The organism is Pseudemcibacter aquimaris (assembly GCF_028869115.1).
GTDB classification, from domain to species: Bacteria; Pseudomonadota; Alphaproteobacteria; order Sphingomonadales; family Emcibacteraceae; genus Pseudemcibacter; species Pseudemcibacter aquimaris.
The window spans coordinates 3,151,885-3,209,555 of the sequence record NZ_CP079800.1 but is presented as its reverse complement, the minus strand read 5'-3'; the positions used below and the strand labels follow the sequence as shown (position 1 = coordinate 3,209,555).

Annotated in this window: 51 protein-coding genes (2 of these 51 only partly in view); 28 read left to right on the top strand and 23 right to left on the bottom strand. The window is 40.0% G+C overall.

The window, feature by feature from the left end; translation table 11 throughout:
• The 3 genes from KW060_RS15070 to KW060_RS15060 form a co-directional block, all read left to right on the top strand.
• Positions 1-614 carry the 3' portion of an aspartate/glutamate racemase family protein gene (locus tag KW060_RS15070; RefSeq protein WP_249036258.1) on the top strand. It extends 46 nt beyond the left edge of the window, so the window shows 614 of its 660 coding nt (coding positions 47-660); the start codon falls outside the window, past its left edge; the stop codon is at positions 612-614.
• Positions 615-641: 27 nt separating this feature from the next.
• A complete protein-coding gene (locus KW060_RS15065) occupies positions 642-1,421 on the top strand; it encodes an SDR family oxidoreductase (RefSeq protein ID WP_249036257.1) in 780 nt (259 codons plus the stop codon).
• Between the two features lie 219 nt (positions 1,422-1,640).
• Positions 1,641-3,083, top strand: a complete 1,443-nt coding sequence (locus KW060_RS15060; RefSeq protein WP_274757302.1) for a sulfatase family protein — start codon at positions 1,641-1,643, stop codon at positions 3,081-3,083.
• On the opposite strand, the gene KW060_RS15055 is transcribed toward KW060_RS15060, so the two are convergent.
• The gene (locus KW060_RS15055) at positions 3,084-3,980 is read right to left on the bottom strand and encodes a hypothetical protein (protein ID WP_249036255.1); all 897 of its coding nucleotides are present in this window, start codon (positions 3,978-3,980) and stop codon (positions 3,084-3,086) included.
• A 66-nt stretch (positions 3,981-4,046) separates the two neighbouring features.
• On the opposite strand from KW060_RS15055, the gene KW060_RS15050 reads away from it, so the two are divergent.
• The 4 genes from KW060_RS15050 (at position 4,047) to KW060_RS15035 (ending at position 8,008) form a co-directional block, all read left to right on the top strand.
• A complete protein-coding gene (locus tag KW060_RS15050; protein ID WP_249036254.1) occupies positions 4,047-5,252 on the top strand; it encodes an aminotransferase class V-fold PLP-dependent enzyme in 1,206 nt (401 codons plus the stop codon).
• Complete coding sequence (locus tag KW060_RS15045; RefSeq protein ID WP_249036253.1) at positions 5,249-6,478, top strand: beta-eliminating lyase-related protein; 1,230 nt, start codon at positions 5,249-5,251, stop codon at positions 6,476-6,478. The genes KW060_RS15050 and KW060_RS15045 overlap by 4 nt, the downstream gene beginning before the upstream one ends.
• A gap of 201 nt (positions 6,479-6,679) precedes the next feature.
• Positions 6,680-7,315, top strand: a complete 636-nt coding sequence (locus KW060_RS15040) for a DUF4919 domain-containing protein (protein ID WP_249036252.1) — start codon at positions 6,680-6,682, stop codon at positions 7,313-7,315.
• 147 nt (positions 7,316-7,462) lie between these two features.
• A complete protein-coding gene (locus KW060_RS15035; RefSeq protein WP_249036251.1) occupies positions 7,463-8,008 on the top strand; it encodes a hypothetical protein in 546 nt (181 codons plus the stop codon).
• Here KW060_RS15035 and KW060_RS15030 read toward each other — a convergent pair.
• Both KW060_RS15030 and KW060_RS15025 read right to left on the bottom strand, forming a co-directional pair.
• Positions 7,992-8,846, bottom strand: coding sequence for a formate/nitrite transporter family protein (locus KW060_RS15030; RefSeq protein ID WP_249036250.1), 855 nt, complete (start codon positions 8,844-8,846; stop codon positions 7,992-7,994). The two genes, KW060_RS15035 and KW060_RS15030, sit on opposite strands and share 17 nt — an antisense overlap.
• Positions 8,847-8,946: 100 nt before the next feature.
• Positions 8,947-10,830 (bottom strand): CocE/NonD family hydrolase, encoded by a 1,884-nt coding sequence (locus KW060_RS15025; protein ID WP_249036249.1) that lies wholly within the window; start codon positions 10,828-10,830, stop codon positions 8,947-8,949.
• A gap of 152 nt (positions 10,831-10,982) precedes the next feature.
• Here KW060_RS15025 and KW060_RS15020 point away from each other — a divergent pair, with 152 nt between their 5' ends.
• The 4 genes from KW060_RS15020 to KW060_RS15005 all read left to right on the top strand — a co-directional run bounded on the left by KW060_RS15020 (position 10,983) and on the right by KW060_RS15005 (position 15,059).
• The gene (locus KW060_RS15020) at positions 10,983-12,443 is read left to right on the top strand and encodes a capsule assembly Wzi family protein (RefSeq protein ID WP_249036248.1); all 1,461 of its coding nucleotides are present in this window, start codon (positions 10,983-10,985) and stop codon (positions 12,441-12,443) included.
• 9 nt (positions 12,444-12,452) lie between these two features.
• The gene (locus tag KW060_RS15015; protein ID WP_420833202.1) at positions 12,453-13,622 is read left to right on the top strand and encodes a DegT/DnrJ/EryC1/StrS family aminotransferase; all 1,170 of its coding nucleotides are present in this window, start codon (positions 12,453-12,455) and stop codon (positions 13,620-13,622) included.
• Between the two features lie 95 nt (positions 13,623-13,717).
• Positions 13,718-14,392 carry a hypothetical protein gene (locus tag KW060_RS15010; RefSeq protein ID WP_249036246.1) on the top strand — a complete coding sequence of 225 codons (675 nt, stop codon included), beginning with the start codon at positions 13,718-13,720 and terminating at the stop codon, positions 14,390-14,392.
• 1 nt (position 14,393) lies between these two features.
• Entirely contained in the window at positions 14,394-15,059 is a 666-nt protein-coding gene (locus tag KW060_RS15005) for a sugar transferase (RefSeq protein WP_249036245.1), read from the top strand.
• 3 nt (positions 15,060-15,062) lie between these two features.
• On the opposite strand, the gene KW060_RS15000 is transcribed toward KW060_RS15005, so the two are convergent.
• From KW060_RS15000 to wecB, 4 genes are read right to left on the bottom strand one after another with little or no spacing between them, the layout of a single operon-like run.
• Positions 15,063-15,704, bottom strand: coding sequence for an acetyltransferase (locus tag KW060_RS15000; protein WP_249036244.1), 642 nt, complete (start codon positions 15,702-15,704; stop codon positions 15,063-15,065).
• Complete coding sequence (locus tag KW060_RS14995) at positions 15,705-16,826, bottom strand: glycosyltransferase family 4 protein (protein ID WP_249036243.1); 1,122 nt, start codon at positions 16,824-16,826, stop codon at positions 15,705-15,707.
• Entirely contained in the window at positions 16,823-18,124 is a 1,302-nt protein-coding gene (locus KW060_RS14990; protein ID WP_249036242.1) for a glycosyltransferase, read from the bottom strand. The genes KW060_RS14995 and KW060_RS14990 overlap by 4 nt, the downstream gene beginning before the upstream one ends.
• 17 nt (positions 18,125-18,141) lie before the next feature.
• A complete protein-coding gene (gene wecB, locus KW060_RS14985; protein WP_249036241.1) occupies positions 18,142-19,218 on the bottom strand; it encodes a non-hydrolyzing UDP-N-acetylglucosamine 2-epimerase in 1,077 nt (358 codons plus the stop codon).
• Between the two features lie 177 nt (positions 19,219-19,395).
• On the opposite strand from wecB, the gene KW060_RS14980 reads away from it, so the two are divergent.
• Positions 19,396-20,526 carry a hypothetical protein gene (locus tag KW060_RS14980; protein ID WP_249036240.1) on the top strand — a complete coding sequence of 377 codons (1,131 nt, stop codon included), beginning with the start codon at positions 19,396-19,398 and terminating at the stop codon, positions 20,524-20,526.
• The gene (locus KW060_RS14975; protein ID WP_249036239.1) at positions 20,519-21,379 is read left to right on the top strand and encodes a Wzz/FepE/Etk N-terminal domain-containing protein; all 861 of its coding nucleotides are present in this window, start codon (positions 20,519-20,521) and stop codon (positions 21,377-21,379) included. The genes KW060_RS14980 and KW060_RS14975 overlap by 8 nt, the downstream gene beginning before the upstream one ends.
• Here KW060_RS14975 and KW060_RS14970 read toward each other — a convergent pair whose 3' ends face one another.
• The gene (locus KW060_RS14970) at positions 21,380-22,744 is read right to left on the bottom strand and encodes a polysaccharide deacetylase family protein (protein WP_249036238.1); all 1,365 of its coding nucleotides are present in this window, start codon (positions 22,742-22,744) and stop codon (positions 21,380-21,382) included.
• A 1-nt stretch (position 22,745) separates the two neighbouring features.
• Positions 22,746-23,699, bottom strand: a complete 954-nt coding sequence (locus tag KW060_RS14965; RefSeq protein WP_249036237.1) for a GNAT family N-acetyltransferase — start codon at positions 23,697-23,699, stop codon at positions 22,746-22,748.
• Positions 23,700-23,818: 119 nt separating this feature from the next.
• Here KW060_RS14965 and KW060_RS14960 point away from each other — a divergent pair, with 119 nt between their 5' ends.
• From KW060_RS14960 to KW060_RS14950, 3 genes are read left to right on the top strand one after another with little or no spacing between them, the layout of a single operon-like run.
• Complete coding sequence (locus KW060_RS14960) at positions 23,819-25,051, top strand: polysaccharide pyruvyl transferase family protein (RefSeq protein WP_249036236.1); 1,233 nt, start codon at positions 23,819-23,821, stop codon at positions 25,049-25,051.
• A 35-nt stretch (positions 25,052-25,086) separates the two neighbouring features.
• Entirely contained in the window at positions 25,087-26,040 is a 954-nt protein-coding gene (locus KW060_RS14955; RefSeq protein ID WP_249036235.1) for a sulfotransferase, read from the top strand.
• Positions 26,033-27,181 (top strand): DegT/DnrJ/EryC1/StrS family aminotransferase, encoded by a 1,149-nt coding sequence (locus tag KW060_RS14950; RefSeq protein WP_249036234.1) that lies wholly within the window; start codon positions 26,033-26,035, stop codon positions 27,179-27,181. Before KW060_RS14955 ends, KW060_RS14950 begins: the two co-directional genes overlap by 8 nt.
• Position 27,182: 1 nt before the next feature.
• Here the strand turns inward: KW060_RS14950 and KW060_RS14945 are convergent, their stop codons facing one another.
• From KW060_RS14945 to tviB, 9 genes are all read right to left on the bottom strand, one after another.
• Positions 27,183-27,737 (bottom strand): acyltransferase, encoded by a 555-nt coding sequence (locus KW060_RS14945; RefSeq protein WP_249036233.1) that lies wholly within the window; start codon positions 27,735-27,737, stop codon positions 27,183-27,185.
• Between the two features lie 67 nt (positions 27,738-27,804).
• Positions 27,805-29,049: an oligosaccharide flippase family protein gene (locus tag KW060_RS14940; protein WP_249036232.1), complete on the bottom strand. Its 1,245-nt coding sequence runs from the start codon at positions 29,047-29,049 to the stop codon at positions 27,805-27,807.
• 2 nt (positions 29,050-29,051) lie between these two features.
• Complete coding sequence (locus KW060_RS14935; protein WP_249036231.1) at positions 29,052-30,128, bottom strand: DegT/DnrJ/EryC1/StrS family aminotransferase; 1,077 nt, start codon at positions 30,126-30,128, stop codon at positions 29,052-29,054.
• Positions 30,128-30,709: an acyltransferase gene (locus KW060_RS14930; RefSeq protein WP_249036230.1), complete on the bottom strand. Its 582-nt coding sequence runs from the start codon at positions 30,707-30,709 to the stop codon at positions 30,128-30,130. Before KW060_RS14930 ends, KW060_RS14935 begins: the two co-directional genes overlap by 1 nt.
• Positions 30,709-31,662, bottom strand: a complete 954-nt coding sequence (locus tag KW060_RS14925; RefSeq protein ID WP_249036229.1) for a Gfo/Idh/MocA family oxidoreductase — start codon at positions 31,660-31,662, stop codon at positions 30,709-30,711. The genes KW060_RS14930 and KW060_RS14925 overlap by 1 nt, the downstream gene beginning before the upstream one ends.
• 16 nt (positions 31,663-31,678) lie before the next feature.
• Entirely contained in the window at positions 31,679-33,565 is a 1,887-nt protein-coding gene (gene cysN / locus KW060_RS14920; RefSeq protein ID WP_249036228.1) for a sulfate adenylyltransferase subunit CysN, read from the bottom strand.
• Positions 33,565-34,464 (bottom strand): sulfate adenylyltransferase subunit CysD, encoded by a 900-nt coding sequence (cysD, locus tag KW060_RS14915; RefSeq protein WP_249036227.1) that lies wholly within the window; start codon positions 34,462-34,464, stop codon positions 33,565-33,567. Before cysD ends, cysN begins: the two co-directional genes overlap by 1 nt.
• A 123-nt stretch (positions 34,465-34,587) precedes the next feature.
• Positions 34,588-35,622: an NAD-dependent epimerase/dehydratase family protein gene (locus KW060_RS14910; protein WP_249036226.1), complete on the bottom strand. Its 1,035-nt coding sequence runs from the start codon at positions 35,620-35,622 to the stop codon at positions 34,588-34,590.
• Positions 35,623-35,625: 3 nt separating this feature from the next.
• Positions 35,626-36,900, bottom strand: a complete 1,275-nt coding sequence (gene tviB, locus KW060_RS14905; RefSeq protein WP_249036225.1) for a Vi polysaccharide biosynthesis UDP-N-acetylglucosamine C-6 dehydrogenase TviB — start codon at positions 36,898-36,900, stop codon at positions 35,626-35,628.
• A 375-nt stretch (positions 36,901-37,275) separates the two neighbouring features.
• Between tviB and KW060_RS14900 the strand changes: the two genes are divergently transcribed.
• From KW060_RS14900 to KW060_RS14880, 5 genes are all read left to right on the top strand, one after another.
• Positions 37,276-38,646 (top strand): L-cystine transporter, encoded by a 1,371-nt coding sequence (locus KW060_RS14900; protein WP_420833201.1) that lies wholly within the window; start codon positions 37,276-37,278, stop codon positions 38,644-38,646.
• A 57-nt stretch (positions 38,647-38,703) separates the two neighbouring features.
• Complete coding sequence (locus KW060_RS14895) at positions 38,704-39,297, top strand: uracil-DNA glycosylase family protein (RefSeq protein WP_420833130.1); 594 nt, start codon at positions 38,704-38,706, stop codon at positions 39,295-39,297.
• 115 nt (positions 39,298-39,412) lie between these two features.
• Positions 39,413-40,612, top strand: coding sequence for an amino acid aminotransferase (locus tag KW060_RS14890; protein WP_249036222.1), 1,200 nt, complete (start codon positions 39,413-39,415; stop codon positions 40,610-40,612).
• A 51-nt stretch (positions 40,613-40,663) separates the two neighbouring features.
• Positions 40,664-41,467, top strand: a complete 804-nt coding sequence (dapF, locus tag KW060_RS14885; RefSeq protein ID WP_249036221.1) for a diaminopimelate epimerase — start codon at positions 40,664-40,666, stop codon at positions 41,465-41,467.
• Between the two features lie 11 nt (positions 41,468-41,478).
• Positions 41,479-42,564, top strand: a complete 1,086-nt coding sequence (locus KW060_RS14880; RefSeq protein ID WP_249036220.1) for a serine hydrolase domain-containing protein — start codon at positions 41,479-41,481, stop codon at positions 42,562-42,564.
• 15 nt (positions 42,565-42,579) lie between these two features.
• On the opposite strand, the gene pyrC is transcribed toward KW060_RS14880, so the two are convergent.
• The 3 genes from pyrC to KW060_RS14865 are packed head-to-tail and all read right to left on the bottom strand — an operon-like array spanning position 42,580 to position 47,500.
• Entirely contained in the window at positions 42,580-43,626 is a 1,047-nt protein-coding gene (gene pyrC, locus KW060_RS14875; protein ID WP_249036219.1) for a dihydroorotase, read from the bottom strand.
• Between the two features lie 31 nt (positions 43,627-43,657).
• A complete protein-coding gene (locus tag KW060_RS14870; RefSeq protein ID WP_249036218.1) occupies positions 43,658-44,773 on the bottom strand; it encodes a serine hydrolase domain-containing protein in 1,116 nt (371 codons plus the stop codon).
• 3 nt (positions 44,774-44,776) lie between these two features.
• Entirely contained in the window at positions 44,777-47,500 is a 2,724-nt protein-coding gene (locus KW060_RS14865; RefSeq protein ID WP_249036217.1) for a M16 family metallopeptidase, read from the bottom strand.
• 89 nt (positions 47,501-47,589) lie between these two features.
• Between KW060_RS14865 and arfB the strand changes: the two genes are divergently transcribed.
• Entirely contained in the window at positions 47,590-48,009 is a 420-nt protein-coding gene (gene arfB / locus KW060_RS14860; RefSeq protein WP_249036216.1) for an alternative ribosome rescue aminoacyl-tRNA hydrolase ArfB, read from the top strand.
• 3 nt (positions 48,010-48,012) lie between these two features.
• On the opposite strand, the gene KW060_RS14855 is transcribed toward arfB, so the two are convergent.
• Positions 48,013-48,657 carry a sugar transferase gene (locus tag KW060_RS14855; protein ID WP_274757301.1) on the bottom strand — a complete coding sequence of 215 codons (645 nt, stop codon included), beginning with the start codon at positions 48,655-48,657 and terminating at the stop codon, positions 48,013-48,015.
• A gap of 177 nt (positions 48,658-48,834) precedes the next feature.
• Complete coding sequence (locus KW060_RS14850; RefSeq protein WP_249036215.1) at positions 48,835-50,418, bottom strand: lysine--tRNA ligase; 1,584 nt, start codon at positions 50,416-50,418, stop codon at positions 48,835-48,837.
• 164 nt (positions 50,419-50,582) lie between these two features.
• Here KW060_RS14850 and KW060_RS14845 point away from each other — a divergent pair, with 164 nt between their 5' ends.
• The 6 genes from KW060_RS14845 to fdhF form a co-directional block, all read left to right on the top strand.
• Positions 50,583-53,321 (top strand): ATP-dependent DNA helicase, encoded by a 2,739-nt coding sequence (locus KW060_RS14845; protein WP_249036214.1) that lies wholly within the window; start codon positions 50,583-50,585, stop codon positions 53,319-53,321.
• Positions 53,322-53,476: 155 nt separating this feature from the next.
• Positions 53,477-54,583: an S-(hydroxymethyl)glutathione dehydrogenase/class III alcohol dehydrogenase gene (locus KW060_RS14840; RefSeq protein ID WP_249036213.1), complete on the top strand. Its 1,107-nt coding sequence runs from the start codon at positions 53,477-53,479 to the stop codon at positions 54,581-54,583.
• Complete coding sequence (gene fghA / locus KW060_RS14835) at positions 54,583-55,425, top strand: S-formylglutathione hydrolase (protein WP_420833200.1); 843 nt, start codon at positions 54,583-54,585, stop codon at positions 55,423-55,425. The genes KW060_RS14840 and fghA overlap by 1 nt, the downstream gene beginning before the upstream one ends.
• Positions 55,426-55,434: 9 nt before the next feature.
• Complete coding sequence (locus KW060_RS14830; protein ID WP_249036211.1) at positions 55,435-55,893, top strand: NAD(P)H-dependent oxidoreductase subunit E; 459 nt, start codon at positions 55,435-55,437, stop codon at positions 55,891-55,893.
• Positions 55,890-57,386, top strand: a complete 1,497-nt coding sequence (locus tag KW060_RS14825) for a formate dehydrogenase beta subunit (protein WP_249036210.1) — start codon at positions 55,890-55,892, stop codon at positions 57,384-57,386. The genes KW060_RS14830 and KW060_RS14825 overlap by 4 nt, the downstream gene beginning before the upstream one ends.
• Positions 57,387-57,404: 18 nt before the next feature.
• Positions 57,405-57,671 carry the 5' portion of a formate dehydrogenase subunit alpha gene (gene fdhF, locus KW060_RS14820; RefSeq protein ID WP_249036209.1) on the top strand. The gene runs 2,538 nt beyond the window's last position, so the window shows 267 of its 2,805 coding nt (coding positions 1-267); it begins with the start codon at positions 57,405-57,407; the stop codon falls past the right edge of the window.

The following is a 57,671-nucleotide window of genomic DNA, read 5'->3' as shown; positions in this document are numbered from 1 at the left end:
CATGTTCAGTGACAAAGGGCATGGAAGAAGAATTAAGCGGCCCATCGAAACTGCTTAATGTGACGATTGATTTTGATCAGGTCGATGATGCACCGGCGGCCATTGAAACAACGGAAGATGTACATCTTGCCCATAAACTGGTCCCGGAATATGTGGAAAAATCAGATTATGATGCCTATGTGATTGCCTGTTTTTGTGATCCGGGCGTTCAGGAATTGCGGGCACGCGGTCATCAGAATGTTTTCGGCATTGGTGAAAGCGCCATGCATCTTGCGGCCAATAGCGGTGGAAAATTTGGTATGCTTTCTATATCGGATGTATCGATCGCGCGCCATGTTGAACAGGTGAAACGTGCGGGGTTAACGGATATCTTGGCTGCTGATTTGGCTTTAAATCTTGGGGTTCTCGAGCTGGAAGACAAAGTACTGGCCAGACCACGCATTGAACAGGTGGGAAAAGAGCTTGTGGATAAATATAATGCGGAATCAATCATTTTGGGTTGCGCGGGCATGGGCCTTCATAAAGAATGGCTTGGAAATTTATTGAATAAACCGATTATCGATCCTTGTTGGGCCGGCCTTTCCATGGCGGTGGCTTATCTCGGGTCAAAATAATTTCTAATTTTTAAGGAGAATATAAAAATGGATTTAGGAATTAAAGGACGTAAGGCTATTGTCTGTGCGTCATCAAAAGGACTTGGTAAGGCGTGTGCCATGACACTTGCGGGTGACGGTGTGCATGTATTTATCAATGGCCGTAACGCAGAAGTGCTCGAAGCAACAGCACAGGAAATCAGGGAAAAAACAGGTTCAGAAGTAACCGCAGTAGCGTGTGATGTCACAACACCGGAAGGCCGTGAAAAATTACTGGCCGCTTGTCCGGATCCGGATATCCTTGTGAATAACGCAGGTGGCCCACCAACAGGAAACTTCCGCGATTGGGACCGTGACACATGGATCAAAGCACTTGATTCAAACATGCTGACACAAATTGAACTAATTAAAGCCGTGGTTGACGGCATGATTGAACGCAAATTCGGCCGTATCGTAAACATCACTTCGGGTGCCGTTAAAGCGCCGATCAACGTTCTTGGTCTTTCTAATGGCGCGCGCGCGGGTCTAACCGGATTTGTAGCGGGTGTTGCCCGTACAACGGTTCAACATAACGTAACCATCAATAATCTTCTGCCTGGACCGTTTGAAACGGACCGTATCGAACAGGTTGTTGCTGGCGAAGCCAAAGCAAAAGGCATCAGCGAAGAAGAAGCACGCAAAAGCCGTATGGCCGCAAACCCATCAGGTCGTTTTGGCCAACCGGAAGAGTTTGGCCAAGCATGTGGTTGGATGTGTTCTGCGGGTGCAGGTTACATGACGGGTCAGAATATCCTGCTTGATGGCGGTAATTTCCCGGGCGTGATTTAAGTTAATCATTATAGATTTTGAAAAGGCTCCCTTCTGGGGGCCTTTTTTATTTTATTGACTGGGGCAGGTGTAATGGCAATAATCATGTAATCGGTTACAAAAAGGCTAAGCACTATGATTTACACCAAAAAGAGTATTTTTTTTCTTAGTCTTTTTTCCCTTATCGCCTGTTCTGAAGAGCCAGAAATACAGCCTCAACAGGATAAACCCAACATCATTTTGTTATATGTTGATGATTTGGGCTATGGCGATATTGGTGTAAATGGCGCTACGAAAGTAAAGACGCCACATATCGACAGGCTTGCTGCAGAAGGTATTAATTTTACTGACGCCCATAGCAGTGCAGCAACCTGTACGCCGTCACGTTATGCGCTACTAACGGGGGAACACGGTTTTCGCATTGATAGCGATATTTTAGAGGGTGATGCACCTGCTTTGATCGCATCCGATAGGCCGACATTACCAAAAATGCTTAAAAAAGCGGGTTATAAAACCGCGGTAATTGGAAAATGGCATCTTGGCCTTGGTGATGGAAATGTCAATTGGAACGAACCTGTTTTGCCCGGCCCGCTCGAGATTGGTTTTGATTATAGTTTTCTTTTACCAATAACAGGGGACCGAGTTCCAACGGTTTATTTGGAAGGGCATCATGTCGTGAATGCTGATCCGAATGATCCAATATCGGTGAGCTATACTGGTAAAATCGGTGACAGGCCACATGGCAGTGAACGTCCTGATCTGGTTCGGTATCAAGCCGATCCACAACATAATGAAACCATCATCAATGGGGTTGCCCGAATTGGATCAATGGCAGGAGGGGAAAAGGCGCTTTGGGATGATGAAAATATCCCGAATGTTCTGAATGACAAAGCCATTGATTTTATAAAATCGTCGAAAGATGACCCATTTTTCCTCTATTACGCTTATCACGATATTCATGTGCCGCGTATGCCGCACCCCGATTTCGTTGGTTCAACGGATATGGGGCCACGCGGGGATGCTATCGCACAGGTTGACTGGGTTGTTGGTGAAATCATGGCCGAACTTGAAAATCAAAATCTTTCGGAAAATACCATCGTGATTTTCACCAGTGATAATGGCCCGGTTTTAAATGACGGATACATGGATGATGCCGTGGAAAGGCTTGGAAGTCATTTGCCGGCTGGGAAATACCGCGGCGGAAAATATAGTGCTTATGAAGCAGGCACACGCATGCCCACCATATTAAAATGGCCGTCAAAGGTTGCGCCAGGTACAAGCAATGCTCTTGTATCCCAAATTGATTTATATGCGTCCCTTGCATCATATCTTGGAATTAAGCTTGAGACGGGTGAAGCCAAAGATAGCCTTAATCAATGGGATGCTTATCTTGGCAAAGATCAAACTGGCCGTGAATTAATGATCGAAGAATCTGTGGTCAATATTTCATTAAGGCAGGGAAGTTGGAAATATATCGTTCCCACCACACCAGACCGTATCAAACGCGCAGAATGGGTTGCAACTGATAAAGACATCGACGGCGGCTTTATGAAAGATCCGCAGCTTTATAATTTATCTGATGATCCATCCGAACAAAATAATCTGGCAAGTGAAATGCCGGATAAAGTTCAGCAAATGCAGGCAATCATCGATCATCTGCAAAATAACGGTTTCAGGGAATAATTATTCTTTATCCATTCTATCGGTCTGTCCGGTATCCATTGGAATTTTATCCGCAGGACAGCTTGCCGATGTATCAGGGCCGAGTGTCACTAGGTCCATATATGTGGCGGTGGCGTATGACATAAAGCCGGGCACACCGTTAGTAATACTGCTGTCGACCACATGCGGAAATTCAACAAATATGGAATAGGGGTGACCAGTTTTTAGAAATTCTGCTTCAACCACGACTTCGGTTGTGTCCCATTTGGTATATTCCCCCTGAAACGGCAACCCGGTATGGGTGATGCGTTCACCGTAACAATCGGCCATAACGACGAATATCATGTCATCAACAATGCCCTTGGGATCATTTTGACCATTGGAATAATCAGACCAGCGAATGGTGAGCTGCTTACCCGCGTCAATTTCACCTGATGGGATACGTTCACCGTCCTGATGAAATGTAATCGTAATGGGTGCGGGGATATCGGTATTTCCATTTGGTCCGGCGATATTCATGGTGGAATTTATGGTGCGACCCTGCATATCAAAATTAATGGTGTAATCGCCATTGGGATAGGCGGCGTCCAATTCCGCGACACTATCGAAATGGCCGCCTTCCATATAATAATCTTTTTTTCGCTTTTCAAACGGCATAACGTTATCGGGATCGGCATCACGGGTAATGGTTACGTTATTAAGCACCGCCCCTTCGTTAAAGAATATTTCCGAAAACATGTGATTATTCAGAAACGTCAGGCTGTCATCGGCATTCTGCGTATAATTGGCGGATTTCACCATCACAAAAAAACTGACATCGCGGTCTGGATCAATATCATTCAATGCGGTTTCGTTATTCGCTGGCGCACAAGAAAAAACCGTCGCAAGACACCCCAATAATCCTATTTTTTTAAGCATTTCTTTCCCCGATTTGTGTTTTTCATAACATCATTTATAGTCAAACTATAAAAGCAAGGAAATAAAATGCCAAATCATAATGAAACCTCAGGCAGAAGATCATTTTTAAAATATGCATTAAGTGGCGCATCAACGGTTGGCGCGCCGACATTCGCCCGTGATTATCACGGGGAACTCGGGGTAAAGCCGTTTATCAATGCCATTGGGCCCTATTCATCCCTTGGGGGCGAAGAAATGTGGCCGGAAGTAATCGATGCCATGGATTACGCCGTGCAAAATAAAGCGGATATGGAAGATTTACACGACGCGGTTGGAAAACGTATTGCAGAATTGCTGGGGTGCGAATATGCGGCCGTGACCGCCGGGGCGACATCGGCAATTATCCTAGGCACGGCCGGGTGCATGTCTGGTCTTGATAAAGAAATACTGGAAACATTGCCCCATCCGCCAGAAAGCACAAAGACCCAAGTGATCCTTCAATCATCACACAAATATTTATATGACCGTGCCTTACGCGTGCCGGGGGCGGAACTTATCTTTGTGGATACAGAAGATGACTTGATCGCCGCCATCAACGAAAAAACGGCGATGATGTTTTATGTGCGCAAAATGGACGGCCAAATACCCCTTGAACGTTGGATCCACATTGCCAAGGACCATAATATTCCAACCCTTTGTGATGCGGCGACCACCGTACCACCCATTCAATATCTGCTGGATACGGTCAAGCTTGGCTTTGATATGATTTGCTTATCGGGTGGTAAGGGGCTTCGCGGCCCCTATAGCGCAGGATTATTATTGGGCAAGAAAGATTTAATTGATGCCGCCAAGGCAAATGGTTCACCCAATCACCGCGCAGTGGGCCGTTCCATGAAGGTCGCACCCGAAGAATATTTAGGGATGATGGTCGCGGTCGAAAGATCATTAGAACAAAATGAGGCCGCCGACATGCGTGATTACATGCGCATCACCGGCTATATGGCCGCAGAAATTAATGCGCTGCCGGGCGTTACCGCAGAAGTATTGACCGCAGACGCACAAGGCATGGAACCATATGTCAATGTGAACTGGGATCAGGATATTTATAAAATTTCCAAGGATGAAATGAAGCTAAATTTGCGAAACGGGGACCCCTGTATTGAACTGCGCGCCATGTTCCTGTCATTTGGGGAGCTACACATCACAGGACATATGTTAAAACCCGGCGAGGAAAAAATAATTGTCAGGCGCGTGAAAGAAATACTCAAAACCAGTAAAGGAGATAAGTCATGACCAATAGACGTACCCTCCTTAAAGCAGCGGCCCTTTCCATTCCCGCTAGTCAAATGATTACGACACCAGTAAAGGCGCAAGCGGTGTATCAAACACCCAAAACTTTCAAACGCGATTATTTTAAAGAGCTTGGTGTCACCCCCTTTATCAATGCGGCGGGTGGTTATTCCGCCTATGGTGGCGCACGTATGCGGCCCGAGGTCGCGGAAGCGATCCGCTACGGCACATATAATAAGGCGAAAGTATCTGACCTGCATAACGCCGTCGGCAAAAGGATCGCCGAATTGGTCGGCTGCGAAGCGGCCATGGTGACATCCGGCGCAACCGCGTCAATGGTACTTGGCTCCGCCGCCTGCATGACCCGGGGCGATAAAGAAAAAATCGAAATGCTGCCGACAACAACAGGGATGGCGAACGAGGTCATTATTCAAAAAAATCACCGTTATACCTATGACCGGGCCCTGATTGCCGCCGGGGCCGTATTACGTGAAGTGGCAAATGAGGCCGAATTAATCGACGCCATTGAAAACGGAAATCCGGCGATGATGTTCTGGCTGCTCGCCAATCATAATCCGGCGGGTGATAACATCCCCATGGACCGTTATCTTGAAATTGCCGGGCAATATAACATCCCGACCTTTCTTGATGGTGCCACCATGACGCCACCGGCAAGCAATGTGGTGGATGCCTGTAAGCTTGGCTTTGATATGGTTGGCTTTTCCGGTGGTAAGGGCCTGCGTGGCCCCTATAGCGCGGGGTTACTACTTGGAAATGCGGACTATATCGCCCACGCCCGCGCCAATAATTCACCCAATTCCCGTGCCCTGGGCCGGGGAATGAAGGTCGCACCCGAAGAATATCTCGGCATGATGGTCGCGCTTGAGGTCGGATTAAAAGCAAGCCAAGAAGATGATTTTAAAGAAAAGCGCGAAATATTCGAAAGAATGATCACCGAAATTGGTGACATTCCATCCCTAAAATCTGAAATCATTGTCGAGGAAGGCATGGTCGCCGAAATGTACCTCGACCTCGAATGGGACCAGAATGTCATCAAATTAACACCCGAAGATTTCGTTAATTACCTCGCCACCGGCACCCCCTCCATCCGCATCCGCATGCTAAAATTCTCCGGCGGTCGCATAAACTTTTCTGCCACGGTTCTATCGGCGGGTCAGGAGATCACTGTGGGTAAACGGGTGAGAGAAGTGTTGATGGGGCAAATCTAGATGTCATTCAAAACTTGATTTAGAATCCACAGAATTTTATCATTCTGGTATATCATAGCATCGGGACATCAAAATTTTAGCATTACGGAATAACGTGCCAATCCAAAAAGCTTCTTTATTTGAAGGAGGTTGTAATTTTGCCATAATGTTGGCAAGTATTATATTTAGATAATATATATTACATAACCTAGGGGGATGCTTATGCGTTTTATCACTAAACTAATTTTATGTTTTTTTTGCACTACTTTAGTTGTCTTGCCGTATGATGTAGAGCATGCCGAAAATAGATATCTAGAGCTCGTCGAAAAAGTAAAAGCTGATGATAGGCTAGAAGATTATAGTGAACTCAGAAAAGTGTTTGTCCAAACAAAACGCTATAACCCCTATAATAGTATCGAAGAAGGTTTAAGAGGGGATATGGCCAAGGCGATGGAAAATGAAAATTGGGAGCAATGTATCAAACAGGCAAATAAGGCGCTTGATAATAATTATATTTATATCAGAGGGCATTTAAATGCATCTTTTTGCCATAAGAAATTAGATAACAATGAAATGGCCGATTTTCACGCTAATAAGTTTATGAATCTCATAAAAGCTATATCAGAAACAGGGGATGGTAAAACACCGGCAACGGCGTTTAAAACAATTAGCACAAATGAAGTGCACTCCTTTTTATTACTTTCCGGATACATTAGAAATAGCCAAATGTTAGTTCAAGATGAATTAGGTGCTTTCGACGTAATGACTGTTACGGATAGACGTACTGATGAAAAAAAGAGTTTATATTTTGATGTTAATTTGCAAATGAGTCATTTTATAAAAATATTTCCTGAATAAGTTAAATGCATTTTGGTACTGGATTCCGGCCTTCGTCGGAATGACGGGCGGATCAGGAGTCAAAATTCATTAGCATTAACAACCATTATTGTGTTTACTGTTCTGTGGGTGAATGAACGGGTATATAGACATGGAAAGAGGTTGGTTTTGAAATTGTTTAAATGGATTTTATTGATTGGATGTTTATCCGTACAACATGCATTTGCCCAGACAGATGAATATGGACGGGCGGATGCGTCGGTTCCGGAGCTTGCGCAGTTTGAATATTTGCGGGGGACGTGGCGTGTTGAAATGGAAATACGGGGTGACGACGGCGTCTTTAAAAAGTTAGAAAATATTGCCACCGTAAAGGCATACTATCATCCGGACGGTAAAAGTTTTCAGACGATTTTTTCGACCAAAAACGGTGGCTTTACTACCGATATCAGGACATACAACATTAAAGAAAAGAAATGGGATGTGCTGTTTATGAATGCCAAGGCGCAGCGCTGGCACCGGTTTGAGGCAAAGCTTACTCACGGCATCATGACGACCTTTGTTTATGGCGGGTATAGCGGCAAAGAAAATTTTGACGTTAAAATCATGGATATTAATGTCACTGACGCGGGATTTACCAAAGAAGTGTTTTATAAAACCAAAGGCACCGACGAATGGGTTAAGCAATATATCATGCGGTTTAGCCCTCATTCTTGAGCTTGTTGATTTTGACAACTCTATCATTTTCCTGCACTTGCGGTTCATCAACAATAAGCGGTGCTTTGCCCTTATATATCGGATTTGACGTCATGAAATAAGCAACGCCGATAAACCCTGCGCCGCCGATGATGTTGCCGATGCTGACCCAGATCAGGTTATAAAGCATGCCCATGACATCAACCCCTTCGGGATGAGCGCCCATCAGGGAAATGGCGAAAACGGTCATATTGGCGATGCCATGTTCGAACCCGGCGGCAACAAAAGCAAAGAGACACCAAAAAATTAAAATACATTTGGCCGTATCATTCACCGTTTTCGATGCCATCCAAATCGCGAGACATATAAGCCAGTTACAAATTATTGCCCGGGCGATCAGTTCTATCACGCCACTATTCATTTTGTTATAGGCGAGCGTATGAACGAGCGCCGCGCCATCATCCGCCCAGCCGCCACCCCCACCAAGCATAAAAAGTGTCGCGAGCATAAAAGCACCAAAAAGGTTACCGTACCAACAGATGATCCAGTCTTTAATGACCGTCAGCGCGCCAATTTTTTTATAGAAAAAACCAAACGTCATATACATGGTGTGACCGGAAAAAAGTTCCGCCCCCGCAAACACAATCAACGTCAGTGTGATGCCGAAAAAACACCCCATTACCAGCTTTTGTGATGTGGGCTCAATTTCATTGCCGAGTGTTAGGATTAATATAATCCCAATCCCCACATAAGCACCGGCCATCATGGTCGACATAAAAAAGCCGATCGGGTTGCTGCGGTAATAATTGATTTTTATGACGGCCGCTTCGGCGAACTCTTTGGTGGTGTCTTTATGCATAAAAAAATCCCAACATGCCATTGTGGTTAAATGACTTGGTGGGATTTCCTTATTTTAATACTCGCCAGACGAAAAGTCCAGCGGGCATTATTTTATGTCTTTACTTCTCAACAATCGGCAGTACCACATATGATGGATAATCCGCAGAATGGTGGATTGTGTTGTGGGCAATCACGCCTTCGCTTTCATCATAATTGTTGCCGCCGGTATTCAGGTTACGCACAAATTTCGGGAAATTTGATGATGTGACCTCGACACGGATGCGGTGACCTTTTTGAAATTCATTACTTGTGGTCATTGGTGTCATATCGATTTTATAGACGCCGCCTTCTTCCATCATCACCTGTTTGTCGTATCCTTCGCGGTAACGGGCGCGCATGATGGTATCATCGATGATGTATGATGTACCGTCCGGTGCCACGTCAACAAGTTTGACGGCAAAATCAGTGTCTTTGGCGTCTGATGAAACATGCAGCACCGCGTCAACGAAGCCGGAAACCTCAACTGGTTCTTCCAATGGTTCACTTGTGAACACAAGCACGTCGCTACGGGCTTCGATGATGCGCTGGTCGAATGCGCCAGCGGTAACAAGGCCACCATTACAACAATCACCACCACCGATGGTTTGAACCGGGTTCATTGGGTCGTAATAATAGCTGTCTGTGCCAGTGTCCGGTTTATCAAATGTAAGTGATCCATCACCATAAAGGCTGTTGGCATTACCGCCGGATGTTAGGTAAAGTTTGACGTCCTTCGCGGCGGCAGGTGGCCATTGATCGTCACCTTGCCATTTGTTTGAACCCATTGTGTAATATTGCACGTGTGGTGTTTCAGGATCGAATGCATCTTCGTCGCCCTTAAGCCATTTATCCCACCATGACCAGATCAGGCCACTATCATCAAATGTGGTGTCACCAAGATCACGATCACCACTTACGAAATCAGGGCCAAGGCCAGTGAAACGGCAATGCACGTTTGGTGCGGCGACCACATATTGGTTATCGCGTGTTTCTGCATCAACGGCGTTTTGCTGTGCAATGTTAAACAAAGTCATGTTTGGGCCGATGGAAACGTCATACCATGAATTAAACCAAAGGCCAGGAACGCCCCATGCTTCGTTATCATGGTAAAGGCCGCCTTCGAACCAACCTTCGGATACCGGTGTGCGTTTTACAAATTCTTCGAATGTGCCTTCCGGCTCACCCATACTTGTCAGCAGGTCCTGAATTGGCAGATGGCGGATCTGTGTTTCCCAGTCCACATCCGGTTTATCGGTGGATAGATCATTATATTTACTGATCTGTGTGCGGATTTCTGGACTTAAGCCCGCCGGAATCTCTGCACGTAGTGGGTTATCAACGCCATAAAGCCATACAAAAAACAGGATGCGTTGAACGCCGCCGGTGTACCAGTTACCGTGTTCCCAAAATTCACCAACGCGGCCAATGCCGGCGCCGGATGCTTGTGGAACCATCGCCGCATGTGCTGGATGGTTCATGGCTGCAAGCGCAAGCTGCCATTCAGCGGTGGATGAACATCCGATTGTACCGACACGGTTATTGGACCAGCTTTGACCGGAAATCCAATCAAGCGCATCATAACCGTCTGTACGTGGGTAACCCAGAATTTCAAATTCACCTTCGGAAAAATATCTGCCGCGTTCATTTTGCATAATGTATGCGTATCCGCGGCTGACGGCCTCTACGACACTGCGAAGTGACCTTAAACCAAGCTCATTCATGTTATAAGGCGTTCTGACAAAAATTGTCGGTACTGGCCCATCCGCATTTTTCGGACGGTAAATATCTGTGGATAGCCCCACGCCATCGCGCATTGGCATTAGAACCTTGGTTTCCACCACAGCGATTTCATTTAATATCTCACGTAGTGCCTCTTCGCTATATTTTGAATAATCCTGTGCGCTAGCGATGGTTACGGTCGTTACCGAAATCACAAGAGCCAGAAAAACACGAATGATGTTCATTATTTTCTCCCGGTTTTATTGATTGGAAAGACTATAACGGATCAATAGAAAATGGTAAACATTCGTTTGATATCCATTAATTTATTGATGTTTTAATGATTTATAGATAAGAATGCAGCATTAAAAAATGATGATGGGTGGGATCAAATCTAATGAATAAATTAAAATCTATTTTAGTATCTGCATCCATCGGTGCTTCTTTATTACTTACTTCTGCTTATGCTTCCCCTTGGGCAAGTCCCGGGGATAGTCAATTAAGATCAGACGTAGAATTACTCGCTCATCACGGATTGATTTCTGGTCCAGTCAATAGCTGGCCAATGTCTTGGAAACAAATTACAAGCGGTTTTTATAAAGCCGACAGCATGACGTTGCCGGCTTATGTGCAGCGGGCATTAGACCGGGTCAGGGATAAAATCCCTAATAAGGTGAATGCAAAAGCAAAAGCATCTTATGCAAATCAGGTTCAATTTTTTAGAGGCTTTGAAGACGAGCCGAGATCAAAAGCCGAGTTTGAAGGCGCGGTAGAACTTAATCTTGATAATACCAGTATCCATATAGAGGGGCGCGTTTTTGATACCGAAGATTTTAATCTTGATAATAGTTATATTTCACAAGAATTTGGTAATTGGTCTGCTTATGTTGGTGCGGTTGACCGCTGGTGGGGGCCGGGTCAGGAAACAACCACACTCTTAAGCACCAATGCCAAACCAATGCCATCAATTGGCATACGCAGAGTAACGTCGCAGCCGTTTCAAACAAAATGGATCAATTGGATGGGGCCGTGGGATGCGGAAGTGTTTATAAGTAAAATGGATGAAAACAGGCATATTCCTGAACCAATTTTTGTTGGCATGCGTCTTAATTTTGAACCAATTGATAATTTTGAAGTGGGTCTCGCAAGATCACTGATGCTTTGTGGTCAGGACAGGCCATGTGGCTTTAAGCAATGGGCCAATGGCTTAATAGCAGTAGGGGATCTGGATAATACTGGTGAAATAAGTGAGCAGCCCGGCAATCAATTAGCGCAAATAGCACTATCATATTCTTTTAATTTAACGGATAAAATAGATACTAAAATTTACGCAGAAGGCACAGCAGAAGATATTCATATATTTTTGCCGTTCAAATATTCCAGATTAGTGGGAATGAACTTCAATGGATCATGGGGTGTTGAGGGTGATAGATGGAATGTCACATTAGAGGCTTCTGATACCATGGGGTCTCAAAGATGGTTTTATGGACACCGTTTTAAAGGGACAATGTATAATCATCATTTATATAAGACAGGATATAGATATTATAATCAAGTAATAGGACATTCCCTTGATAGTAATAGCCAGTATTTTTCGGTTAAAAGTAGTATAGTTAGGCGGAACGGAATTGAATTTGGAATAAAATATCAAAACATATTGGTTAATAGCGAAGATAATCATCGTAATATACTAAGTACTAACCGCGAAAAAATTAATAGTTTTAATGTAATGTTAATTGCACCTACAAAACTTGGGAAGTTTTTAGTTCAAGGACGCTACATGGATAATGGAGTAAATACTCCTGTGAATAATGATGATAATTTCACAATTAATTTTGCATGGCAAATGGAATTGTAAATGACAAAAATGAAAGTAAATTCTCCATGGCCCTCTTTTAGCCAGATGGAACTAGATGCTGTTTCAACGGTCTTGCAGTCTGGAATGGTGAATTATTGGACTGGTGAAGAGTGTAAGCTATTTGAACTAGAGTTTGCGGAGCTTTTTGATGCTAAATATGCTATTTCGCTAACAAATGGTACGGCAGCGTTGGAACTTGCACTTGAGGCATTAGGTGTGGGAGATGGTGATGAGGTTATAACTACGCCGCGAACATTTATGGCGAGCGCAAGCTGTGTTGTGACTAGAGGCGCAAAACCTGTATTTGCAGATGTAGATTTCGATAGTGGGAACATATCCGCCGAAACCATTGAAGCCGTCATAACGTCAAACACCAAAGCAATTATTCCCGTGCATTTAGCAGGTATGCCCTGTGAAATGGATGACATTCTGTCATTAGCAGAAAAATATAATCTTTATGTTATTGAAGATTGTGCTCAAGCACATGGTGCAAAATATAAAGGACGCCCAGTTGGAAGCATTGGACATTTTGGCGCATTTTCATTCTGTCAGGATAAAATTATGACCACTGGTGGTGAAGGTGGAATGCTTATCACTAATGATGAAGAATTATGGAAAAAAGCGTGGGCTTATAAAGATCATGGCAAAAGTTATGATGCTGTTTACAATCGTGATCATCCGCCAGGGTTTAGGTGGCTCGCAGAAAGTTTTGGGACAAACTTCAGAATGACAGAAATGCAGGCAGCAATTGGCCGAATACAATTAAAGCTTTTACCTGAATGGATAAACAGAAGACAAGAATATGCAAATAAATTGGACCACGTGGTTTCCAAATATCCTGCGCTCATAAAACAGGATATTCCTGATTATATTGAGCATGCTAGATATAAATATTATACTTATGTAAATACGAAAGAGCTTATAGAAGGCTGGGATCGTGACCGCATTCAAGACGAATTTTGGAAAAATGGTATACCTTGTTATGTTGGTAGTTGTTCAGAAATATACAATGAAGAAGCGTTTGTAAAAAAAGGGTTGCGTCCTGTTGAACCACTGCCGATAGCGAGAGAACTGGGGTTGATTTCTTTAATGTTTCTTATTCATCCTACATTAACAATAAATGAGATAGACGCTACGTGTCAGATGATTGAAAAAATCATTGGGAAGGCATCTAAATAATTAATTGTATAACTAGTTGATCGATATCAAGTAATTATATTTTGATTTAGATATGTATGATTATGATATAGAAAAATAAAATAATGGTGACACGTATGAATGATTCCATAGCAACTGCTTTAACGAACGTTGGTTACATGCTGAATGCCGAGGATTTATATATCCTACCAGATGAGATAAAAAATCTGGAACCTGAAGAGCAGAGAACGTATTCCACAAGCGCTGAAACGATTAATTTATTTTGGAAACATAATAATAAAGAAGAATTAATAGAAAAATTGCATTCGATAGCTGAAAATGTGTGGGGGGATAAACTTGAAAAGCAAGAACCTTACATTGTATCCCGAGTAGTAAATCCTACTTCTATTAATGAATCTTTTCGTTCACATTTTGATTCTCATTTAGTAACAATAGTGGTGCCGATAGAAGTGCCAAAAGGCGAAAAATATAAACAAGGTGAATTATTAGTATTGCCAAGAAAGCGTTCTTTTCCGAAAAGTGGAATTATAAACATAATTCAAAAACTATTTTATGGTAGTATATTTTATAGATGGTATTTACGTTCAAATTTTAGGAAGCTGGAATCTACGGGTAATTTAAATGTGATGGATATTGGTTCATTTGAAAATCTTGTTTTTAACGGCTTAACAACGTTGCATTGTAATTTACCTTTTGAAAATAATAAGATAAGAAGAACACTGCTTATTCATTATGGTGATCCAGATACAAAAGGAATAGGCGCCTTGTTGAGAAAATTGAGAAATAGATAGCATGTTAAAAAGACTATTTGATATTGTCTTCTCATTGTTGGCTTTAATTATATTATTGCCTGTTTTTATCCCCATCATTTTGATACTTCGCTTCACCGGTGAAGGCGAAGTTTTCTATTGTCAGGAAAGAATGGGCAAAGGAAATAAACCTTTCAAGATAACGAAATTTGCGACTATGTTAAAAAATAGTCCGAATATGGGTACCGGTGGCATTACATTAAGAGATGACCCAAGGGTACTTCCTTTAGGTAAATTTCTTCGTAAGACAAAAATAAATGAGCTTCCTCAATTCTGGGATATTCTGATTGGAAATATGAGTTTTGTTGGTCCAAGACCGCAAATGGTAAGTATACATGAGCATTATCCCAAAGAATATGAAGAGGTACTGAATAAAGTGACACCCGGGGTTACAGGCGTTGGCTCAATTATTTTTAGAGATGAAGAAGGTATTTTAACAAAAGCGAAAGATGCTGATCATACTTTTAAAAATGAGGTGATCCCTGCGAAAGTTGATCTCGAGAAATGGTATGTCGAGAATCATTCTTTTTTGAAAGATATTTTATTGATAATGATTACGGCTTGGGTAATTATATCTCCAAGAAGCAATTTGCTATATAAGGTTTTCCCCAAAATACCTAATATTGATACCAGTAAGATGGGGCAATGATTTTTATTTTTTTAAAGGTTTTGCGGGTACGCCAACTACTGTGATATTATCGGGAACATCTTTTGTCACAACTGCACCTGCTCCAACAACCGCATTTTTTCCTATTGTAAGTTTCTTTTGATTTCCACCTTGAAGGATTGTGCTGCTAGTTCCTAAATAAGCTTTGGCAAGAACGTTTACATTTCCTGAGATATTAACGTTTGGCATAACAGAAACAAATTTTTCTAGGGTCACATCGTGCCCAACAGTGGTATTGAGATTCAAGATTATAAAATCGCCTATTTGTATGTTATTTGTAAGTCTACAACCAGCAGTGATGATTGCTCCTTTTGCTTGTTGAGCAATTTTCAACTGATTTGTACCAAATGTTGCTGAAGGATGAATTATAGGTGGATAATCTAAATTAGGGTATTTGTTTACTACAATTTGTCTTACATTTGGTTCACCAATCCCTAATGCAAATTTAAAATTTTCATTTTGTAAATATTCTACATTTTCTGAGTTATCTATATATACTTTATTAGGCCAGCTACATGTTTCATTTTCATCTTTTACAAGAAAAACGATTTCATCATAACCAATTATATGGCAGATATCTGCCACTTCTCTTCCAAAACCAGATGCTCCAAAAATAGCTATTTTCATTTAAACTTGTTCCAATCCCATGTTCTTCATTATCATCGCGTTCACTTTATGAACATCGTATTTATCTGTCGCTAGAATATATGATTTTTCAGACATTTCGAATAATTTGTTCGGTGAATTAATTAATTCTATCATTTTGTCCGCCAAATATAAATGATCCTTTACCGGTACTAAAAAACCATTCTCACCATCTTTTACAGTTTCTCGGCACCCTGGTGCGTCAGTAGTAATAATTGCTCGGCCAATTGACATAGCCTCTAAAACAGTTCTTGGCGTGCCTTCTCTATAAGAGGGTAATACGTAAACAGAACAATTTTGAATAGCAGGTCTTACGTCATCTAACATACCCAGAAAATCGATAATTCCTTCTTTCGTCCATAAGTCCAATGTTTCTTTGGTTATGGAAGATGGATTATTATCAATCCAACCTGCTAGATTAAACTTTATATCGGGAAATTGTTTTTTTACTATTCTGGCCGCGTTCACATATTCATTGATACCTTTGTCCTTTATCAGCCTTGCGATTAATAAAAAGGATGGTTTTGCAGGTAACGGCGTTTTTTTATAAAAATCAAGATTTACTCCAGACCCATTGATTAGCTTGATTTTACGGGTATCTTTTAAAATAGCTCTTTTCTTGAAAAACTTGATATCATCGGGGTTCTGAAAAAATACACTGTTATTGAAATATAAGGCTATTCTAAGCAGGTTACTCATAATAAAGCCTACAATTTTTGCTTTAACTGTACTGCTCGTAAAGCCATATCCTAGCCCCGTTATCATGGAATATATATTGTTAATCCCGGCTATACGGGCGGCTAATGAACCATAAATGACAGGTTTCATTGTATAACTTAAAATATAATCAGGGTTGATGTTTTTGAATGTTCGGGACATTTTCCAACAGTTCAAAACATCTTTAAATGGGTTAAGGCCTGTGTTTTCAAGGGCAACATGTCTATATTTGACACCTATTAATTCTAACTTTTTTATAATGTCATTACTAGCATGTGGTGCGCATGCAATTACTTCAAAGCCACATTTAACCATAGTTTCAAGCATTTGATAACGAAAATTCGTTAATGATAATGCTAGGCTTCCAAGAACAACGATTTTTTTCATTTAATTAGTTTTTCTAAAAATTGAGATAATTTAATTGCTTGTTCTTTTCTTGTTAATCCTACTCCTGAATCAGAGGGTGTTTTTTCTATATATCCCTTTAAAGATTTTTCATCGATTAACCGTATTAAAATTTTTACTAATTCTTCCACATTATTTGAAATGTAACCTAGGTTTCTTTCGTTGATCAATTGTGCAGGCGGACTATTATCTCCCCCAATACATATTATGGGTCTTCTGGCACCTATATACTCAAAAAACTTTCCTGTGAAAGTTCCTATTTCTTTAGGGTTATCCCACATTAATAATAAAAGTATGTCGCTTAATTTTTGTAAATTTAATATTTCTTGATAAGGGATTGGTGTGGAAAAATTTACACTATCTTCAAGTTGTAATTCATCAACTTGTTTAATCACACTATCAAGTTGAGTGCCATAGAAATGAATTTTTATTTTTGATTTATAATGTTCGGGTAAATTATAAACAGCCTTCAATAAAGGTTCGGGATCTCGTTTTCCTGGATAAATCATTCCAGCATATAGAATGTTTATACCTTCAGATATAAATGAGTTGGGAGGATATAATGATTGACTCTCAGATATCTGAAAATCAATCGGGTCATAACCATTTAGAATTAATTCAATAGGACAATTATATTTTTCTTGAAGCTGGCAAACTGAATGCTCAGTAATTGTTGTCAATCCGATGGCTTTTGAAAATAATGACTTTTCCCAAATCTTCTCATACCATTTTTTCCATCCCGGATTAGTATAGTACGGACTATCAGTCCATAAATCTCTCAGTTCTCCTACCCAAGGGATATTGGATTTTTCTGATATTTTCTTTGCGACTAGGAAAGACGTTATTGGCATAGCGCTAGCGTATATAATATCAGGCCTCCAATTTGAAACTAACTGCATTCCTGCTTTTACGGCATTATTTTTCCATCCAATTTGTGCGTCAGGCACATGAAGTATATTTTTATAGAGTTGCCCCAATGTTTTTATTACTCGACTTTTCAATGTAGGTTTGTTCGCAACAGCATGTAATCCTTTAGCCGCAACTTTTTTTCTACCTCCCAGTATAAACTCCACTGGTGCATTAATGTTCCACCAATCTGAATAAATTACATTTTCTTCTGGGACTTCAAGTTGTAATGAATCTGGTAAGGGTTGGTTATTACATGTTAAAATTTTAACATCATTGCCTAATTCCAATAAATATTTTGCCATTTTCCCGCAACGAACCGCTCCACTGGAATTATATGGAGGAAACCGATATGTCACAAAAAGTATTTTCATGAATATGATGTCCTATATTATCCAATGATTTTGTCAATAATGATTTCTGCAGCATTTGCTGAACCATACAATTTTTCTTGAAAATTTATTCGAGCTTTTAACAGATCATCTGTATGAGTTACGATCATTTTATAGTCAGAACCCGCTAACTTATTTGCCTTAATTTCTACTAGTTCTATCCACTCAGTCTGCTCTCTTAATGTCACGCAGGGTTTATGAAAAAAATATGCTTCTTTTTGCAATCCGCCACTATCTGTCAAAACAATACTGCATTTCTGTAACAGCCATATCATTTCAAAATAGCCTACAGGATCAAGAATTTTAAAATTTGTAGCTAATTTATTTTTTGAGAGGATTTTCCTGGTTCTTGGATGAAGAGGGCATATTACGGGTATATTTTTATTAATTTCATTTAGCGCTTCGACAATATTTTTTAAGTTGTCGAGATTATCAGTATTTTCCGCTCTATGAATAGTCGCTAGAGCAAAATTATCTTCTTTAATATTCATTGGCGCTGGTTTAATGCTTTTTGAAGAATAATACATGGCTGCGTCAAACATAACATCGCCAACATTATAAATGTGGCAATTTTTGTCGGAGAAGCCTTCATTCATCAAATTATTAACAGCTGTTTCTGTTGGGCAAAATAAAATATTGCTGATTTGATCGGTCAAAATTCTGTTAATTTCTTCGGGCATCTGCATGTTAAAACTTCTTAATCCTGACTCTACATGGATTACAGGTATGTGAATTTTCTTGGCTGCTAAGGCTCCAGCTAAAGTAGAATTTGTGTCTCCATAAACCAATACATAATCGGGTTTTTCTTCAAGGAGTATTTCTTCAATTTTCTCTAATTGACGACCAGTCATTGATCCATGACTACCGCCACCAATTCCAAGCGTAAATGAGGGCCTTGGTATATCCATTTCATTAAAGAAAATATCACTCATATTGGCATCATAATGTTGACCAGTATGTATGATTTTTTCTGATATTGAGTTTTCATGTCTGGTATTATATTTCTGAATTGCTCGACTAACTGTTGCCGCTTTAACGAATTGAGGCCGAGCGCCTACAATAGTTATAATATCCATATTACAGTGCCTTAAATTGGGGAAGATAAATTGACTCTTAAACTGTTTCTTTTCTTGCTGAATATAGATATGTATATATCTAATGTAAACTTAATATCGCGGACGATTAATTGCGTCATTTTAATATAAGTATGATTTATTATGCTCAACCATAAATATCTATAGAGAACTATAATAATGAACTCTAAAATTTTAGAAAAAAAGAGTAATGTGCCACTTATATTATTAGGGATCTATATCATATTAAAACCCTTTTATTTTTTCCCAAGTGGTAATCCACAAATAGCAGATCTCGTACTGGTGATATTGGCCTTAAATGTATTAATTCATCCTGTCGGATTAAGGATAGTTAATATTGATATTTCTATATTATTATTGTTGTTGTTAGTAATTATTTCTTTAGTGAGCGGAGTATGGGCGATTTTACTATCGGATCTAAGCATAACAATGCCGATATTATTTTTCCTTCTAAATTTAATGTTATTTATGATTGTTTTACATATAATTGAAAATAATGAGAATGCCTTACAATTCATATTCTGGTCAGTAACAATAGCGGTTCTTTTACAGATACTTTTATTACCGATCTCATTTGCCGAATTTAAACGACAAGAATTATTTTTTAATAACCCTAATCAGTTAGGCTATTGGTCGGTTTTATCCGCTGCGATGTTTTTATATTTATCTCAGAAAATGCAGGTCTCTTTTATTCTGAAGGTATTTTTTGCAGCTTTTGTCTTAATTGCTGCTGGATTATCATTGTCCAAAGCGGCTATGATATCGATCGTCTTGTTATATCTTATTTATAATTCTCGCAATCCAATTGTGATTGTTTTGTTTATCGCCAGTTTAATCGGATTAGTTATTTTTGCATCAGAAGTTGAGCAAGTATCAAATGTGATTGATAGAATAGCCTCAATAGGTAGCAGTAACGATGATAATATTGAAGGTAGAGGATTTGAAAGATTGTGGACATATCCGGATTATATATGGTTTGGAAATGCTGAAGGCGGATACTATAGATTCGAGAATTTAATAGGCATTATGAAAGATAGTGAAATCCATTCAACACTTGGAATGTTATTTTTTAGTTATGGGCCATTGGGAATTTCAATATTTATGCTAATTTTCTTACGCAACATACAAAAACGCGGATTTGAAACAGCTATTCCTTTTATTCCGGTATTTGCTTACAGTATGACTCATCAAGGATTCCGATTTTCATTATTTTGGTTGTTATTAGCACTTGTGACGGCTACAAACTTATTATCCAAGCAAAAAAATATGCAGGAGGGTTGGGATGAATGAAGGAATTATAACCTTAAATATTTTTAATATTTTAGAGGCTGTAAAAAAGAATATTATAGTATTTTTAGGTATAGTGTTTAGTTTCATACTTTTAGCATATTTGGTTTCAATTACTCTTCCGTCAAAATATGAAGCAAATATTACTTTAATGCCAGTTTCCCAACTAGGGGAAGAGGGAAAAGCTTCTGGTCTTGGTGCAGTGAGTTCATTATTGGGCAATTCAAGTATTTCTACAGAAATACCAGCTTGGATGGAAGCCACTACGATTATGAATACACGTGAATTTGCTAAAAAGTTTATTCTTTCACAGAAAATTATGAATGATATTTCTGCTCAGAGAGGAGAAGAGATTGAATGGGATAATTTGACTGAGGAACAAAAATATACAGAGCTTAATAAGCTAGCTCGATATTGGATAGCTAATAATATATTAGTAGAGATTGATGAAAATAGTAGCACTATATCATTCTCAGTTTTTGCTAATGAACCATCAAAAGCGGTCATTTGGGCTACAAATTATGTCAATAGTATTAATGAATATATGAAAGAATATTTATCTCAAGAAGCAGAACGTAAAATTCAGTTTTATAGAGAACGATACGCTGAAGAAAGCATCAGTGATATTAAGGTATCTATAGTTAATTTAATGACGAATGCGATTCAACAAAAAGCTTTACTCAGTGCGCAAAAAGAATCTGTTTTTAGAGTTATTGACCCAGCAGGAATTGCTACAACTCGTTTCCCAATAATGCCACTTAATTTAGCTATTGGGGCATTTATGGGGCTACTTTTTGGGTTTATATCGATAATTGTTATGGTGTCATATGCACAATATAAAAAGCTTCATTTCTAATCACAGATTGTTATTTATTAAATTAATGTATAATTCTTTATCTTTTCTGTTTTTAAAGAAGTTATTGTGCCATAGTAGAACATATTGTCCATTATACTGTTTACATTTGTTTTTGAAGTAGAAAAAACGATCAAAGGCATGATTGCTATAACCTAATCCTTCATATCTGTCCTCTATGATGGTACAATCCATTGTTATCAAAGGCCTTTGTTTTAGGTTAAGTTTCTGTCTGTTTTTGAGATCAAACATTGAAAATTCTTTGGAAGTGCCGCACCGAAACCCTGCTAGATCTGCAAAAGATAAACTAGAATCATACTGAAGTTCACATTGTTCCCATAATTGGGGTGTTGTGAAATTATTCCACCTTAAATAATGCATTCTTCCGCCAATAATGGGTTGGTTAATATTCAATTTTGCCAAAGTTTCTTTCAGCTTATTAAATGATATTTTAAAGTTGTGTTCGTTGTTAAAACAATTATATCCAGGATGAATTCCTATCTCGTGGCCTCGATGATGAATATCATTTAATAAGCGGCACATTTTAGATGAACTGAAATCTACTGGATTATCTTTTTTATCTGTAGAATATGGGATAAAGTAAAACGCAACTTTGTTTCCAATAGCTTCATTTTGGTCCATAATCCAGTATAAATTGTCATATATTTCATCATCTGTTTCTAGAGATAATTTATAGAAAAAATAATTTTTCCATGTTTCGAAAAAGGATTTGAAGTTTTTACGTTTAATAAGGTCTCCAACAGATTTTCGTGCTGTTTTTTTAATTGAATGTAATGCTGAATCATAAGGAAAATCTACGTCACAGGTAATAAAAAGCGTAGGCTTAGGTTTTGATCTTTTTAATGTCGGATCTAATTGAGAAATCATATTCCATAGCATCTCGACATATTCATCAACTATCGGACGATCTAAAAAATTATATTTATAGGCAATTGATGTACTGCCGGCAAAACGGTTATGATGATCACGTTCATTTATAATTGCTTCTTCCATACGACTGAGCATAAAAAAACATGAACCAAATATATCTAATCCACAATTTATAGCGTTCTCTGATCTTTCGATAATTTCATGGCCGAAAAGTATTGGTATATCATGTTCTATTGTATACGGGTTTTCAGTAAATTTAACATCCGGCAATAAATTTTCGTTCAGATAATCTTCTTTTGCTAATTTCCAAAAAGTAGAGTCTAGAAATAATATCTTTGTATTAATAGTCAATTCGATTGTTTTTACTTCGTTCGTAAATTCAATTTTGTACTCGAGGCCTAGAAATTCTTTTATAACTACGTCAAATATATATTTTTTTTCAGTTTCAAGTGATTTAGAGCAACGAATTTTTATCATTTTATTTCAGAAGTGTTTTTACAAATTGATAGCACTTAATAAGTCTCGAATTAGTTTTTGAAATAGCAAAGTACGGAGTTTGAATACCCCCGCAACCGCGTCTAACAAGTTCTACATTTTTAAGCATACTTCCTTCAAAATCGAAACTATCCAACTTAAGTATCTCTTTAGTATATTTTATAGCTTCCGCAATCAGCAAGATCCCAGCACCGCTTTTTCTAAAATCGGGATCTTCTCCCACTAAATGAACGTATGCCGTATAATTGTCCCATGTTAAATAAAGCGCAGAATGTATATTACCTTCCGGATCTTCCGCATAAAATATTTTTCGAGCATTGTGGGCAGTTAATATTGCATCATGTTTTTTCAAGAATTCAAAAGAATAAGGGGTGCTTATAGACTGGCGCGTAAATGTTTTAGTATTAATTTGATAAAATTGGCCTATGTCCAAGTTTTCTTTAACGCATACAAGTTTTCGGGCTTTGTTTATTTTATTTCGATAACTGGAACTGAAATTATCAAGATAATTCTGATTCTGTAAATTATTTATGATGTAGGTATAACGAGTTGTTTGCTGATATCCGCGCCAATATAAACTTAACCAATTTGATAATTTGTGGTGCCAATTTATTTTGATATTATCATGTGGAGGTAATTGATCGAATAAATCTTCGATTAAACTGTTCTCTCGGCCTAATTTTTTCGCATATTTTGCTTCACTATCAGAAATCCAAGGTCCTAGTGACTGTGTTATAGGAGGCATCGATATCATTCGAAAACCTTTTTTTGGGATAATATAATATGGCATTGTCGCTAAAATTTGATCTGATTTTTCTACGAGGCAAACGTCCCAATTTTTCTCTCCGCATACACTGTCAAGCCACCATGGCTGGCTAAATAATGGGATTGAACGCTCTTGTTCACAAAGGAGTCTATATTTCTCTTTAAAATTCATAACTTACAATATTTTCAAGTAACTATATTTAATGATTCAATATTTACAAATTATCATTTAGTATAAAGTATATTAAAGCACTAAATATTTAATAATTCCACATATTTAAGGATACTTTTATGTCAAAAACAATGGTTATTGGACTAACGCCAGAATATATTTATAGTGATCAGTCAAATAATTATGCTGAAAATGAGAAACTATATTCTACAAATCACGGTGCAGCATTTATAACACAATCAATAATGAAAATTTTTGATGGTGATTATATTGACATAAATGCAGAACACGATTTTGACGAACTCAGAAATACTTATTCTCAATGTGTCATTGCCACTGCTAGTCAATTAGGGCCTAGTAGAGATCTTTCTTTACTTGTATCTTTTCTGGAAAAGCTAGACATTAAACCTTTCTTTGTTTCGGGTGGAGTGGATGCTGGCGGAAAGTATTGTATTAACTATAAATTACATCCAAGTATTATTAGATTGTTGGAAATGTGTAGTGTGGATGATACTTATATTGGGGTAAGAGGAGATTTATCTGCTTTTTATTTGCATAAACATGGCTTTAACTCTTGTGCTCCAATTGGGTGCCCTACCATATATTCGCAAGGAATGCTGGATTATGATTATTCTTTGGAAGCAAGTGACAATGAAACAGGTGTCCCTTTTCATTGGGCTTTAGCAGCGGCACTGATGCAAAATAATGAAAAATATAATTATATTGGGCAGGATGTTTTTGACGAAGAATTATTTAAAGGAAATGCTCCTGATACAATTGTATCAAAAATTGCAAATGTATTTGGTGTATCTATACAAGATGCTTCTCAAAATTTAATTAATTCAGTTGGAAGTAATTCCACATTCCCTATTAATTATTCCGATTGGTACTCTTTAATTGGTAATCAGAAAAGAGTTTTATCTGGCAGACTTCATGCAAATATATGCGCATTAATTCAAGGTGTTGCTTCAGTTTTGGTCCCTTGGGATATGAGAACTTATGAGTTGGTTGATTATTTATGTCTTCCACATATTTCTTGGGACGAGTTAAAGGAAAAAAATATTAATGATGTTTATAAAGATGCAGATTTTCAAAAATTTAACCATCGGATTAAACAATGCTATTTAAATTGGGTTTCATTTAATGAACACAATGGATTAAAAATTCATACAGAAATTGATTCCGGTAACCTTAATCCACAAAATATTACCGAATGGAAAACAGCTAATAGATTACTTAAAAATATAACCCAATATAAAGTAGAAGAAAAATACACTCAATTTAGGACGACAGGAGATTCTGCGTTTAAGAATAGAATATTAGATTTTCTAAAAAACCGAGAAAGAATCTAATAGTGAACTAATAGATGATGAACTGGTACCATTCTATGAAATCAAAATATTTAAATCCTGTAAAATATATAAATAAGATTTTATATTACTGTAATAAATATATATTCTGCTTAGTTGAAAAGCTTACATTCTCGGGAAATAAAAAATTAAAGTTCCCACCAATATTTATAGTTGGAGCTCCTCGATCAGGCAGTACTTTGACGATACAGTTAATCGTACAAGCATTAGAACTGAGCTACATGACGAATAGGCATGCTAAATATTTTGGTATGCCTTTTGTAGTAGAAAAATTTTTTAATCCAACTAATAATATCGACAATATATCTTTTACATCAAATCATGGGCGTACTAAAGGTTCTCATTCCCCATCTGAGGCAGGAAATTGGTGGTATAGATTCTTCAGAAAAAGTCCATCATACATCTCATTGGCTGATGCTAATGAGAATGATATGAAAAAATTTCGTAGATCCGTATCTTTAATGATAAATGCAGCGCAAAAACCTCTAATTTTTAAGAATATGTATGAAACTGTTCGGATACAACCAATTAAAAAATATTTACCTGAAAGTTTGTTTGTTTTTTTAGAACGATCTGAGATTGATAATGGTCACTCTCTCTTGGAAACCAGATATAAAGTATACAACGATTATAATACATGGTGGTCAGTTGAAGTGCCAGACCGTAATGATTTGAAATCATGTCATCCTGGAAAACAAGTTATTGAACAAATACGGGGTTTGAATAGCATAGTACATGAAGATCTAGTCAAAATGGGCGTAAATCAAGAAGAAGTATTTAATATACTTTACGAAGATCTCTGTGAAAATCCTGAAAAAGTTATTGCTAATTTACAGAAATTTTTAGAGAAAAATGGAACAAAGGTTGCAAGGAGAGAATATAATATACCTAATAATTTCCCCAGACGAACAAATATTCGAATAGATGAAGATATTTATAAAGTAATGGTTGGTTACTCGAAAAATGATTGATACTGTTGAGAATTATTGGGAGCAATCACAATTAGACGATTTTGTTAAGTGCGCATCTAAAGATGCTAGAGAAAATTTTATATCGTGTTTTTCAGATTATCATAATATAGAAAACACAAAAATTGAATTGCATTCCAGTGGATCCAATGCACTAGAAACTCTTTTAAAGAAAAGAAATGATGATCGAAAAACAGTGCTAGTATCAGCTTTTACATGTAACAAAGTAAAAAATGCTATAATTAAAAGTGGGTATAAAATTAGCACTTATGATTTTTCCGGAATTCCCGGCAAAATTGATTGGTCAGAAGTTTCCGAATTAATCCATGATGATATTAGCATACTGATTGTAACTCATTTATTTGGAATTCCTGTAGATTTTTCAGATATTAAAGCCGACTGTGAAAAATATAACGTAAGTATAATCGAAGATTGTGCTCATACTTTAGGAGGCAAAATAGGCAATGAAATAGTTGGCACTATTGGTGATGCCGCAATATTTAGTTTTAATTATGATAAACCAATTTCATTATGTTGGGGTGGTATATCGATTGTAAATAACTCGGATCAATTTACAAGAAATGTAGTTTCTAATTATAACCTGCCAACAATAGAGGAAGAGTTGGAACAACTTCGTTTCCATAAAAAATGGTTGATAAAGCGAAATCAAGGCCAAAAATATAGTGGAACATTAATTTATCGTATATATAAAAAGCTTTTTCATAGTTATTGGAAGTATAAGCTGATGCCATTAGAAACAATCGGTCTCATACAATCAGAACTTGGTCAATGGTCTCTTTCAAATTTTGATAAAATAAAGAAAATTCGAAATTCGAATGCTGAATTCATCCTAAGTCATTATAAGGGGGAATCTTGGTATATGTCTCCAGATATCGAACCCTCATTTTTGAAACTTAAATTAGGTATTAAGTCTAACAGAAAATTAGACAATATAATTAATCAATTCAATAAAAACGAAATTAGAGCAGGCGTATATAATTGGCCATATATCATTGAAGATAAGGATTCTTCTAAGCATTTGATTGCAAGTACGGCCAGTAAAAATTGGATAGACGTTCCAATTCATCAAAATTTATCAGAAAAAGACATAGAGAAAATATGCAAAATACTTTCTGATATTTAAATCAAACTTGTTCTTCTTCTTCTGTAGGGTTGTATGGATTTATTTCTTGTATTAATTTCGCGGGTACACCTCCTATGATTTGATTTCCTTTCGGGAAAGACTTATTCACTACGGCTCCTGCTGCAACTATTGTATGATCGCCTAACTCTACGCCTGGAAGTATTGTGGCATTGGTTGCTATCCAACAATTATCTCCTACAATAATTGGGGTATTCTTAATATAGTTATTAAAGTTCTCAATATCATGATTCATTGAAATTAAAGAGACACGTGGTCCAATCCAAGTATTTTTCCCAATCAGCACCCCATTCCTTGCATCTATGTAGCAATTCAGTGATAATCCAGGGAATCTTGTTCCACGTTTAATCTTTGAAGGCTGTCTAATTTGTGAGGTCCAATGAACTGGCCATGGTACATGAGCATTTACACGAAATATTTTTTGAATAACCGCACATTTTAATGTCGTTAAAATTGGAATGTTTTCAGGTGCAGTTTTCAATTCAGGAAACATAAGCAAGCACAATTGTCGTAGTATAATTTTTATGATTTTTTTCATAATTCTTTCTACTTATATTCCAGTATTCGAAGTCTACATTAACAAAGTAAATTTACATCTCAAATTATTATACAAATTTATTATAGTGATTTTTGGCAACATTTATTACCATAAATATTTGGGTTATATATATAAGGCTCATAATTAGTGAATAACAAGACATTACCAGTTTAAGGTCTGAAGTTATTAGCGAGCATAAATAAATACTTAAGGTACTCATTATGGCAAATATACATTGATAGTATAGGCCCCATTCATTTTTGCCATAAATTGCAAATCTACTTACGCTTCGTGCTATAAATGAAAAAATTGCAAAGGGTAATAAAATATATGCTAAAGCTACAGCTTCATTCCAATTTTCTCCCATAATTATAGCTATGCCATTGTTATATAAGAATATAACTATGAATGTAAAAGTGATTAAAGACAAAATAGCAGAGAGTCGAATATAGTATAGTACACTTTTTAAATACAGTTTATTTTGAGCGATACGTTTAGTAACATCTTGCGATAAAACTTTGTTTATATTTGTTGAAATCAAAATGACCGGAGCTAAAATTAGTTTTCTGATAAGTAAGAAGTAACCTGCGTACTGCTCTCCAAAAAGAGATCGAATTAATAAGATGGGAATTTGATTTCCGAACGAATTTAAAGCACCAGCAGGTAAACTATATTTTGGGAATTTCTTATTTCTTGTTAGGAAATAGGAAATTCTATTTAAGCTAATAGCATGAATGCCGCTTACAAGTGATCGAAATGTAAAAAGAAGATAAAAGAAAGATGCTATTAAGTTTCCTAGAAGATATCCATACCAAAGACCTATTGTCATATCACTTAGTAGAATTTGTAATACAGCAATGGATGTTGTTTTTAAGATAGCAATATAAGCAATTATTTTGAAAGATTTTGTCCTAACAAGCCAGTTCATACTTATTTGTTCAAATGCCAATAAGGCAGTAATGGTTATATAAGTGATTACTGGAAAATCTAGGTTTATTAAATGTAAATAACTGACAAAAGTCAGTAGAAGAAAAGCGGCTAGAGATAGGAAAAGTACAACTAACACAGATAAAGCGGAGGCAAGGCTTGCCACCCTTTCGGTTTTTGGAAATATGACCGTTAGTTCATATTTTAGACCAATCATAACTGACATTATTGTACATATTGCTAACGCGGACCCGAAAACACCAAAACTTTCGGGAGTATAAATACGCGCAAGTATAAAAGTGGAAATTATGCTGATTAATTGACTTAATGCTGTCCCGGAGACAAGAGTACTAATGTATTTAATCTTATCCGATAGTATTATCACTGTTATTTATCCAAATACCCATGCATGGGTAAGCTGAATACAGATTTACTTAAGTCTTCTGCACATGGGAAGTTGTCAGAATTATTTCTTAAATCTTTAAAAACAGTTTGCTGATGCATGCATGTTTCATAATAAATAACCGTGGGGATACCTTTTTCCTTATATTTGTTCCTATAACTATCCCGATTATCGGATTTTATTGTATATTGTGCCCAACTGCTGGCGTAGCCTTTTGGTACATAAGGTGTAACAATATCATTATACATAGATAATTCTTTATTATATTTTTCAGCGGCATTTTGACGCGCGATTAATTCATCTGGGAAAAACGATAATTTTTCTAGAAGTATTGCCGCTTGTATCGTATCCAGACGGCTATTCATTCCTATTCTGATATTGTCATATTTATTGGTGCCTTTACCGTGCACTCTTAAAGATTTAATGAGCTGTGCATAGTTATCATTATTTGTAAAAATCGCGCCACCATCACCATAACACCCTAGTGGTTTTGCGGGAAAGAAACTTGTGGTGGCGATGTTACCGAACGATCCTGCTTTTTGACCATTAATAGAGCCACCAAACCCTTGCGCTGCATCTTCGATAAGTAATAAATTATATTGATCAGCGATTTTTTGGATTTGCAGGTAACTGGCGGGCAAGCCAAATAAATCAACTGCCATGATGGCTTTGAGGTTATATTTCCCATTTTCTTGTGCGGCAACAATTCGTTTTTCCAGATCTTGTGGGCATATGTTATACGTGACCTCATCACTATCAACAAAAATTGGCGTCGCACCAACAAAGGCAATTGCCTCGGCGCTCGCAAAGAAAGTGAATGTTGGGCAAAAAACAGCATCTCCTGGCCCGATTTTCATGGCCATGAGAGCGAGTTGAAGGGCGTCTGTGCCATTGGCACAACTAATAGCGTGCTTGACGCCAACATAATCGGCGAGTTTTTCTTCAAATTCAAAAACTTCCGGTCCCAAAATATACTTACCATGGTCCAGAACTGTTTGTATGCGAGCATCAATTTTGCTTTTTAAATGCTTATATTGCGCCTGTAAGTCGATAAATTGCATCAGTCCCCCTTGCTTAATGATGCGCCGTTAAGAATATATACTTCATTTGAATGGGGACAAGTTGTTTTTCCTTTTCCTTTGAGGGGTAGATCGAGTTGTTCTCCATACTCACTCATCCAGCCAATTTGTTTTGCGGGCACACCCACCATAAGGGCATACGGTTTTACATCTTTGTTGATGACAGCGCCTGCGCCAATAAACGCATATTCACCTATGGTTACCCCACACACAATGGTTGCGTTGGCGCCTAATGTCGTTCCTTTTTTAATAAGAGTATCTTTATATTCGTCTTTGCGTTCAATGCCTGATCTAGGGTTATAAACATTGGTAAAAACCATGCTTGGGCCGCAAAAAACCTCGTTTTCTAGAGTTACATTGTCATAGACGGAAACATTATTTTGTATTTTACAATTATCACCAATTGTAACTTTGTTGCCCACAAATACATTCTGACCTAGTGAGACGCTTGAGCCAATTTTTGCGCCGCTACATACATGAACAAAGTGCCAGATACGAGAATTGTTCCCGATTTGTGCACCTTCATCAATAATTGCGCTATCGTGGGCAAAATAATCTGCCATTATCCAACTTTCTTTACGAATGGATGTTCTAATTCAGTGTTTTGGATTGCGTTTTGTTTTCTAATATTGCTAACAATTTCAATACTTTTTCTTGCTTCTTCAAGCCCGAAGCCGCCACCATCAAGAATATCTTGATAACTTAATGTATGTAGGTCTGTGAAACCACCGGAAAACTCAATCTCTTCACCATCAACTGTAATCGAACGATATGTGCGCATACCAGTTTTTTTAATATCATCAGGAATATAATCGTAGTTAACCGATAAGAACCATCTTACTCTGGCGTGTTTAAATTCTAGATATCCCGCATTTGCATCGGCTTGTTTTAGGTGGGATTGGTTGTTCTTTACGTTGCCAAATATCCAACCGAGCATATCATAAAAATGTACGCCAATATTTGTAGCAATGCCCCCTGATTTATCTTCGGCACCTTTCCAAGAAGTGAAATACCAATGCCCTCGGCTCGTAAGATATGTCAAATCAACGTCAAAAACTTTTGTGGGATCTTTTGCCACTTGTTCTTCAACTTTCTGTTTTAAAGCAATAATGCTTGGATGTAGTCGCAGTTGAAGAATATTATAAATGTTCTTTCCTGTTTCATCTTGCACGACTTTTAAAGCATCGATGTTATGAGGATTAAGCACAAGAGGTTTTTCACAAATTGCATGAGCATCATGTTTTAATGCAAAGCGAATGTGACTATCATGTAGGTAGTTTGGAGATGCAATGCTCACATAATCAATTTTTGTGCCTTTTCTTTTTAATAGATCAATATGGCGATCAAACCTTTCATATTCGACAAAGAAATCAGCTTCCGGAAAATGGCTGTCAATAATGCCTACAGAATCATTTTTATCAAGTGCAGCCACAAGATTATTACCAGTTTCTTTTATGGCCTTCATATGTCGGGGTGCGATATACCCCGCTGCGCCGATAAGGGCAAAATTTCTCATATTTTTCTTCTTATTTTTATGTAATTAATTTCCCAACAATATATTCCGCTGCTTCATCCGCCGTATAATCAACAGTATTTACATGAATTTCGGCGGTTTCCGGAATTTCGTATGGGCTATCTATACCCGTGAAATTCTTAAGGTTTCCTGAACGAGCTTTTTTATAAAGGCCTTTTATGTCTCTTTGTTCACATACTTCAAGTGGTGTGTCGACAAAAATTTCGATGAATTCCCCCTCTTGTACCATTTCGCGTACCATGCGACGTTCAGCTTTAAAGGGTGAAATAAATGCTGTCAATACAATAAGTCCGGCATCAACCATCAATTTTGAAACTTCGCCTATGCGTCTGATGTTTTCTACACGGTCCGCATCGGTAAAGCCGAGATCCTGATTGAGGCCATGACGGACGTTATCGCCATCAAGTAAATATGTGTGTTTGCCCAAGGCATGGAGTTTTTTCTCAACCAAGTTGGCGATGGTTGATTTTCCTGACCCAGAAAGACCGGTAAACCATAATATTTTGGCTTGTTGGCGTTTTTGTTTTGCTCGTGTTTCCTTATCAACGTCAACCGCTTGCCAATGAACGTTACTGGCGCGGCGAAGGCCGAAATTAATCATGCCGCAGGCCACCGTCGCGTTGGTGAATTTATCAATTATGATAAAACTGCCCATCGATTTATTTTGTGCGTAAGGATCAAATGCTATTGGTTCCGCGAGATTGATATTCACGAGACCGACTTCGTTAAGTTCAAGCACTTTACCGCTTTCATGATCAAGTGTATTAACATTGACCTTATGTTTAAGGTCGGAAATCATGCCTTCGGTGGTTTTATTATTGGTTTTAATCAAATATGGGCGGCCCGGGAGCAACTGTTCTTCATGCATCCAGATAATATGAGCCTGGAATTGATCGGTTGTTTCCGGTCGTTCATTTACTTTGGCAATTACATCACCGCGTGAAATATCAATTTCATCTTCAAGACAAAGAGTAATGGCCTCATCACATTGGGCTGTGTCTTGATCGCCGTTCGCTCCTATAATTCGGCTGATTTTACTTGTTTTGGCATTGGGCAGGGCGATGATCTCATCACCAATATTTATGGTGCCACCAGCGACAGTGCCGCTAAACCCTCTAAAATCAAGGTTAGGCCTGTTTACCCATTGTACAGGAAATCTAAACGGTTTTTCATTATCCTGTTTGTGTATTTCCACAGTTTCCAGAAATTCAAGTAAAGTTGTTCCTTTATACCACGGGGTATTTTGGGAAAGTTCCAAAATATTATCACCCATCAATGCAGAAAGCGGGATTGAAGTGATGCTTTCAAATCCAAGTTCTTCGGCAAAAATGCGGTAGTCTTGCTCAATTTGATCAAAGGTATTTTGATCATAGCCTACCAAATCCATTTTATTGATGGCAAGGACTACATTTTTAATACCAAGCAGGCTTACGATAAAACTGTGCCTTCTTGTTTGTGTTAGAATGCCTTTTCGGGCATCAATCATCAAAATTGCAAGATCGGCCGTCGAAGCCCCCGTTGCCATATTACGGGTATATTGTTCATGACCGGGTGTATCAGCAACAATAAATTTTCGGGTCTCCGTCGAAAAGAAACGGTAGGCGACATCGATAGTAATGCCTTGCTCACGTTCGGCCGCAAGGCCATCTACCAATAGCGCAAAGTCAATTTCTTGCCCTTGGGTGCCTTGTTTTTTACTGTCATTTTCAAGGGCTGATAACTGATCTTCAAAGATCATTTTGCTGTCATATAACAGGCGGCCAATAAGTGTTGATTTTCCGTCATCGACAGAACCACATGTGATGAAACGTAAAAAACCTTTTTCTTCGTGAGATTTAAGGTAAGCAGAGATATCTTTTTCAATAAGATCGGATTGATGTGACATTAGAAATACCCCTCCTGCTTCTTTTGCTCCATAGAGGCACCAGTATCATTATCAATCACACGACCTTGTCGTTCGGATGTTTTGGTGAGTAGCATTTCCTGAATGATGGCTTCTAATGTATTTGCCTCACTTTCCACGGCGCCGGTAAGTGGGTAACAACCGAGCGTTCTGAAACGTACGGTTCTGTGCTCAACTTTTTCGTCCTCATGAATGGGCATGCGGTCATCATCAACCATGATAAGTTGGCCATCCCTTTCGACGACGGGACGTTTGGCGGCAAAATAAAGTGGGACAATCGGAATATTTTCCAGATGGATATATTGCCAGATATCAAGCTCTGTCCAGTTTGAAAGCGGGAACACGCGTACGCTTTCCCCTTTTTGGGTGCGGTTATTATAGATATTCCAAAGTTCCGGACGTTGATTTTTTGGATCCCATCTGTGCCCTGCGGAACGGAACGAGAAAACGCGTTCTTTGGCGCGAGATTTTTCTTCATCACGGCGTGCGCCACCAAATGCAGCATCAAATCCATATTTATCAAGAGCCTGTTTTAAGGCCACCGTTTTCATAATGTCTGTATGTGTGGCAGAACCATGGGTAAAGGGCCCAATCCCTTTTGTTATACCATCCGGGTTCGTATGAACAAGTAGATTTAAGTCATTGTCTTTCACCATTTGATCCCGGAAAGCGATCATTTCTTTAAACTTCCACGTGGTATCCACATGAAGCACAGGAAAAGGTAGTGTACCAGGGGCGAAGGCCTTAAGCGCAAGATGAAGCATTACGGCACTATCTTTGCCGACGCTATAAAGCATCACCGGATTTTCGCTTGTAGCGGCGACTTCGCGAATAATATGTATACTTTCGGCTTCCAGCCGTTCCAAGTGGGTTAGGCTCATGTATCCTACTTTCCCCAAAATAAATTAATGAATCAATTTTGTTGTAATACAATTAATTGGGGAAATAATCTATATAGTAATTATATATCTACAGAATAGTATAACTAATGACCATCAAAAATATTAGTTTTGGATTTTTGTCAGATTTTTGACATACCATGGCATCGCTTTCTTAATACCATTTTTGATTTTATAATTGGGGGAATATCCAAGTAATGTACTAATTCTTGAAATATCGGCTTGTGAATGCCTTACATCACCTTCTCTAAAATCTTGATGAATTGGATCTTTAGTATATTCAATATTGTTTTCGGATAAGGCATTTTTGATGTTTTCAAATAATTCATTCAAAGTGGTTCGATCACCAAGTGCTACATTATATACCTGATTTAATCCATTTTCAGGGGCGAGGGCCGCAAGAATATTTGCTTGCACAGTATTTTCGATAAAGCAGAAATCTCTGCTTGTTTCACCATCCCCATTAATAAAGATATCATCATTTTGAATTATTGCTGAAGCCCATTTTGGAATGACAGCAGCATATGCCCCATTTGGATCTTGTCTTTTCCCAAAAACGTTGAAATATCTTAGGCCAATTGAATTAAAATTATATGTTCTTTTGAATACATCGGCATAGAGTTCGTTGACATATTTAGTAACGGCGTATGGTGATAATGGTTTTCCTATATTTTCTTCGATTTTCGGAAGCTCTGGATGGTCGCCATATGTAGAACTGGATGCCGCATAAACGAAGTTTTTGACACCAGCATCTTTAGAGGCTGTTATCATATTGAGAAAGCCCGTTACATTGACGGTATTACTTGTTAGAGGGTCAGCAATCGAACGGGGAACAGAGCCTAAGGCTGCTTGATGCAAGACATAATCAATGCCTTGAACGGCATTTACGCATGTTTCGAGATCACGAATATCACCTTTGCTAAATTGAAAATTTTTCCATTGCTCTTTTGAAACAATAGATGCCACTTCATCAAGATTATGCTGATGACCAGTCGCAAAATCATCAAGTCCGATAACTTTTTGATCCATTAGTAATAACGCCTCAAGTAGATTTGAACCAATGAAGCCGGCTACCCCAGTGATGAGCCATGTCTTGGGATCATTTTTTATTTGATTTTTGATTTCATCATATCGTGACATAGATTATAACCTTAAGTCAGATTTGTCTTTTTCAAATAAGGATTTAAGGTCATAAAATAATCCTCCCCTTTTCAGGTATTCGCGTATTCCATCAGGGCCAATTTTGATAAATTCATTATGTGCCACAGCCACGATTACGGCATCATATGCGCCTATTTCAGGATTAGTATGCAATTTTAAGCCATATTCTTCTTGCGCTTCTTCTTCAGAGACCCAAGGGTCATAGATATCGACATTGACATTATATTCTTTGAGTTCAGAAATAATATCTATTACTTTTGTGTTTCTAAGATCAGGACAATTTTCTTTAAATGTTAATCCCATCAGAAGTATATTTGAGTCATCAACCTGAATTTTGTTTTTGATCATTTTTTTGATGAGCTGTGTCACAACATATTCGCCCATGCCATCATTTATACGTCTTCCGGATAAAATTACTTCCGGATTATAACCGATTGATTGCGCTTTATAGGTTAAGTAATAAGGATCAACACCAATACAGTGTCCACCAACAAGGCCGGGACGGAAGGGTAAGAAATTCCATTTTGTGCCAGCAGCTTCAAGAACATCCAGTGTATCAATATCAAGCATATTGAAAATTTTGGCTAGTTCATTGATTAAGGAAATGTTGACATCGCGCTGTGTATTCTCAATGACTTTCGCAGCTTCAGCGACTTTAATACTTGGCGCCAAATGTGTGCCAGCTGTAATAATATCCTGATATATTTTATCAACCAGTTCTGCAATTTCTGGTGTTGAGCCAGATGTGACTTTTTTAATTGTCGGTAATCTGTGTTCTTTATCCCCCGGATTGATTCGTTCCGGGCTATATCCTAGGAAAAAATCCTGATTAAATTTTGATCCGGAAGTTTTTTCGAGGATCGGCATACATACTTCTTCTGTGCATCCAGGATAAACGGTTGACTCATAGATGATGATATCACCTTTATTAATCACACCTCCAAGCATTTCTGATGCTTTTTCAAGTGGGGTTAGGTCGGGTTGTTTATGTTCATTGATCGGCGTGGGCACCGTTACAATATAAACATTACAGTTTTTCAGTTTTTCAATATCTGTTGTGTATTTTAAATACGTGGCTTCAGTTAATTCATCTGATGAGCATTCTAGTGTGCTATCTTCACCACCAATTAGTTCATCAACGCGAGATTGATTAATTTCAAACCCCAATGTTTCGCGTTTTTTACCAAATTCAACAGCCAGTGGCAGCCCAACGTACCCAAGACCAATAACGGCGATTTTAGTATTTTCAAGTAGCATTCAATATATTCCAAAAGTATTAGTTTAATAAAACATTGCTTGTATAACATATTTAATATGAGAACAAGATGACACAAAAATTGTTCTCATATTTGAATATAAAAATTGCCGATTAAGCACGTGCCTGAATGAAAATAGAATTATATTTTGAAAAACATAAATATACAAAATATAATTTTGTGAATTACCATAATGAAAAATAACATCCTTAAATTTTGGAAAAAATGGTATAAATTTTGAAAAATGAATTATTTAACATAACTTATTAGGAAATAATTCTTTTGTGATCTCTTGAAGTTTTGCGTGATAATGACTATTAAAGAAGTGGGGTTGGGCGATGAAGGTGTTCATTGCCAGTGGTTTAAGGAATTTTATATGTCAATTACTGTGCTTTTAAATCTTGCGGTCTTTGTTGGGTTATTGGTGTTACTCGCAAAATTCAGCAAGAAAGATATGAAACTTTCCAGAAAAGTGATCATGGGCTTACTGGCTGGTGTTGCCTTTGGGGCGGCGTTGCAGCTCTTTTACGGTACGGATACGCAAACAGCCAAGGAAACACTGGCCTGGACCAATGTGGTCGCCAATGGGTATGTGAGTCTTCTTTACATGGTTATTATGCCGCTTATTGTCGTTTCAATGGTATCGGCGGTTACCAAGATTGATGAGGTAACATCGCTGGGTAAGATCGGTGGTTCAGTGGTTGCTGTGCTCGTTTTAACCACAATGATTTCATCTGTAGTGGCCATTGGTGTGACAGAAGTTTTCAGCCTTTCGGCCGAAGGTATGGTGAGCGGTGAACGTGAAACGGCGCGCCTAGCAACCATCGAAGGACGTCAGGGTCGTGTCGATGATTTAACAGTTCAATCAATGCTCGTGTCCTTTATTCCAAGGAATATTTTCCTAAGTCTATCCGGACAAGCCGGGGCCATGTCGATCATTTCTGTTGTAGTCTTTTCCATTTTATTCGGGATTGCGGCGCTTAAAGCAACAGAAGAACATCCTGTACATAAAGAAGCCTTTCATAAAGGTATTGATGTATTACAAACCATTGTGATGAGATTGGTTAAGATTGTGATGTCCTTAACACCATATGGTGTGATGGCATTAATGATCCGCGTCGTGGCAGGATCAGACCCGCAAGATATCTTGAATTTAGGTAAATTTATTGTGGCCAGTTACATTGCGATCGCGATTATGTTTATGGTGCATGGTTTGCTATTAAGCCTTACCGGATATAATCCACGTAAATTTTTCAAAAGCGTTTTCCCGGTGCTGACATTCGCCTTTACATCCAGGAGCTCGGCTGCTTGTATTCCGCTTAATGTGGATGCACAAACCCGTAAGCTTGGTGTGCCAAAATCAATTGCCAATATGGCGGCTACATTTGGGGCGACCATTGGTCAAAATGGCTGTGCGGGCATTTATCCGACCATGCTTGCATTAATGGTGGCGCCAACCGTTGGTGTTGAGGTCGACTTCACATTTCTGGCGACCCTTGTCGGTATTGTAACCATCAGTTCATTTGGTGTTGCTGGTATCGGTGGCGGTGCAACATTTGCGGCTATGATCGTGTTACCGGCAATGGGACTGCCGATCGAGATCGTTGCGCTATTGATTTCAATTGAGCCATTGATTGATATGGCGAGAACGGCGCTGAATGTGAATGGCGCTATGACGGCCGGTGTCATTACAAGTCGTTTCATTAAGGTTGAAGAGACGGATGCCACTGAACAACCAGCAGAATAATGAAATTTAATGAATTATTTAAGGCGGCGTGTTTAGTAATAAATGCGCCGTTTTTTTATGAGAAACTTTGATACATTATTATCAGAAATAAGATCTTGCAGAATATGTGAAGATAATTTGCCCTGTGGTCCTCGCCCTGTTATTCAGGCAAGCAGCACGGCAAAAATTCTTATTGTCGGGCAAGCCCCGGGCATCAGGGTGCATGAAACAGGTATCCCTTTTAATGACCCAAGTGGTGACCGGTTAAGAGAATGGATGGGAATAGACCGCGAACAATTTTATGATGAGCGTAAAATCGCACTTGTTCCCATGGGGTTTTGTTATCCGGGCACGGGAAAAACGGGTGACTTGCCTCCTAGACCAGAATGCGCAGATATCTGGCGTGATGAGATTATGGAACATTTAAAAAATGTTGAATTAACATTGATCATTGGTGGATACGCCATCAATTGGCATCTAAAGGGCCAGAAAAAACGCACACTCACTGAAACGGTAAAATGCTATCATGAGTATGGTGATCATATTATGGTTTTGCCGCACCCGAGTCCCAGAAATAATATCTGGCTAAAGAAAAACCCATGGTTTCAAACGGAAATTATCCCTGAACTTAATGGACGGGTCAGAAAAATACTGATCAGTGATAAAAACTAGTCGTTCTTGATAAGTTTTCATTGACAGCAGGGCGCAAGAAAAATTAAATCCAATGGTAATTTTAACGAGCGAAGACGTGCTTCTGCACCGCTCAAATATATAAAGGAAAAATGAAATGCTATTCAGCGGTTTGGCCCCGATGGGCGATGATCCAATTTTGATGGTTTCGAAAATGTTTCGTGCATGCGAAAACCCGAACAAAGTTGATCTGGGTGTAGGTGTATATAAAGACGCTGAGGGCAACACGGCAATTTTAAACAGCGTGAAAAAAGCTGAAAAATACCTGGTGGAAAATCAGGCAACGAAAACTTACCTTTCACCGGCAGGAAATCCTGAATTTAATCAGCTTGTCCAAGATATGATGATTGGTGATGATCATGTTGCGGTGAAAGAAAACCGTGTTTCAACATTCCAAACACCTGGCGGTACAGGCGGTGTTCGCATTGGTCTTGAATTTGTGAAAACATGTAACCCCAATGCAAATATCTGGATTTCTGACCCGACATGGCCGAACCACACAGCAATTACAAAATCGCTTGGGTTAACACCAAAACCATATCGTTATTATGATATCAAGGGTGGTGAGTTCCTTTATGAAGGTATGCTTGAAGACCTAAGCGGTGCAAAAGAAGGCGACGTGGTTATTCTGCATGGTTGTTGTCATAATGCGTCTGGTGCAGATTTAAGCAAAGAACAATGGAATGAGCTAGCCGACCTGATGAAAGAAAAAGGTCTAATCCCATTTGTTGATTTTGCTTATCAAGGTTTTGGTAACGGTATTGATGAAGATAGTTATGCGGCACGACTGATGGCAGAAAAATTACCGGAAGCATTGATTGCAAGTTCTTGTTCAAAAAACTTTGCAATGTACCGTGACCGTGCGGGTGCGATTACACTTGTATCATCATCAGAAGAACTGCATAGCACAAACGCATCACATTTACTCGGTGCAGTACGTGCAAATTATTCTATGCCACCTGATCATGGTGCGGCTGTTGCCGCGCATATTCTTGGAACACCTGATCTTAAAGCTGAATGGATCAACGAAGTTGATGAAATGAGAAACCGTGTTAAGAAAATGCGTACTCTTTTTGTTGAATTGATGAATAAAAAAGCGCCAAACAGCGGTTTTGGTTATATCGCTGAACAAAATGGTATGTTTTCTTATCTGACATTATCAGCGGAACAAATTCAAACGTTGATTAATGATCATTATATTTTCTTTATGGCCAATGGTCGTGTGAATATGGCGGGGCTTACGGAAGATAATATTGAATATGTAACCGATGCAATTGCATCGCTTTTTATTTCATAATTTATGAAAAGCTGGTCTGATTTAACGCCAAAAGGGCGTCCATTTATAAAAATGCAGGGGCTTAAAAATCATTTTGCCATCGTTGATGGCCGCAATGATCCTTTTAAGCCCACAGCTGAAGAAATTATCCAAATATGTGATCCACGCACGGGAGTGGGGGCAGAACAGTTGCTGGTTATTGAGCCAGTAACCGAAGCAGGTGCGGGCGCATATGCCCGTGTTCGTATTTATAATCCGGACGGGCCAGAGGTTGAAGCCTGCGGTAATGCAACCCGATGTATCGCACGGCTCTTTTTTGACGAAACTGGCCTTGATGAAATTGACGTAGAAATTAATTTCGAAGTGCTTCATTGCGAACGCGATGGTGATAATTACAGCGTAGAAATGGGCAAAATTTCGGATCAGTGGGATAAAATTCCGCTCGCCAAAGAATGTGATACCCTTCATGTGGATATTTCTGATGAGGGGGTATCGGACGGTGTTGCCATTAATGTGGCGAATCCTCATCTTGTTTATTTCGTTGATGATTTTGATAGTGTTGATCTGGCGGCGGTTGGGGCACGCATCCAAAAGCATCCAATGCTTCCAGAATCAGCCAATGTGGGCCTTGCTGAAATATTGGATGAAGATAATATCAAGTTTCAGGTTTATGAAAGACCAGGTGTATTGACGCAAGCCTGCGGCAGTGGGTCCTGCGCCGTGGTTGCAGCGGCCTTTAAACGCGGATTGATTAAAACCCCATCGGCAAATGTTCATATGCCGGGCGGTAGTTTAAAAATTTCTTATAAAGATGCGGTATCGCCCGTTATGTCTGGACCAGCAGAATATTGCTATAGCGGATTTTTAAAAAGATAGAGGGATGATCTATGAAAAAATGGATTGCGGTTTTTATGGCGGGTTTATTAACAGCCTGCGCAAGTGAGAAGACGGAAATGACAAACGAAAAAACATCCGAGCAACAAATTGATGAAATTTTTGCAGCCTTTACCGGTAATAATCCGGGTGCGGCCGTGATGGTTATTCAGGATGGTAAGGTTACCTTGCAAAAAGGATACGGCATGGCCCGTGTTGCAGACGGCACACCGGTAACACCAAAATCAAATTTCCGTCTTGCTTCAGTGACCAAACAATTCACCGCGATGTCGATCTTACAGCTTGTGGAACGTGGTCAGTTGACCCTCGATACATCACTGACAGACATCTTCCCTGAATATCCCGAACATGGAAAAGATATTACCATTCGCCATATGCTGCAACATTCATCAGGATTAAAAGATTATGCCCCAATGTCGGAATTGGGTCTTGATCGTCAATTTACAGATCAGGATGTTTTTGATTTCATGGTGACCCTGGATGATGTTGATTTTGCCGTTGGCGAGCAGCATGTTTACAGCAATTCTGCCTATGTTTTATTTACCAAAATCCTTGAAAAAATTACCGGCGAACATTGGCGTGATTATGTAAAGGCAAATATTTTTGACCCGATCGGTATGGATAATACACTGGCCTTTGTTGATGGTGTTAATGTGGTATCAAACCGTGCTTATGGACACACTGTTGCGGAAAATGGCGATATTACTGAAACCGACCAAAATGACTGGAGCGCCATGTTGGGTGACGGTGGCATATATTCAAGTCTAGAAGATTTTTATAAATGGGATCAGGCCCTTTATACGGATAAGCTTTTAAGTCAGGAAATGATGGATGCCATGTTCGTAAACCGAAAAACCAATGACGGTACGCTAATGAATTATGGTTATGGCTGGCGCCTTGAAAATTATAAAGGCATGGATGTGCATTATCATACCGGCAGCTCAATTGGTTTTCGCAATATTTACTACCGCATTCCGGAAAAGAATTTTTCACTTCTGATTTTCAGAAACCGTGATGAAGGTGGTGAGTTCAGCAGCCTTGAATATGCCCACGATATGGTGGATGTATTCTTTAAGTGAGATTAATGCTCTGGTTTAATCAATAGACCAGAGCAATTCACCACCGGCGCGGAACGGGACGACCTCTTCGTTTCCAAATGGGAAGCTTTCCGGAATAGCTACTTTCTTACGGGTGAGTGTGATTTTTTCACGGTTTCTTGGCAGACCGTAAAAATCAGGCCCGTGATGGCTCGCGAACCCTTCTAATTTGGCAAGGGCATCTGCCTTATCAAAAATTTCAGCATATAATTCAATGCCGCCGTGGGCCGTGTATATACCAGCGCATCCACAGGCGTTTTCTTTGGCGTTTCTTGTGTGTGGTGCACTATCAGTACCGAGGAAGAATTTTTTGTTTCCACTTGTCGCCGCTTTGACCAAGGCTTCGCGGTGTTCTTCACGTTTTAATATCGGCAAACAATAATTATGTGGTTTGATGCCGCCTTGGAACATCGCATTTCTGTTTAACAGCATGTGATGGGCCGTAATGGTTGCGCCCACATTGGCGGATGATTTTTCAACAAGTTCCACGGCATATTTTGTTGTGATATGTTCAAAAACAACCTTAAGGTCCGGGAAGTTTTTAATGATGCCCTCAAGGAATTGTTCAATGAAAATTCTCTCGCGGTCAAAAACATCAACATGCGGGTCGGTCACTTCGCCATGTACAAGTAAGGGCATGCCTTCTTCTGCCATGGCCTCAAGAACATCATAACAGGCGACAATATCACTAACGCCCTTTGAAGAATTGGTTGTTGCACCCGCAGGGTACCATTTCACCGCATGCACAAAGCCAGCGTCACGCGCCTTTTTAATTTCGGAGACTTTCGTGCGGTTGGTCAGATAAAGCGTCATAAGCGGGTCAAATGTTAGCTTATAAATTGCCGGAAGCGCATCAATAATGCGGTCGCGGTAACTTTCTGCCATGTCAACTGTGGTTACCGGTTCTGCCAAGTTAGGCATCATGATCGCGCGTTGGAAACGGTCTGCCGTATGTGGCAGAACACCAGCCAGATATTCATTATCACGAACATGAAGGTGCCAGTCATCGGGTTTGGTGATGGTGATTTTATTGCTCGCGGTCATGATTTATTCCTTAAATTTTCTAATGCCGCGTTTACTTAGCATATTTTTTTGCGACAGGTAAAATGATCTTTTCCATATATGTGTTTAAAAAATCATGTGCTGCATTTTGCCCCGTATTTGCAACGCCAAGATTAACATTTGATACGATCACAATGCCGCTTGTGTCTAATATTTTGACATCGGTGGTGAAGCCAAGAATTTCACTGTGAAATGTGTCACGGGCGGGTAAATATTTTTTTATATCGGATAGTTCACCATTTAAGATTGACGCTTGAAATAGCGCAAGGTCACGTGATGTGGCAAGGATGCTGCCTGCGGGCCCCTCGGCCGTTAAACTGGTCCCTGACGTATCCAATAGAATTGTATCATCAATAAATTGAAATTTAGCATTGATGCCGACTTCGGAAATAAATTGATTGGTACCCAAATGATAATTGCCGACGCGTTTTTCTTTTGGTGGAATTTCATAACCGTCGAGGTATGTTTCTTTTAAATTATTAGGGACGAGAATGCGATTACGAATTTCATCTTCAAGCATGCCACCGGATGTTTTTTCAATGATTAATCCCAGCAAGGTTGCATTGGTTTTTGAATATGCCGTTTCTGAACCCGGGATGCTGGTCGAAATGGTCAAATTGCTTGCGTTATATTTTAAAGCTTCGCCTTTTTCCCAGCGGTATTTAGGGTTTAATTGAATGCCGCGGGCGCGGCGCTGCCAATCATTATCGCGGTCATATGAATATATGGCACTTTGCTGTGCGATTAATTGTTTTACAGTTGCGCGGTCAGCATATTCGATATGGTTTACAATATTCCCCAGAATGTCTTTTGGCGTTGCATTTTCATCAAGAAGGCCATCCTTGATCAACATCACAGCGGTGGCCGCTATATAATCACTTGATAAATCGCCAATACCAAAAAGATGGCCTTGTGAAATATTTTGCCTTTCTTCAATGTTTGAATAACCGGCCGTGCCAGACCAGATCAATCCGTCCGGTCCTGCAATCGCAACTGATATTCCCGGTACATCGCTTGACATAACAATCTGGTTAATGGTTTCACGCATTTCCCTGTCAATTTGTGTGGTGTCTTGCGCATATGACAAATTCATAAAAATCAAAAACAGAAATGTAATTTTTTTTAGCATATCTTACCTTTGTTTTTTACCGTTTGCGTCCCATACTTCTATGGTGCCGAGATTGAGATCACGGATATTTTGTTCAATTTTGGAAAGATCGCCGACAATCACCCAATACATGGCATCGGGACGAAGATTTTCTTTAGCCGTTTGTTGTAAAACTTCTGGCGTTAAGGCCGTATATTTCCCGGCAAGTGTTTCTGCGTAATTATACGGACGACCATAATGTTCGTTGCTCATAATATAATTAATCAGACTTGTATTGGTTGCAAAACGTCCAGGAAGGGGCAGGGTTTGTCCTTTTACCATCAGCATCATTTCTTCGTCCGTTGGTGGGCGGTCATTCTGATATTCTTTAAGCTCTTTTAAGATTTCCTGCATGGAAAGGGCCGTCTTGTCGGTTTGAACGGACGTGCTTATTCTGAAAGAACGTTGGCGAATGGCTTGGCTAACGTAACTGCCAGCACCATATGACCACCCCTTATCTTCGCGTAGGTTCATATTGATGCGTGACGTAAATTCACCGCCCAGAATGTCATTCATGGCGTTAATATTAAAGGCATTATCATCTGTGGATGGTGACACAAGATGTGCCGCTTGTATGATGGATTGAACGGCACCCGGTCTATCCACAAGAATAATACGTGTTTCTTCGGCATATGCAGCATCAGTTAGATTTTTGTCGCCCTTAGCACGGTTTGGGTTTTCCCAATCGCCAAATGCGTTATTCAGTTCTTCAACGATTTTCTCTAGTGTTGTATCACCGACAACATAAATTTTTGCGTTATCCGGCCTGATCCATAAATCATGAAAGTCCTGTAAATCTTGTAATTTGATGCTTTTGATGGCTTCTTCTTTTTCGGCGATGGTTCTGCCGCTATAAACGTGATCTGATCCATAAAGCACGGTTGACATTAAATTGCCGGCGATGCTGCCGGGGCTCATTTTCGCGTTTTCAAGGCTCGCTAGTGTTAATGAGCGATCCCGTTCGATATCCACTGGCCTAAAGCCCGGATTGCGAATGACATCTGCCCATAATTCAATGGATTCAGTCAGATTTTTCTTAAGCGCAGATAGGCTGATATTTGAACTATCAAGGCCATTACCAAATCCTATGCGTGCACCTAGCATGGTTTTGCGGTCTGCGAAATCAAGCGATTCAAGTGATTTCGTCCCCTCGTTCATATTGCCGAACGTGAAATCGGCAATACCATCTTTTGCAGGATGATCAGTTACACTGCCGGCATCAAATCGCATGGCCAGTGTCACTGTCGGCACAGTACGTCTTTCGGCAAGCACAACTTCGATACCATTTTCAAGTGTTGCCGTTTGCAGCGGCGGTAATTTAATCGCCGATGTACTTGTCATATCCGGCATCGCGCTTCTGTCTGCGGTGCTTTCAGTTACGTCATAACGGCCAAATGGAACCAAATCCATTTTCAAGAAACCATGGTTCAGCCATTTATTGCTCACCTCGCGAATACTTTTTAAGGTGGATGCGCTTTGCCAAGCTTGCTTTTTATGGATAAATCCCGGGTTGTTATCGTAAATGGCGCCGCTTGCCAGTAGTGATCCTTTACTGGAAATGCTCTCCATGGCGCGGATCAGGCTGTTATCAATGACGGTTTTAACGCGGTTTAGTTCTTTTCTTGTTGGCCCTTTTGCAAGGAAATCGGCAAGCATGTCTTCAATGATGGCCGCAATTTCATCCGGATCTTCGCCGAATTTAAGTTCTGCCGAAATCATGAACATACCGGATAATTCACCGGGTACCAGTGATGCGGACGCGCTGTTAACGCGTTCTTCTTCATGGACGAGTTTTTCATATAGGCGTGAATTGCGCCCACCACCAAAAATGCTCGCGGCGACTTCCAGTTCTGCATATTCTTTTGTGGTGCGTCCTGGGATTGCCCAGCTCCAGGTCATGTAAGTTTGTGGGACGTGGTCTTCCATAACCTCGTAACGGTTACTATCATGGATTGGCACCCACTGTTTGCGCTGCGTCATCGGTGGGCCAGCCGGAATATCACCAAAATACTTTTCCATTAACGGCTTTGATTCTTCAGCATCAATGTCACCGCTTAAAACGATAACAGCATTGTTGGGGCCGTAATATGCTTTGAACCATTCATGAACGTCTTCAACGGATGCACTATCCAGATCTTCCATCGAACCGATGGTGGAATGATGGTACGGGTGATCTTTCGGGTATACCCCTTCATAAATGCGGTAATAAAGTTTGCCGCCGGGCCTGTTTTCGCCCTGACGTTTTTCATTTTTTACGACATCACGTTGTTCAGTAATTTTATCTTCGTTTACGGCACCAAGCAGATGACCCATTCTGTCGGATTCCATCCATAAAATACGGTCTAGGCCGCCTCTTGGAACTGTTTGATAATAATTGGTACGGTCACGAGATGTGGTGCCGTTTATGCCGCTGGCGCCAATTTCTTGTAACGGTTTAAAGAAGTCATCGTCGTAATTTTCACTGCCATTAAACATTAAATGTTCAAACAGATGGGCAAACCCGCTTTTACCGTCCGGCTCATCTTTTGAACCCACATGATACCAAACGTTCACATTGACGATTGGCGCTTTTCTGTCTTCATGGACGATCACACGCAATCCGTTTTTCAAGGTATATTGCTCATATTCAATGATTGGCGTATCTTGGGCCACTGCTTGGCAAGTCAAAATAGAAAATGTGATAATGAAAAACGAAATAATGGGTTTCATTGATAACTCCGATTGATTGTTTCAGGCATCATACGCAAACTTGTGACAATAAACGACAAAAATTTAAACGAATATATTGGTAAATATCAGTGATCAAAATAACCAATAGCAAATATCTTGATGAAGAAGAGATAGAATTTAATTTCATTCGTTCGCCGGGGGCTGGCGGGCAGCATGTCAATAAAGTTGAATCAGCTGTGCAAATCAGGTTTGATGCAAGAAATTGTGATTTTATTGATGATGCTATGTTTACGCGTTTGCGCGGATTATGTGGGTCACGGATGACCATGGATGGTGTAATTATATTAACGGTCAGTGACACGAGGTCACAAGTCCGTAACCGTGAGATCGCCATTGAACGTTTGGTAGCTTTTTTAAAACAAGCAGCGATTGTTCCCAAAGTGCGTAAGAAAACAAAACCAAGTAAAGCCGCCAAAGAAAGGCGACTTACTTCAAAAAAACAACGTAGCAGTATTAAGAAATTAAGAAGCAGGAAGATAACCGACTGAATTTTATTCAGAAGGACTACGTTTTTCGGCTTCTTCATTACCTTGCCATGTTGGCATGGATGCATGATCTTGTGCTGTAATGCCAGCGCGTCCCAGAACAATCGGAATTGTCGCAAACAGGATTTTAAGATCAAGCATAAAACTACAATGATCGACATACCAAACATCAAGCACGAATTTTTGATTCCAGCTTAATGAATTTCGGCCAGTTACTTGTGCCCAGCCGCTAATGCCAGGGCGCACATCATGACGACGCATTTGTTCGGATGTATATTGGGTCGCATATTCGGCAACGAAAGGACGAGGACCAATAAGGCTCATTTCACCTGTAACGACGTTCCACAATTGTGGCAGTTCATCGATACTCCAGTCACGAAGGAATTTACCAAAACGTGTCAGGCGGTATTCATCGGCCTTTAGTTCCCCATTCTCATCGGTGCAATTTGTCATGCTACGGAATTTCCAGATTTTGAAAACCTGTCCATTAAGACCCAATCTTTCCTGACGGAAAAAAATTGGGCTGCCCATCTTCAAACGGATTAATAACATCGCCACGATTAACAATGGCGCCAAAATCACGATAAGTGATAGCGCACCGAAAAAGTCGATGATACGTTTCCAAAAATTTCTGTAGTTCATTTTATACATTTTATTTTTCCCCAAGGTATGCTTCCGATTTGCTTAATCGGTTCTTATCACCATGGACACATAAAATACATAGACTAAATTAACGTAATATTAATGAATGGCGATAGTTTTAATATTATTTGCATATAATTCAATTATATAGCCGATTCTCTCTGTAAATTACATCAAAAAATTAATCTAAGCTCTGTTAAGGGCCTCATTAATAAGGTCAATGAACTTGTCTTTGCCGTATAAAGCAATGAATGAACCCATACGTGGGCCTTCTTTTTGACCCAATAAAATTTCATAAAGAGCACCGAACCATTCACGAAGATTTTCGTAATTATTTTCCTTGCCCACACTGAAAACGGCGGTTTGAATATCGCTTGCTTCTACGTCATCAGCAATATTTTCAATTTCTGATTTAAGCATTTCGAGTGCTTTTACTTCATCCGCAGTAGGGGCACGGTAATTTTTGTTTGGTTTAACAAAATTTTCGTAATATTCGAGCGCATATCCAACCAGGTTATCAAGAATAGGATATTCTTCCGGCGTTGCGCCTTTCGCATAATTACTGATAAAGCCCCAAAGTGTTTCTTTATTTTCCGCGTTACTCGCGCTTACTAAATTAAGAAGGAGCGCAAATGTTACAGGAACATCTTCAGCAGGTGGATTTTCGCCGTGCATATGCCAGATGGGGCTTGCATATTTTTGCTTGCCTTCAAGGGAAGGGAATTTCGCAAGATGCGTCAGATATTCATCAACCGTTTTTGGAATTACATCAAAATAAAGCTTTTTCGCTTTTCTTGGTGACTGATACATATAAAGCGACAGACTTTCCTGTGTGCCATACTGAAGCCATTCTTCCATGGAAATGCCATTTCCTTTTGATTTGGAAATTTTCTGCCCTTTTTCATCAAGGAATAGCTCATAGCTTAAACCTTCCGGTGGTGTTGCACCCAAGATACGGCTGATGGCGGATGAAAGTTTCACGCTTTCACTTAAATCTTTACCGGCCATTTCATAATCAACACCAAGCCCGACCCAGCGCATGGCCCAGTCGGCTTTCCATTGCATTTTACAGTTTCCACCAGTAACAGGTACCTCAACGGTTTCGCCAGTTTCCTCGTCAATATAACTAACTGTGCCTTTTTCAACGTTGCGGTCAACCATTGGCACTTGAAGAACAATGCCAGTGCGCGGACAAATAGGAAGAAACGGGCTATATGTTTTTCTGCGTTCTTCACCAAGGGTTGGTAAAATCACATTCATGATTTTTTCATAGGCGCCAAGCATTTTCAAAAGCGTTTCATCCATATCACCGCTTTTATATGCGTCAGTGGCACTGATGAATTCATATTCAAAGCCAAAACTATCCAGGAAAGCGTTTAGCCTTGCATTATTATGATGAGCAAAACTTTCGTGTGTGCCGAATGGGTCTGGCACTTGCGTAAGTGGTTTGCCGATATGCTGAGCCAGCATATCCTGATTAGGAAGGTTATCCGGTACTTTACGAAGGCCATCCATATCATCTGAAAAACAAACGATTTTTGATTTTTTGCCTGTTAACAGTTCAAAAGCATTTTTAACCATGGTTGTTCTGGCAACTTCACCGAACGTACCAATGTGCGGAAGGCCTGATGGGCCATACCCTGTTTCAAAGATAACCATGTCCTTATCCTTACCGGAACGCTCAAGACGTTTGATAAGCTTTTCCGCTTCTTGAAACGGCCATGCTTTGCTCTCGACAGCAAACTCTCTAATTTCCGGTAATGTAGACATAATATTTCTCTCTAAAAATATGCGTTAAGTTAAGGCTACATAAGGCGAAACGCCCTATAGGTCAACAGCTCTTTCGTCATAATTGGTATAATAACACTTAAATTTGCTTTTCGTAATCTATAGTCGTGGTTATAGTCAGAAAAAAACAAATTCAACAGGCATTGATGTCCAGCTCACTTTTACAATTTCCTGATCCATTTGAAACGCTTTCAAAGCTTTCTGCTTTGATCGTTGGGCCCATAGGTGGTGTGATCATGACGCCTGACGGTGAAGTTGAATTTTACGAGCTTCATGAACTAAGAAATATCACTAGAAATAATGATTTTCTGGTTTGCAATATTCCAGTCGCGACAAGACGGCTTGGGGTTGATTTGGCGAGTTCATTTGACCTGCTTGAATTATTTGCATTCATTAGGCCATCCGAATTTTGCTTGCCGTTGCCTTTGGGACTAGCAAACGCACTTGGGATGCCACCGATGGGTGATAGTCCAGAGGATGAGGCACTTATTTTGCTAAAGGCCGCGGAAATTTTGATCAATGAACTGCGCCATCCTGAATATAGATATCCGGAAGGTGCAAGGGCGATAGCATATAATATGGCGGAGGCCGGATGGCGATGGGGGCCACTTGTCATGGGGGCACTGGGAAGTGCAGAAAAATTTCAGGATTATAATGTCTGGAACCATTTATCAGAATGGGAAGAAAAAGCACCGCCACCACCCGCAGGACAGGATAAGATATCAGGTGCAGAAGCCCGCGACAGGTTAAGCAGGTTACTTGGGGAAGCTTCAGAAAAACGCGACGGGCAAATGCAATATGCGGATGTTGCGACCAAGGCTTTTGACATGCCCCATGATGATGAACCAAGTTTAATTTTATCAGAAGCGGGAACGGGGATTGGTAAAACACTTGGCTATATTGCACCGTCCAGTCTTTGGGCCGAAAAAAATGGCGGCACAGTGTGGTTATCCACTTATACAAAAAACTTGCAACGTCAGCTAGATCAGGAACTGGACAGACTTTACCCAAGTCCGGGAATGAAGAAACAGAACGTGGTCATCCGTAAGGGCAGAGAAAATTATCTTTGTTTATTAAATTTACAGGAAATATCGGGTTTGGCCGCACAAAGGCAGGGTAAAATTTTACTCGGGCTTGTCAATCGCTGGGTTAGATATAGCCGCGATGGCGATATGATTGGCGGTGATTTTCCCGCATGGCTTGGTGAAACATTTGGCGCAGGCAGGTTGTCTCAATTAACGGATCGGCGCGGTGAATGTGTTTATGCTGCTTGCAGTCATTATAAAAAATGCTTCATTGAAAAAGCGCAGCGTAAAGCGAAATATTCAAAACTGGTGATTGCCAATCATGCCCTTGTTATGGTGCAAAGTGCCACAAGACAAGGGGAAGCAGACCTTCCGACTCGATATGTGTTTGATGAAGGGCATCATTTATTTGATGCGGCGGATAATGTTTTTTCGGCGCACCTGACCGGACAAGAAGGGCTTGAATTAAGACGTTGGATCCGCGGGGCAGAAATAAAAAACAGGCGTGGTAAAGGTTTAAAGGGCAGGCTTGATGAATTAATCGTTGATGAGGAAGAAGCCGGACAATTTATGTCACGGGTTTATGCGGCGGCAATTTGCCTTCCTGCGGATGGTTGGCATGCGCGTATCGCAGAAGGAAATCCGGTCGGCCCGACAGAAAGATTTTTATGGCTAATCAGGGCCCATGTTTATGCAGCATCATCGGGGCGTGATGAGTTTCATTCGGTTGAAACCTATACGACCAACCCGTCGGATGAATTAATCGAAACTGCAAAAGAATTAAAAACAGCACTTGATGAATTGATCAATCCGTTAAAACGATTATCGGCATTACTTCTAAAAAAATTGGATCAGGAAGCGGATGAACTGGATAGTTCATCAAGAAACAGACTTGAAAGTATATCGCGCAGTATCAGCAGACGCACGGAAACATTATCCGATGGCTGGGTGCCGATGCTTGAGGGTTTTATTGAACACGCGCCAATGGATGACAAATTTGTCGATTGGTTTGAATTAAGCAGATCAGCGGGACGTGAAGTTGATGTAGGGATGTACAGACACTGGATCGATCCAAGTATCCCATTTTCCAAAGTGGTGTTAAAACCAGCCCATGGGGCACTAATAACATCGGCGACATTAAGGGACAGGCTTTCAGAAAATCAAAACCCTGATATTGAATGGAACAGCGCAGAAATTAGAACGGGTGCCGCCCATTTTATTAACCCGCCAATGCGTCACAGTTTAAAATCGCCATTTGATTATGAAAAACAGGCGCGTGTATTCATTGTCAATGATTTGAATATCAGAAATCTTGATCAGCTTGCAGCTGCATACAGGGAATTGTTTATTGCATCCGAGGGGGGTGCACTTGGATTATTTACGGCGATCGGAAGACTGAAGCAGGTTTATGAACGTATCATCGCCCCACTTGAAGAAGAGCATCTTTCACTATTTGCACAACATGTTGACCCGATCAATGTGGCGACATTGATTGATATATTCAGAACCGTTGAACATAGCTGCTTGCTTGGCACCGATGCGGTCAGGGACGGTGTTGATGTGCCGGGTAGTTCACTTAGGCTTTGTGTCTTTGACAAGGTTCCATGGCCACGGCCAACCATTCTTCATAAAGCGAGGCGTGATCATTTTGGTAAGGGCAGTTACGATGATCTGATTACCAGATTAAAAATGAAACAGGCCTTTGGCAGGTTAATTAGAAAGAAAACCGATAGAGGCGTTTTTGTGATGCTTGATGGCGCAACGCCAAGCAGATTGCTTAGCTGTTTTCCAGAAGGGGTTATGGTTGAACGATTGGGACTTGCGGAAGCAATTCAGAAAACGAAAGAATTTTTGAAATAGGGGTTTATTTTAATTGTACAAACGTACAAAATAGCGTTATTGATAAAACATCATAATGTGATCACAAATTTATCTGTATTCAATTTGATAAAGATGTATATTTGACCAATATAGGGTATATTGGGACTTAAATTATAAATATAAAGGAAGTTTAAATGGAAACCAAAGCTGCTGTAGCCTTTAAAGCAGGCGATCCTCTTAGCATTGAAACTGTTACACTTGATGGCCCGCGTGCTGGTGAAGTGCTTGTAGAAATGAAAGCCACAGGTATTTGTCATACGGATGCCTTTACGTTATCAGGTGATGATCCGGAAGGTGCATTTCCTGCGATTCTCGGTCACGAAGGTGCGGGCGTAGTTGTTGAAATCGGCGAAGGCGTGACGTCAGTTGAAGTTGGTGACCATGTTATACCGCTTTATACGCCGGAATGTCGCGAATGTGATTACTGCCTGCATCCAAAAACAAACCTGTGTCAGAAAATCCGTTCTACCCAAGGTGCGGGCCTAATGCCGGACGGTACTAGCCGTTTTAGCCTTAACGGTGAGCCGATCCTTCATTACATGGGATGTTCAACATTTTCCAATTATTCTGTGATGCCGGAAATTGCGGTGGCAAAGGTTCGTAAAGACGCTGATTTCGAAAAAATCTGTTATATCGGTTGTGGTGTAACGACGGGTGTAGGCGCAGTAGTTTTTGATGCGAAAGTTGAACCGGGATCAAACGTTGTTGTTTTCGGTCTTGGTGGTATCGGTCTTAACGTTATTCAGGGCGCGCGCATGGTTGGCGCCAATAAAATTATTGGTATCGATATTAACAATGACCGTATTGGTATCGCGAAACAGTTTGGTATGACAGACTTTATCAATCCGACAGAATGCCCGGACCTGATGGAAGCGATCCTAGATCTGACCAATGGTGGCGCTGATTATAGTTTCGAATGTATCGGTAACGTTAATACAATGCGTCAGGCACTTGAATGTTGTCATAAAGGATGGGGCGAGAGCATCATCATTGGTGTTGCAGGCGCAGGACAGGAAATTTCAACACGTCCATTCCAGCTTGTAACGGGCCGTGTATGGCGTGGTTCAGCATTTGGTGGTGCACGGGGTCGCACGGATGTTCCAACAATTGTTGATTGGTATATGGATGGTAAGATTAATATTGATGATCTGATTACCCATACAATGCCACTGAATGATATCAATAAAGCGTTTGATTTAATGCATTCTGGTGAATCAATTAGAAGCGTGGTTGTATATTAATCATGGAATTGAAGTCGAAACATCAATGTTTTGGCGGTGAAGTGCGTTATTATAGCCACACTGCCAAGACAACCAATTGCGATATGAGCTTTAGTGTTTTTCTGCCGCCTCAAGCGGCAAATGGAAAATGCCCGGCGCTTGTTTATCTTGCGGGATTAACATGTACTGAAGATAACTTTACTACCAAAGCATGCGCTTATGAGCAGGCGGCTGAACTGGGTATGATCATCATTGCACCGGATACATCACCACGCGGTGATGACGTTCCGGATGAAGAAGGGTGGGATTTCGGAAAAGGGGCCGGTTTTTACGTTGATGCCACCGAAGAACCATGGAATACCCATTACAACATGTATTCTTACATCACAGATGAACTGCATCAATTAATGCTATCAGAATTCCCGGTTGATGCTACCAAAGTTGGTATATTTGGTCATTCAATGGGCGGCCATGGTGCGCTAACGATTTATCTGAAAAATAAGGATAAATATAAATCAGTGTCTGCTTTTGCCCCGATCGTAAGCCCGCTTAATTGCCCGTGGGGTCATAAAGCCCTTTCGAAATATGTTGGTGGAGACCGTGATCACTGGCAGCAATATGATGCCTGTGCCTTAATGGTGGCTGGTGGTGATGCGTCAAACGCGCCGGAAATTCTAATTGATCAGGGATTGGCTGATCCATTTCTTGAAAATCAATTGATGCCGGAACGGTTCGAAGCGGCCTGTGCGGATGTTGGGCAGGCATTAAATCTGCGTCGCCATGAAGATTATGACCATGGTTATTTCTTTATTTCCACATTTATGGTAGATCATCTAAAACATCATTCGTCCATTTTAAAATAGGAAATAATTGTGGTGGATTTGGATAAAGCGCAGGAAATAATTGCGGAATATACATCATTGCCCGGGGGGGTACTGGAATGCCTGCATGGATTGCAGGGGGTGTTTGGGTACGTCCCGAAAGAAACCATCGATTTAATTGCGGATGGTTTTAATATTTCACGTGCGGAAGTCTACGGTGTTATCAGTTATTATCACGATTTCAGAACATCCCCAGCAGGGCGAAAAATTGTCCGCATTTGTCAGGCAGAAGCATGCCAGGCTATGGGTAGCCGTGAATTAACCGAACGGGTTGAAGAAATTCTTGGTATTCAAACAGGAAAGACCAGTGAAAACGGTGATGTAACACTCGAGGCCGTCTATTGTTTTGGCAATTGTGCCATTTCACCAAATCTTGAAATTGATGGAAAACTTCATGCGCGGGTGACCGGTGAGAAAGCAGCGGAACTGTTAAAAGGGGAAAACGCATGACAATAACCATTTATATTCCCCGCGATACGGCGTCTATCAGTCTTGGGGCTGATGATGTAGCAAAGAAAATAGCAGAACTGCCTGAAGATATTAAAATTGTGCGTAATGGTACCTGGGGTATGACCTATCTCGAACCGCTTGTAGAAGTGGAAACGGAAAAGGGACGCGTTGCTTATGGTCCGGTAACAGTATCTGATGTTGATGGTCTTTATAAAGCCGGGTTTTTATCTGGTGCGGATCATCCGTTATGCCAAGGACTGACGCAAGAAATTGATTATCTTAAAAATCAGGAACGCTTAACATACGCAAGATGCGGCCTCATTGATCCATTATCCATTGAAGATTATAAAAACAATGGTGGGTATGCGGGTCTTAAAAACGCCCTTGAAAAATCATCACAGGAAATCGTTGATGACGTCACGACGTCCGGTTTACGTGGCCGTGGTGGCGCGGCTTTCCCAACTGGTATTAAATGGAATACCGTGCTCGCGGCAGAAGCAGATCAGAAATATATTTGCTGTAATGCGGATGAGGGCGACAGCGGTACTTTTTCCGACCGCATTTTAATGGAATGCGACCCATTTTGTTTGATCGAAGGGATGACCATTGCCGGTCTCGCGGTGAATGCGACGATGGGGTATATTTACCTTAGAAGTGAATATCCGCTTGCCAAAGAAATCTTGAATGACGCCATCAGAATTGCCGGACAAAACGGTTATTTAGGCAGTGATATTCAAGGAAGCGGCAAAGAATTTAACATTGAAGTGCGCATTGGCGCCGGATCATATGTATGCGGCGAAGAAACGGCCATGTTGGAAAGCCTTGAAGGCAAGCGTGGCATGGTGCGTGCGAAACCGCCACTTCCGGCTCATGTGGGATTATTTGGCAAGCCTACCGTGATTAATAATGTACTGACATTAGGCAGTGTTCCTGTGATCATGGAAAAGGGTGCTGATTATTACAAAGATTTCGGAATTGGCAAATCCCGTGGTACAATAGCATTTCAACTTGCTGGAAATGTGAAATGTGGCGGCCTTATTGAAAAAGCATTCGGTATCACCCTTGGTGATATGATTAATGAATTTGGTTCTGGCACATTCACGGGTAAAAATATCAAGGCTGTACAGGTTGGTGGCCCGCTTGGTGCTTATATCCCGCCGGAACAATTTGATATGCCGCTTGATTATGAAGCTTTTCAGGAAGCGCATGCAGTGCTTGGCCACGGCGGTATCGTGGTTTTTGATGAAACAGCAAATATGAAAGATCAGGCAAAATTTGCTTTTGATTTTTGTGCGATTGAAAGCTGTGGTAAATGTACACCGTGCCGGATTGGTTCAACACGTGGTTCGGAACTGATTGAACGTGGTGATTTCAAACTGATGATGGAGCTTTGTGATTTGATGGATACATCGTCACTTTGTGCCATGGGGGGTATGACACCCATTCCTGCTAAAAGTGCTTTTGAGCATTGGCCAGAAGACTTTAAAAAGTAGATTTCGGAAAGAAATGATATGACCTTATTAGAAGATAAAGATTTTGGTACGCCCGAAAAGAAATCGGATAAAACTGTCACATTGAAAATTGACGGTAAAGAAGTCACTGTGCCTGAAGGAACATCAGTGATGCGTGCATCACGTACAATTGATGTGGATATCCCAAGTCTTTGTGCATCTGATAATATCAAGGAATATGGGTCATGCAGATTATGTCTGGTGGAAGTGGACGGTATGCGCGGCACACCGGCGAGCTGTACCACACCGGTATCAGAAGGCATGGAA

Bases quoted from the DNA above. Each gene is read 5' to 3' on its own strand.
- KW060_RS15065 (WP_249036257.1), top strand. From the start codon at position 642: ATGGATTTAGGAATTAAAGGACGTAAGGCTATTGTCTGTGCGTCATCA.
- KW060_RS15055 (WP_249036255.1), bottom strand. From the start codon at position 3,980: ATGCTTAAAAAAATAGGATTATTGGGGTGTCTTGCGACGGTTTTTTCT.
- KW060_RS15050 (WP_249036254.1), top strand. From the start codon at position 4,047: ATGCCAAATCATAATGAAACCTCAGGCAGAAGATCATTTTTAAAATAT.
- KW060_RS15045 (WP_249036253.1), top strand. From the start codon at position 5,249: ATGACCAATAGACGTACCCTCCTTAAAGCAGCGGCCCTTTCCATTCCC.
- KW060_RS15040 (WP_249036252.1), top strand. From the start codon at position 6,680: ATGCGTTTTATCACTAAACTAATTTTATGTTTTTTTTGCACTACTTTA.
- KW060_RS15030 (WP_249036250.1), bottom strand. From the start codon at position 8,846: ATGCATAAAGACACCACCAAAGAGTTCGCCGAAGCGGCCGTCATAAAA.
- KW060_RS15025 (WP_249036249.1), bottom strand. From the start codon at position 10,830: ATGAACATCATTCGTGTTTTTCTGGCTCTTGTGATTTCGGTAACGACC.
- KW060_RS15020 (WP_249036248.1), top strand. From the start codon at position 10,983: ATGAATAAATTAAAATCTATTTTAGTATCTGCATCCATCGGTGCTTCT.
- KW060_RS15015 (WP_420833202.1), top strand. From the start codon at position 12,453: ATGAAAGTAAATTCTCCATGGCCCTCTTTTAGCCAGATGGAACTAGAT.
- KW060_RS15010 (WP_249036246.1), top strand. From the start codon at position 13,718: ATGAATGATTCCATAGCAACTGCTTTAACGAACGTTGGTTACATGCTG.
- KW060_RS15005 (WP_249036245.1), top strand. From the start codon at position 14,394: ATGTTAAAAAGACTATTTGATATTGTCTTCTCATTGTTGGCTTTAATT.
- KW060_RS15000 (WP_249036244.1), bottom strand. From the start codon at position 15,704: ATGAAAATAGCTATTTTTGGAGCATCTGGTTTTGGAAGAGAAGTGGCA.
- KW060_RS14995 (WP_249036243.1), bottom strand. From the start codon at position 16,826: ATGAAAAAAATCGTTGTTCTTGGAAGCCTAGCATTATCATTAACGAAT.
- KW060_RS14990 (WP_249036242.1), bottom strand. From the start codon at position 18,124: ATGAAAATACTTTTTGTGACATATCGGTTTCCTCCATATAATTCCAGT.
- wecB (WP_249036241.1), bottom strand. From the start codon at position 19,218: ATGGATATTATAACTATTGTAGGCGCTCGGCCTCAATTCGTTAAAGCG.
- KW060_RS14980 (WP_249036240.1), top strand. From the start codon at position 19,396: ATGAACTCTAAAATTTTAGAAAAAAAGAGTAATGTGCCACTTATATTA.
- KW060_RS14975 (WP_249036239.1), top strand. From the start codon at position 20,519: ATGAATGAAGGAATTATAACCTTAAATATTTTTAATATTTTAGAGGCT.
- KW060_RS14970 (WP_249036238.1), bottom strand. From the start codon at position 22,744: ATGATAAAAATTCGTTGCTCTAAATCACTTGAAACTGAAAAAAAATAT.
- KW060_RS14965 (WP_249036237.1), bottom strand. From the start codon at position 23,699: ATGAATTTTAAAGAGAAATATAGACTCCTTTGTGAACAAGAGCGTTCA.
- KW060_RS14960 (WP_249036236.1), top strand. From the start codon at position 23,819: ATGTCAAAAACAATGGTTATTGGACTAACGCCAGAATATATTTATAGT.
- KW060_RS14955 (WP_249036235.1), top strand. From the start codon at position 25,087: ATGAAATCAAAATATTTAAATCCTGTAAAATATATAAATAAGATTTTA.
- KW060_RS14950 (WP_249036234.1), top strand. From the start codon at position 26,033: ATGATTGATACTGTTGAGAATTATTGGGAGCAATCACAATTAGACGAT.
- KW060_RS14945 (WP_249036233.1), bottom strand. From the start codon at position 27,737: ATGAAAAAAATCATAAAAATTATACTACGACAATTGTGCTTGCTTATG.
- KW060_RS14935 (WP_249036231.1), bottom strand. From the start codon at position 30,128: ATGCAATTTATCGACTTACAGGCGCAATATAAGCATTTAAAAAGCAAA.
- KW060_RS14930 (WP_249036230.1), bottom strand. From the start codon at position 30,709: ATGGCAGATTATTTTGCCCACGATAGCGCAATTATTGATGAAGGTGCA.
- KW060_RS14925 (WP_249036229.1), bottom strand. From the start codon at position 31,662: ATGAGAAATTTTGCCCTTATCGGCGCAGCGGGGTATATCGCACCCCGA.
- cysN (WP_249036228.1), bottom strand. From the start codon at position 33,565: ATGTCACATCAATCCGATCTTATTGAAAAAGATATCTCTGCTTACCTT.
- cysD (WP_249036227.1), bottom strand. From the start codon at position 34,464: ATGAGCCTAACCCACTTGGAACGGCTGGAAGCCGAAAGTATACATATT.
- KW060_RS14910 (WP_249036226.1), bottom strand. From the start codon at position 35,622: ATGTCACGATATGATGAAATCAAAAATCAAATAAAAAATGATCCCAAG.
- tviB (WP_249036225.1), bottom strand. From the start codon at position 36,900: ATGCTACTTGAAAATACTAAAATCGCCGTTATTGGTCTTGGGTACGTT.
- KW060_RS14900 (WP_420833201.1), top strand. From the start codon at position 37,276: ATGTCAATTACTGTGCTTTTAAATCTTGCGGTCTTTGTTGGGTTATTG.
- KW060_RS14895 (WP_420833130.1), top strand. From the start codon at position 38,704: ATGAGAAACTTTGATACATTATTATCAGAAATAAGATCTTGCAGAATA.
- KW060_RS14890 (WP_249036222.1), top strand. From the start codon at position 39,413: ATGCTATTCAGCGGTTTGGCCCCGATGGGCGATGATCCAATTTTGATG.
- dapF (WP_249036221.1), top strand. From the start codon at position 40,664: ATGCAGGGGCTTAAAAATCATTTTGCCATCGTTGATGGCCGCAATGAT.
- KW060_RS14880 (WP_249036220.1), top strand. From the start codon at position 41,479: ATGAAAAAATGGATTGCGGTTTTTATGGCGGGTTTATTAACAGCCTGC.
- pyrC (WP_249036219.1), bottom strand. From the start codon at position 43,626: ATGACCGCGAGCAATAAAATCACCATCACCAAACCCGATGACTGGCAC.
- KW060_RS14870 (WP_249036218.1), bottom strand. From the start codon at position 44,773: ATGCTAAAAAAAATTACATTTCTGTTTTTGATTTTTATGAATTTGTCA.
- KW060_RS14865 (WP_249036217.1), bottom strand. From the start codon at position 47,500: ATGAAACCCATTATTTCGTTTTTCATTATCACATTTTCTATTTTGACT.
- KW060_RS14855 (WP_274757301.1), bottom strand. From the start codon at position 48,657: ATGTATAAAATGAACTACAGAAATTTTTGGAAACGTATCATCGACTTT.
- KW060_RS14850 (WP_249036215.1), bottom strand. From the start codon at position 50,418: ATGTCTACATTACCGGAAATTAGAGAGTTTGCTGTCGAGAGCAAAGCA.
- KW060_RS14845 (WP_249036214.1), top strand. From the start codon at position 50,583: ATGTCCAGCTCACTTTTACAATTTCCTGATCCATTTGAAACGCTTTCA.
- KW060_RS14840 (WP_249036213.1), top strand. From the start codon at position 53,477: ATGGAAACCAAAGCTGCTGTAGCCTTTAAAGCAGGCGATCCTCTTAGC.
- KW060_RS14825 (WP_249036210.1), top strand. From the start codon at position 55,890: ATGACAATAACCATTTATATTCCCCGCGATACGGCGTCTATCAGTCTT.